Here is a 57,671-nt window from a genome sequence, read left to right as displayed (position 1 = left end):
AGATCGGGGTTCGCGACCTTAATCACATGAAAATAGCGGTTGTCGCCGTTTTCATCTTTGATAAATCCAAAGCCTTTATCTTTAAACCACGTTGTGATTGTACCGTTCATCGCTGTTACCGCCTGTCAGATCGTAATGACTAAAGTTTTGCAGCGCGCAGTGTAATGCACAATGACGGAGGAGACAAAAAAAAGCCCCTGCACGGGTGCAGGGGAAAACTCATGTCAGAGCTTTTACCCTAAATAATTCGAGTTGCATGAAGGCGGCGACGCAGCGAATCCCCAGGAGCGTACATTAGTACGTGACTGGGGTGAGCGAGGAAAGCCAACGCACAGGCAACTTGAAGTATGACGGGTATATTAGAATTTAGTTGAACACCATTCCACCATCGATTAAGAGCGACTGGCCGGTCATGTAGTCGGAATCCGGGCCTGCCAGGTATGAGACGCAGGCGGCCACATCTTCCGGCTCGGACAGACGGCCAAGCGTAATGCGTTTGGCAAAGGTTTCGGTCCCGTAGCCGAGCGGTTTACCCGCCGCCTCGGAGACCTGACGGTCGATTTCCGCCCACATCGACGTTTTGACGATGCCCGGACAGTAGGCGTTAACGGTGATCCCCAGCGGCGCGAGATCCCGTGCCGCGGTCTGGGTTAAGCCGCGCACCGCGAACTTGCTGGAGCTGTAGACCGCCAGTTCCGGGTTGCCGGTGTGGCCCGCCTGGGAGCAGGCGTTGATGATCTTGCCGCCGTGCCCCTCTTTGCGGAAGGCGTCAATCGCGGCCTGGATCCCCCAGATCACCCCTTTCACATTGATGTTGTAGACCTTGTCGACAATGTCCGGCGTGATGGATTCGATGGGGGTAGACGGCGCAATCCCGGCGTTATTCACGATAACGTTAAAGCCGCCCAGCGCGGTGCGCGCTTTCTCCACCGCCGCAAATACCTGCTCGCGGTCAGAGACGTCCACCTTCACGGCAACGGCGTTGCCGCCGTTACGGATGATTTCATCGGCGACGGCTCTTGCCGTCTCAACGTTATAGTCGGCGATGGCGACGGCAAAGCCGTCTTTCACCAGGCGAAGCGCGATCGCTTTACCAATCCCCTGGCCTGAGCCTGTTACGAGAGCAACTTTTTGCATTTCTCTGTCCTTATCGTGAGTCACAAAATCTGGCTGAGATGGAGCTGGCCCATCAGCAGCGGGTTATCGCTGTAGTCGACGGGAATGGCCACCACGGCGGGGCCATCCACATCCATCGCCGCACGCAGCGTGGGTTCCAGCGCCTCGGCGCTCTCCACGGCAAAGCCTTTCGCACCGAAGGCGTCGGCATAGGCTTTGAAATCGACCGGGCCGAACTCGACGCCGGAAAGCCGCTGGTATTTTTTCTCTTCCTGAATCGCCACCATGTTGTAGGCGTTATCCACCCAGATGATGTGCAGCACGTTGGCGTTGAGGCGCACCGCGGTTTCCAGCTCCATGCTGGATTGAAGGAAACCGCCGTCACCGGAGACCGACACCACCTTGCGGCCCGGGTTCACCAGCCACGCACCAATCGCCCACGGCAGGGCAACGCCCATGGTCTGCTGACCGTTGGAGATCATCACCTGACGCGCCCGGAAGCTGTAGAGGTAGCGGGCGATCCAGATGTGGAAGCTTCCCATATCGACGGTGAGCGTCACGTCGTTATTCACGATGTCCTGCATGGCGCGCACGATGCGCAGCGGGTGCAGGGCAAACTGGTTAAGCGAGGCGCCGCGGCGATCGAGCAGATCGCGCTGATGCTGGCGATCGACCAGAATTTCGGAGGCCCGCTGGCTCAGTTCGAGCTTATGGTCGATGCGGTTAGCGAGCAGGTTCAGCGTTTCGGCGATGTCCCCCACCAGCTCCAGATCCGGCACGTAGTTACGCTCCTCATAGGCTGGCAGCACGTCAATGTGCACCAGCGTCGCGTCGCCGCTGTTCCACATGGACGGCTCGTACTCCACCGGGCTGTAGCCGATGCAGACGATCAGATCCGCCAGATGCAGCAGCCGGTCACCTGCCTGGTTATTGAACAGGCCGACGCGTCCGGCGAAGCGGGTGAAGTGCTCCTGATTCACCGCCCCGGCGGCCTGATAGGTGCTGGTTACCGGAATACGGCTTTTCTCCAGCAGCTTGCGCAGCGCGGCGCTGTTCGCGGGCTGGCTGGCCATCAGGCCGAGCAAGATGACCGGGTTTTTGGCGTTTTCGATAAGCTTCGCCACGTCGTTAATTGCCGACTCCGGTGCCGGGCCCATCAGCGCCGGGCCGCTGGCGGGTAAAATCGCGCCCGTCGCGGGCTGGTCGACAATATCCTGCGGCAGGCTGACGAATGCGCCCCCCGGCCTGCCGTGCTCGGCGGCGCGAAACGCGTTCGATACCACCTCGGCAATCGCGTCCGGTGAACTCACCTCCACGGCGTATTTGGTGACCGGGCTGAACATGGCAACGGTGTCCATGCTCTGGTGCACCAGCTTGGCTTTATCCGCGCGCTTCACCGCCCCGCCCAGCGCCACGACCGGGTCGCCTTCGCTGTTGGCGGTGGCAATGCCGGTGATCAGGTTAGAGCAGCCCGGCCCGGAGGTGACCAGCGCCACCCCGGCCTTGCCGGTCAGCCGCCCTACCGCCGCCGCCATAAACGCCGCGTTGGCCTCGTGGCGTACCGGGATAATCTCGATGGAGGAGTCCAGCAGGGAGTCAAAGACCTTGTCGATTTTCGCACCCGGGATCCCGAACACCTGCTTCACGCCCTGCGCTTCCAGCTGGCCGACAACCATATCGGCGCCGTGCGCCCACTGACGTGACTGTTTCTCACTGTTCACGGTAGTTCTCCTGTTAGTTTTCGACGGAACGGATCGCTGCATCAAGATTGCTGGGGTGAAGGTTGGCCTGTAAAAACGCGCTGTCGGCGGGCAGGTCAATCATCAGCTTGTGAATTTCACCGAAGGTGAGCACGCCGCTCTCCAGCTGATAGTCGAGCAGATGGCCCCCGCCCTGGCGGTCGTCGGTGATGAAATGCTCGTGATAGCCCGCCACGTTGATGCCCTGCATGTGCTGCGGCGTGCGGAACCCGACCAGCACCCCTTCGCGCTGGTTAAAGCGGAACACCGGCTGGTCGTCCAGCACGTCGGTCATCGCGCGGTACGGCGGCTTCTGACGCGGTACGGTGCGGGTGTGGGCGTGGCGGAAGTTGCCGTCAATGCGCAGCGCGCAGAACAGGTTGTCTGAGGGGATCTGCTGGTCGATTGCGTCGTGGATCTGCTGGCGGCTGACCGGCGCATCGAAGGTGATACGGTACTGCGGCTGGAACCAGGTCATCACCGCGAACGGCGTTTTCTGCTCTGGCTTCGCGGCCCTGGCGCTGCCGTCGGCGCGCAGCTGGTACACCTGACTGCTGAAGGCAATCATTTCACCGTCCAGCTCGTTGAAGGTCCCCAAACCAAAATCACCGTGTGCCAGCAGATCGGCGATGGTGGTCTCTCCTTCGTACACGCCGCTTAACAGGGCGCTCATTAGCGATGTCTGATAGATCACGCTGTCAGGATGCTGGGCGGAGAACCCGCGCAGGGTCTCGCACAGGCTGGCCTCACAGTCGCAGGCAGATGAATGCATCATCGTGCTCGTCCTCTTCAACTTTATTTAGAAAGGTTAAATAAATGTTGACCCGATTCAGCAGAGAGTTCCAATATAGAAACTATGCTGGTTTGAGACGTTTTAGATATGGAACTTCGTTATCTGCGGTATTTTGTCGCGGTTGCACGCGAGCGACACTTCACCAGGGCGGCCGAAGCGCTGGGTATTTCACAGCCACCTCTGAGTCAGCAGATCAAACGGCTCGAAGAGGAAGTGGGCACGCCGCTGTTCAGACGCCTGACGCGGGGCGTGGAGCTGACCGAGGCGGGAGAAGCCTTCTATGAGGACGCCTGCAAGATCCTGGCGCTGAGCGATGCCGCGCTGGAAAAGGCCCGCGGTATCGCACGCGGGCTGAACGGCAATCTGTCGATTGGGATCACCAGTTCAGATGCCTTTCACCCTAAAATTTTCGCGCTGATTCGCCAGTTTCAGGTGCAGAACATGGCGGTGCAGGTTCACCAGGTGGAAGCCAATATGTCGTCGCTGACGACGATGCTGGCGGAGGGGGAACTGGATATTGCCTTCGTGCGCCTGCCGTGCGAGAGCAGCAAGGCGTTCGAGTTAAAAATCCTCGACCGGGAGCCGATGGTGGTGGCGCTGCATCGCGACCATCCGCTGGCGGCGTGCGATTCGCTGGCGCTAGAGCAGCTTCGGGATACGCCGGTAGTGCTGTTCCCGCAGGAGGTCGCGCCGGGGCTGTACGAACGGGTTCACGGCTGCTGCGAGCGGGCCGGAATTGACGTGCAGCACGCGCTGCAGTCGTCACAGCTTTCATCCTCCCTGAGCATGGTTTCCGCGGGCGGCGGGTTTGCCCTGGTGCCGAAATCGATGGCGGCCATTTCTCCGCCGAATGTCACCTACCACACCCTGAGCTCACCGGAGCTTTATACCGATATCGCGCTGTGCTGGCGGCGCTTTGAACGCTCGCGGACGGTGAAGCGGTTTCTGGCGATGATGAGCGAGGGGTGACGGCTGTGCGGCTGTGCCCGGCGGCGCTGCGCTTGCACGGGCCTACGGTTCGTGTCGCGGGTAGGTTGGTTGGCGGTTTTGTAGGCCGGGTAAGGCGTAGCCGCCACCCGGCAATGCCCTTCTGGAAGCCGCCTCGCAAACTTTCAAGCAACCTTATGTAATTCAGGGTTATCCCTTTCCTTCCCTTTTTCGCCGCCGTAAAGTGCCTGCGTTGCGGCACATCCGTAACCGGGCGTAGGAACCCGTTAGCATAACATGACATTTTTTTGCACAACGAGGATGCTAAATGGCTACTACACCTAACTTTTCTTATGCGCTCTCTGAAGAAAGCGCTGTTCATCACCTCATAAATACGTCAATTTCCGATTTTGCGGATCTTTTCGAGCTAGCCGACGCCTGCACCGCGTATGTCAGCGTGCTGGTGGAAACTGACGATCCCGTGACGTTTCCCATACTTTGCGAGCGCTTGCTGGAACTGCTTAAACGCCTGCGTGAACGTTGCGATACGGAACTTCCCCCGCATCTGGTTGAACGGCTCATCGCGGGGGAGAAGATCGTTTCCTGCGTGCCGGACTGCTGGCAGGAAACGGCGTTGCAGGTGGATTATGCTGTGGCGTTAACGCTGGCAGTGATGGGCGGGACACTGCCTTCGAGCGTGGCGAAAGAACTCACTGGGCTACTGCATGATATGGTCTGGCTGCTGGCTGAGTTTGTGAAGGAGCCGTATATTCCGGCGCATTGAGGTGGGTGATGGGAGGCCGGGATTCTGCTGGGTAAGAAGCGGGATTTCGGCCTGATTGAAAATCCTATGCTGAGTTTTAAATTTCCTTCAATAGCAAACAGTGAAGTTTTTAATTCAACAACCGGACTATTTAGACGAACAATTAATCCGGTTGACATAATTTGTATTTATAGATAATTATATTAACCACATCATAAATAATTGGATATAAAACCAACTATATCTTTCGCTTCCAATGCTTTTGTTTCAAGCTGATAAATATGCATTACACCAATGTGATGTATTTCTGTGACTAACTCATCGTTATCAAAAGCAAATGGCTCAGTTCTGTCATCGCTATTCCTAGAAAAACCCGAATGTGTGTTTTTAAGCAAATACCAATCTCCATATTCATCTGATTCTGAATGCACCAAAACAATATTAACCCCAGTTTTATCTGAACATTCCACCCCCCCCCAAGCCAAAACAGATTTACCCATCATTGTGGGCTTAGTGATATGAAGTCGATTGTGCCCCCATATATCGTTTGCATATCGTTTAAGAACATCTGACTCGGTTAGAGGATGAAACCAAATGTCAACAAATTTTGTTTCAAAAAATATTTTGTAAGCTACATCAGTCCCTCTTGTTACTTCAGAAATTTTCATTTCTGCATTTGAACCAGAAACATTGTTAAAATCATTTATAAAGTCTGTTATTGGGGAAATTATTTCATTATTAAATTGAAATCGCAGAATTTTATTTTTCCTTTGCTGCTCTTGAGACTGAATCTGTTGCTTTGATAGTTCCTTGTCTCTTTCCTGGTCTCTTGATATTTTATTTTTTAGCACGTTATTTATTGCAGCTTTATGATTACCAGTATTTTTGGCAGAATCAGTTAAATCCTTCCTCACGCAATCCCAGCTTGTATAACGAGCTGAAGGTTTCTTTGACATTAATTTATTAATAACAAATGCAACTTTTGGTGAAATAGTTTTATTTATTTCATTCAACAATGGTGGTACAAATGTTAGATGAGCATATTCCCAGTTATTTTGTTCTCCAAATGCATGTTTTAATGCTGCAATTTGATAGAAAACATGTCCAATTGAATACATATCCATCTGAATTGTATTAGTTTCCGCCCGGTAGGCCTCAGGTGCAATATATGGTTCAGTACCCCATCCTTTGAAGGTTTTGGACCGGGTTTTTTCTTCAGCTATTTTCGCCAAACCGAAATCCGCTATTTTAAATACCCCGTCATCTATAAATATATTGTCTGGCTTTATATCTCTGTGGATGAGGACCTCATTGACAGCCTCCATCCCATCAATAATTTGGTGAAATATATTTAAACAAGTATCTTCATCTAAGAAAGAAGTTTGACTCTTCAGAAAATTCTCTAGCGACCCGCTATTAGCATATTCCATTAAAAGATATGGCGTATTGGGCTCGGATAATCCATCATGAAATCCATAATAATGAATAGTATTTTTATGAGATATTCTCCGAGCCTTTTCCCATTCATTTATCAGCGATCGATGATTATTATCGTCAGGGATATAATACTGGAGAGTTTTTAGCGCAAATCTTGAACCATTTTCCTTGTCTTCTATTAAGAAAACATTTCCCATTCCACCTTGCCCTAAAAATTTTGAGACAACATATTCCTTACCATCAATACTCACATAATCATTGACTCGAAACATTTCGTACCTACCCCATAAAAAAACATCATGAAAATATATTAAAATTCAATAAAACACTCTCTCGCATTTATTATAACACTTTTGACTTATCCCCTCAGTGATCAGTGTGTTAAAAATTAGAAGCATCCTTTTATGCCAAAAGCAGTTACATCGTTCATGGTGAACAGATCAAACTATCATCCATAATTATCTAATTCATTCAAAATTTCCTGAATACGCCACGTAGATCAAACAAATACTCCAAGTCGAGCTATACCTACCCCTTTAATCTCATGCCACCACCTCTTAAAGTGTGCGCACTCAATACATAAGCGCCGTTATCACTAGCATGTGAAAACTGCAGCCCATAGAAGTTTCCATATTGTCAACTCACCAGCCACCATTTATAATATTTCCAGCCTGGAAACATGGAGCAAGGATGCACGTAGTTTCAAGAGTGCCTTTCGACACAGCAGCCAGACATTTTCCCAACCAATCACTTGCCCTGGACGATCTTTACCGGGTGCTAAAAAAGGAGCACTACTCGTCACCAGACGACATGCGAAAGCGCTTTCCCAGCCTAGATCGGATGAAATACAGGGAAAAATGGTGTGTCATTGATGTAGGTGGCGGGTATTTAAGAGTGATGCTTTTTGCTGATTTTGAGCGGGGAAAGATCTTCATCAAACACATCAGCACTCACGCAGAGTATGACAAGCTCACGGACCTCTACCGGAGAACGAAAGAATGAACTATGCGGCAGCCATCAAAGCGGCAAACGATCTGACAAGCGAGCTTCCTTTCCTGGGTTCAAGACCGTCGCGTCAAGATTACGAGGATGCTCTGGGATTGGTGGAATATCTGATTGAGCATGACCCCGATAGCCCGCTGGTAGAGATGCTCACTACGAAGATCGATAAATACGAAAACGAGTCTCCGGTGTTTGCAGAATTTAACGCGCGTGTAGCCAGCATTCCGTCAGGCGTTGCGTTATTGCGAACGCTGATGGATCAGTACCAACTCACACAGAGCGATTTTGAGAATGAGATAGGCAAGAAATCTCTGGTGAGTCGAATCCTCAACGGACAGCGCACGTTAACTCTGGATCATATGCGCGCGCTGGCGAAGCGTTTTGGCGTGCCGGTAAGTGCATTTGTGGGGAATTGATGAGGATGATTTTTTATATTAAGAAAAAGTAACGCAGCCAAGCTGGCCATGTCGCGGCTTAAACTCCTATGGTAATTGTAGAGGCACGTCACTGCCTTCAAACACTTCTCTCAAACACTTTCCAAGCGATTTAGAGTCTTTTGCTGCAGGAATGACCACATGATATTCCCTGATACCAATCATTTTTACGGCATCTTCATTAAGCACGATCACAAGTTTGTCTTCAGTGAGCTGAACAGAACGAATAGAGTCTGTTAACTCATATTCCGTTGACTCACTCTGGAATCCAATACATTCATTAACGGGTAATTCATCTTCGTCGAATCGTCCGATAATGATAAAATTTTTTGGATCATGTCTGTCATCCCCTATTCCGATGGTGAATACATCATTTTCTTCATAGCAGTTAATACACGCTGCAATAAGATTTTTAACATTACTCATCAGTTCTCCTTATCTTGAACCGTTTTGATCCTGACAGATTTTATCGGAAGTCTGGCGTTCATTAAGATGGCTAATATTCTAAGAGTAACCTAAGATAGTACCCGTACCAATCTTTTATAGATTGCTATTTTTAAAAGGCAAAATATATATTCCCACCATAGCGAAACGGCTGTTGCTGCATTGATATTTGCTGCATCAGTTACGCCCACCTTTCAGCAATTGATGGACTTCGCAAAGTTCACCGCAAGTACCCTTTTATTAAAAATCAAGATCGACTTTAATTACACCTGATGCATTTATTTTATCATCCTGAACAGTAAGCATATCAACAAACTCATCGAAGGAGTTTGCTATTTTCGTCAGCCCGGAGATCACTGCTGAATCATTGAATATTGGATCAGACTCGTGCTCCCAAAACCAAATTTCTCCCGACACACCTCCCTTGAGGCAAAGACAGATTTGATTATCACCAGACGAGGCTCCTATCGGTAACCATTGTTCGCGAAAATCATTCCGGTATGTATCAGCCATTTCAAACACAGTATATTCTTTACCCGATTCTGCAAGGCCGTACAAAGACTCAAGCGTATCGTTTCCTTGCTCATCAGACCACGGAGATGGTTGTAACGCTTTGAAAACAACATTTACATCAAAAAGAACAGAAACACCAAAATGAAGTAAATAGACACGATAATTTTCAGAAATTGGCCCTGTTGATGCTTCTAATGTATTTAAAATCTTTTTCAGTTCATCTAATGGTAATAATGTAGATTTCACTCCAAAGCGCTCTAATTTTTTCAACAATGTTCTTTCCTCCATATATCTGATTCGTAGCCAATATGGGGCACATTGACATGAAGCTCTCTCGGCAGAAGAATTATGGTATTCGCAATCAGATAATGTGGAGTGTGCATTTTTTCCCTTAACAAATTTTGAGCCGTTTTCTGTGTAATGCCTTTTTTCTATGCAATGACATTATTACCAATGGTAAAATACAAGCATATCTGACATTCTTTTTATTACTGTTTATCTATTTACTAACATCATAATGCAAAAAAAATAAGCCATGATCATATTCTGATTATGGCTTTATTTTGAAATATCACAAATCAACAGTAACATTCATTCCCGCATCAAGAGATGCCTCACAAATTTTCTTGTAAAATTCCGTAAAGCTATTAGTAATTTTATAGATATTGCCGCACTCATTTTGCTCAGCGTTCTCAAACTCTTGGATATCATCCTCAGCATGTAGATGTGTTCTGTCCCAATAATACACACCTTGGCTTTCACTGCCATTTAATATAAGGTAAAAATTACCTCCAGGATCATCACCAATAATTAACTTATCATCAATGAAATCAAGTTCACTTAAAAAATTTTCATTTTGACGAAAGATGTCGTGGTTTGGATTTTTCATATTTATTCCAAAAAGGGCATAAAAGGCGATTACCCCTTCATCGACACCTTCATACTCTAACTCACAAAAATCCGGAGATTTTACAACAAAGCCATTTTTCAACTTGAGGAAATCTTTATAATCTTCAGGAAAACTGATTTTGAATTTTGCCTCCAAAACTTTAATTTCATCTTGAGTTGTAAGTTTACCGCATGAAATAGGCATAAGCTCTCCTTGCTAAGGTCATGACTTAGTGATCTTAGATACTCCACCTCTGTTATGGAAAAATCGATGGTAGTAATTAAAGCCGGAACTTAATAGTTTCCGGCAAATTCCATTCATTTCTCTAAATAAAAAACATGTACCCTAACCATAAAAATAATCAAAGAATGCATTAAAACCTTCATTACCGATAAGAGGAACAATTCTTTTCCGCAACTCATCAATAAAGTCATTTTTCACTTCGTCATTATCATCTGCTATATCAAAGATATCGTATTGACCATATACCAAATCAATAAGCTCAGCTAATGAAAATATAAATCCAGAGAGACTGCCAGCTATTTTCAATGGTTCAATTACATCATAACTAGCATAGACAGAGGTCTTCCCTTCATCGATAACCGCAATTATAGGTTTACCTCCACCTAAATCATCACCAAAAACAAGATAATTGTTTGGTAAGTATTCATAACCACTTTGAACCTTCGAGAGCTCACTGACAGAATGAATTTTAATTGGCGTGAAGCCTGTTTCAATCTTGAACTTTTCAGGATTATAATTTTTATATAAGTAATCAACATCTGTTGAACGAGGTAAGTTGGACGGGAAGGCAATGTCCAGATCATTGACGGTACTGAAACTCCCTGGCAGCGAGTATTTATTGCAAATGATAATAAGTTGTTTTAATGCTTTTTCAATCTCACTCACAATAGTATCAGACGCATCCATAAATATAGCCCTCAGTAATAACCAATTAAATTAGAAAAAAATTTATAAAAGCAATTAAAAAAATAAGGAAGTAAATGCATTCTGAATAAAAACATCATCTGTATTATATAAGCCGAAAATAATCAATATTAATCCGGCTTTTATTAATCACTTATCTTTACGAGTACTGCCAAAAACCAGCCACGATATTCCCGCCAGATATTTTTTTATACAAATATAAAGCACCGTAACCAAAGATGTAATCACCATCAAGCAATGCATCTGGATAATAATCTTCATCTATCTGCATGAAAAATTCATAACCATCTTTTTGCAAAGCATCAAAATAATAATCTTCCGATTGTATTAACCTTGCATCTTCGGTTTTAGTGATAAAGTCAAACTCTTCACTTTCAACCTTATCATACCCAACAATAACTGCCTTATTAATGTGTTTTATCGTAAATGCATCATTATTGCTTTCATCAGAAAACGTATGCGTAAAAACTTTTACTGAACAATTGGGGTAGATATTGTTATCAATCATATCATCATATCCTTCAGGAATAAGTATCGTAATATACTCATGTCCATCATCAGGATTCTGAACTGTCAAATAAAACTTATGCCCCTGAATATCATCTAGTTTATCTAAAAAGAATTCAGGGATATTTCCACCAATCCGCCCAATGACATTACCATCAGGCAGGGTACTTATTTTAGCGATAAGATTAGATTTTAACATTTTGTCAACCCATTTTTTCTGGCAAACCCAATAGACTCTTCTCTAAGTTTCATTGCCGTTTCAGTGGCAAATTTCTTAGCGTTTTGACGTTCCCAACCTCTGTTATTCACCAAGTCTTCGTAAATACCTCTTCGAGTAATTGCAGTATTCCTGTTGATATTCTGCAATGCGGACTGGTTTTTTAGTACATTAGGATTATGCAATCCATATTTGGCCTGTAATTTGGATATGGTTTTATGCATAGCGTTTTCTTGCAAAGCTATCGCTGGGTTGGTAGTTGCAATACCAGACATTCTACCTTTTATTATGCCATTATTTCTTAGCCAAGCATTTTGTAATAATTCATGTGCAGTTAAACCGTCTTTTGCATGGACGGGGCTTCCATAGCCTGCGATTCCAAATTCGTTTATTAAACCCAGCGGATCAATCCACCCCAACGGGTTCGGCGCATACTGATAAAGATTCCACCCACCATTCAACCCAATCGGATCCTGCACAATAAACCGCCCGACCTGCGGGTCGTAGTAGCGGAACAGGTTATAGTGCAGCCCCGTTTCACCGTCAGCGTACTGCCCGGCATAGCGAAGAGGCTGGTGCGCCATCGCCGTGCGATGCACAACCCGTGAGAATCCTTCGCTTTGATGGCGCACTTCGCCAAAGCTGCCGTACTGGCCGCTCCAGCGCACCGCGCCGCGCTCGTCGGTCACTTCCAGCGGGGCGCCGTTCAGATCGGAATTGAACCAGTAAATCTCACCGCTGCTCTGGTCACGAAGGTGATCCACCCGCGCCAGCGGGCTCCAGGCTTCATTCGGGTCGTATACATAGGTGCTGCACAGCCCGCTCTCCTGCTGCTCCTGCAGCAGGCGGTAGCCCTGCCACAGGAAGCGGGTGTCGGTGGTGCGGTGCGTCGTGGTGACGATTTTGCGCGTGCGGCGGCCCAGCGCGTCGTAGTGATAGCGCGCCTCAAACCGCCCTTCCGGTCCGGTTCCCCGGGCGGACACCAGACGGTTCTCGGCGTCATACGCATAATGCTGTTCATACAGCCCGTTGCGGCGGCTGATCAGGTTGCCCCAGTGGTCGTATTTCATAAACAGCGCCTGCCAGTGCTGCAGGCGGTTATCCGTAACCGGTACCGGATCGTCATTGGCGGCGAGGTTATCCGCGGCATCGTAGCTGAACTGCGCGCGGCTGTGCCCCTGTCGGGCCTCGTAGTGCTTCAGCAGACGTCCTTCTGCGTCGTAGCCGTAATCCACCTCACCGCGCAGGGTGTCGCTGACGCCGGAAAGCTCGCCGCGCGCGGTGTAGCGATACAGGCGTTCCAGTATCGCCTGCTCCGGCAGGGTCACGTCCGTGCTCAATTCGCTGCGCTGCAGGGTGCGTCTGCCGAGGCTGTCATACTGGCGGAGCTGATCGCGCGCGCCCTGGGTGCGGCGCACCTCGCGGTGCAGGCGGTCGCGGGTGAACTCGGTCACCAGCTGCTGCCCGAAGCGGATGGCGCTGACGTGGCCGGAGCCGTAGTGCAACCAGGCCAGCTTTTGATCGCCGGGCAGCGTCAGGCCGGTCAGGTTGCTCAGGGCATCCCATTCGTAGCTCACCGCGCCGTTAATGCCGGACTCGCTCAGCACGCGCCCGGCGGCGTCGTGGCGGTATGCGATCTCATCGCTTTCGATACCCAGGGCAACGCCTTCCGCCGTCGGCGTGCGGCGGATGCGGGCGATCTGGCCGCTCAGGTCGCGGAAGTAGCGGTATTCCGCGTGGCGCTGAGTGCGCCCGATCAGCAGCCCGCTGTCGTCATAGCTGAACTGCTGGACGCGGCGGGCGATACCGCCGTCGGCAGCAGGTCGTCCGTTTTCTTCGAGCGCGCAGAGGAACCCTCGCGCGTCCCATTCCATATGGCGCACGGTCTCGTCCGGGCGCGTTTCGCTGAGTGGGCGGCCCACGGCGTCGTAGGTGAAGCGGTATTCCGCCCCGTTGCCGTTATCGAGTCGCAGCAAGTTACCGCGCGGGTCGTATCGCCACTGGCGCACGCGGCCAATACGGTCGGTAAGGCTGACCGGGAGGCCGAGCGCGTTATAGGCCCAGCTCACCTCGCTTTCCAGCGGGTCGCGCCAGCCCGTGAGCTGGCCGCGTTCGTTCCACACCAGCGACTCGCGGCTGCCGTCCGGATGGATCACGGCGCTCAGCAGCCCGGCACGGCTCCACTCCCGGCGCGTGATATTCCCTTCCGCATCCTCGCTGGCAATCAGCTGCCCGAAGCGGTCGTAGGTGAAGCGGGTGACGCTGCCGGAGCAGTCGGTGCGCTGCGTCAGCAGCCCCTGGTGGTTCCAGACCAGGCGCACCACGCCGCCGATGGCGTCGGTGATGCTCTCCGGCAGGATTTCTTCATCATCGGGATAGCGATACGCGGTGGTGCTACCGGCCGGATCCGTTTCCGACAGCAGGCGACCGCGAAGGTCATACCTGGCCTGCGATGAGGTGCCGTCCGGGTACACCGTGCGGGTGATGCGGTCGGTCAGGCGATGCCAGTGATATTCCGTGCGGCGGCCCGCCGGGTCCGTCTCGCTGGTCATGCGGCCGTATTTGTCCCACGTGCTGCGGCGCATTGCGCCGCCGGGCAGAATAACGTCGCAGAGCTCGCCGTCGCGGTAGACAAACGTCGTCTGACGCCCGTCGTAATCCGTGAAGCGCGCGACGTTGTCGTCGTCATCCACCAGCCAGTGCGCCTGCGCGCCGTCTTCGCGGGTCGCGCGGCGGGTGCCGTTATCAAAATCGTATTCGAACGTCAGCTGTTCGCCGCCGCTGTGGCGGAAGCCAACCACGCGTGGCAGGCCGTCAATCTCCCGCCAGCGGTATTCGCTCAGCAGGCCGTTGGCGTCCTCGTGGGCGCTCATCAGCCCGTCCTGCCAGCTGAAGCGTCGGCGCACGCTACCGCCCCGGCCGGTCACGGAGACCAGCTGGCGCTGTTCATCATAAGCGTAACTGACCAGGCAGATCTCGTCATCCAGCCAGACGCCGACGAGCCTGTCACGGTCGTAGCGGCAGACCACGCGCTGGCCCGCGCCGTCGGTCAGGGCATGCAGGGTATTGTCCGCATTCCACTCGAAGAGGATATCGTTGCCGCAGGGTTCAGAGATGCGCTGGAGCAGCGACGGGGCATCATCCCGCAGCGGCGCATAGTGCCAGCGCTCGCCGCTGACGTCATACACCGACCAGCTGTCGTCCTGATGATGTTCAAGCCAGTTTTTTTCGCTTTCGCAGTAAGTGCGCATCCCTTTCGGGATCTTCGGGAAGGCGACGTAATCGCCGGACGGTGCGCGCCACACCAGGCCGTCCTGATACGGCTCCAGGCGGCTTTCCCAGAACAGGCTCCAGCCGCGGCCCAGCACGCTGTCGCCGGGGTTGCCGCTGCGCCAGTAGCGCTGCCAGCGCACCGGCAGACGGGAAGGCAGGACGAAATCCAGCTCATCATCCCCGCTGAGAAACTTCTGTCCGCTGACGATATCCACCGGGCGGGCGATGATCCCCGCGGCCGCCACGCCGGTCATCAGCGTACCGGCGCGGCAGGCGATACGGGCCAGCTTATTAATGCCAGGGATTTTCCCCAGCAGCTTAGAGAGCGCCCCGACTTTGCCAGCGGCACCGCCCCACCCGCCGAGCAGGCCGGCGAACAGCAGGGTAAGATCGGAGACTTTATACAGCCACTCGGGGACTTCAGACTGAATGGGCAGGGTTTGCTGCGGGTCGCCACCGATAATGACGTTGTCCGAACCGGTCATTACCTTCGCGTCGCAGGTGGTGCGATCCGCGATGCGGGACGCAGGCTGGCTATTAATGGAGACTCGCTTAGAGCCTTCAGCCATCTGCTGCGAGCCGTCGTCAGAACAGTCGACGGTGCTATCGGTGGCAAGCGCGGCGGGTTTACCGTTGATAAACACGTTGGGCGAGCCGGAGGTGATGACGCCTTTCTTCGTCATGCTGGATGCCCCGGCGTCCGCGATGCTGTCCCGGGCGGCGGTCGCCAGCTCCCCGGTGTAATACCCGACGGCCAGGCTGGCGCCGACGAGCAGGACGCCCACGCCAAGGCAGGATGCGCCGAGGCCGGCAATAAACATGGCCCCCGCCAGAATGCCCCCGGCGGCGGCAATCAGGCCACCGACAATCGTTCCGGCAATCATCCCGGCCAGCGCACCGGAGTGGCCGATATCATCACCAACGCGTGCTGCTTCAAACATAACAACGGTCCCTGAAGTTAATGGTGGAAGCGGAAGCTCCTGAGAAGATCGCCAAACAGCGCGCCGTCGGCATCGCCCAGCGCACGGGTACAGGTCATGGTGAACACCAGGATTTTATCGTCGTCGACGTTAAACACGGCCTGCTGCTGCCAGATGCGTTTCCCGTCGCGCAGGTAGCTGGCATGGACGGTTTCACCCTGTAAAAGGCCGTCGCCCAGCGTAGCGGCGCTGCGCTCACCCTGCTTCCAGCCCTTGATGTGTTTTTCCATCAGGGCGAGCTGGCGATCGATATACGCGGCAAGCGCTTCGCCGGCGTTGAGGCCATCGCGGGAGATGTTGAACGCCGGCGCATCCGCAGCGGGCGGCGCGAATACGTTGACGGTACGATCCTGATAACCCTCAGGAAAGTTAATCAGTCCTTCACTGAACAGGCACTGCGAATGTTGTTCTGACATTGAGCGGGTCCCACCACATATTTTCAGAAGCGGTAAGTTTCGCATATGTGTTTAAGGCTGACTATCCCCAGATTATTCCCCCACCGCCACGCTCGCCGACAGCCCCGCCACCAGCTCAACCCCCAGCGGTAACCTGTCGATATGAATGCGCACCGGCACGCGCTGCGCCAGCCGCACCCAACTAAAGGTGGGTTCGACGTCGGGCAGGCCCAGCCCGCCCGTCTCATCGTTGCTGTCCCCGATCCCATGCCCGATGCTCTCCACGTGACCCGTGATGACCGGCTCGTACCCCATCAGAACAACCTGCGCGGTATCCCCGACGCGAATATGGCGCAGCTTGGTCTCCTCAAAGTACCCCACCACCCAGAAGCTGTGCGCATCGACGATGGCGACCTTTGTCTCCCCCGCCGTCGCGTAGTCTCCGGGGCGAAGCCGCAGATGCGTGACGTACCCCGAGACCGGCGCGCGGACGGTGGCGTGCGCCAGATTAAGCTCTGCCAGATCCAGCGCGGCCAGCGCGCCGTGATAGTTGGCCGCCGCGACGTTCGCCGCGCTGCCGGTTTGCTGCAAATCCTCGCTGGAGATGGCGTTTTTAATCAGCGTGCGGCGATGGGCCGCGTCCTGGCGCATCAGCATTTCATGGCGTTTCGATTCCACATCAGCCTGCGCGCTGGTCACCGCTAGCTTAAGCCAGCGCGGATCGATGACGTAAAGCACATCGCCCCGGTTCACCCACTGGTTGTCCCGCACGGCCACGCTGATGACCGGCCCGGAGACGTCCGGCGCAATCTGCACCACGTCCGCACGCACGCGGCCATCGCGGGTCCACGGCGTTTGTGCGTAGTGTTTCCACATCATAAACGCCAGAAGCGAGGCCGCCGCGACGACGCTCAACGTCAGCGCATAGCGAGCCAGTAAAGAGAGCAGTGATTTCATGACAATAACCCCAACGCGGTCAGGCCCTGCATCAGCAGGAAAAAGGTGACAATCCAGGTTGAAACATCCATCAGCGGGCGAAACGGCAAGCGCCGGTAAACCCTGCTGAGAGAGAAAAGCGCGACGAGGCCCAGCGTGCAGACCAGCGCCGCGAGGGCGACCATCAGCAGCCCCGGAATAAAAACCCCGCCGATATTGAGATCGTTAACCATGGTCTGGCTCCCGTAATGCACAGTGCAGATCCACCAGCCTGAAGACAAACTGGCGCGTATGTTCATCTGCCGCAGGCAGATGGCGCGCGATAAGGGTAGCGATGCGTTCGCGTAATGCGTGGCGGTCAGCGGCGTTTATCTGCTGAAAAAGCGCGTCAACCTCCCTGCCGGGCAGTGTGTCACCGCGGCGTAAATGCATGACCGAAAGCCCCAGACGCAGCGCGTGTAACAGCCGATCGAGCGCCTGCTCTGGCGCACGCTCGCTGCGCTGCAGGCGCGGCAGCACCAGGGCGGTTCGGTCCATCATCAGGTTGATCCAGTGCGTTTCATCAACCCGCAGCGTGCCCTTCACGCTGCGGCGAATGTCGCGCTGGCACAGGTTCAGAAGACGCGTGATGGCGCCATCCGCCTGCACGGTTTGCAGCAGGCTCATGCTGACGACGGCATAGCCGGTGGCGGCAAAGAGCGCGATGGCGGTGTTGGCCGCAACGGCGAAATCTCCGCTGTAGTGCGCCCCCAGCTCGCAAAGAATGGGCAGCGTCAGGGTAATACCCATCGCCATAAACGTGGTGGGCGGACGCGCCTGAAGCGACCCGGCCAGCAGATACGCCGGGGCAAGCACCGCCACCAGCACCGGAAAATCGCTCACCAGCGGCAGCAGCGCAAAGCTGTAGAACAGGCTAATGACCACGCCCCAGAATGAGCCAATGATGTATTTCACGATGTGCGGTGCCGGGGTGTCGAAGCTACCAAACAGCGTGCAGCAGACCCCCAGGATAGACACCGCCGTACCGCCATCCGGCCACGCTGAGAAGATCCAGACCAGGCAGCCGCTCAGGATGATGGCGAAAGCCCCCAGCGCCGTGCGGGCGGCGGTAAGAGGATCGCGGTGGAAAACGTAGCCTTTCGCCGCGCGAGTTTGCATCTCCCCAAAGACGGGTTTGGCGTGAAGGATAGCCCCGGAAAGACGTTCGCACTGCTGCAGAAGCTCGATAGCCTCCGAGAGGTAGCGAATAAAACTGACCAGCAGCGCGTCGTCAAACGTCTGCGCCTGCGCGGCATACCGATCGATGAGAAACGCGCAGCGGAGCCTCAGCGCTTCTACCGTGGTGCTGGCGCCCGCGCCTTCAGCGGCAAGCCAGGCCTGAACGTCCTCCAGCAATGTCTGCACGTCGGCGGGCAGGGTTCCGATCGCTGGCAGGCGATCGTGTAGCTCACAGTTGACGATAACCAGCCGCGCCAACCGATCGTGAATCGCTTTTCTGGCCTGCAGCACCGGGGCTGAGAGGGCAAAATCGTACGGAATATGGTGGCTGATGCCCTGCAGGAACTGCAGCGCCAGGGCCAGATGCAGCGGGCCGGAAGCCGCGTCGGGTTTGCCGGCTAAGGTATCCGCCACCCGCCCGCGCGCGGCCTGTAGCGTCTGGGATAATTTAGCGTTGAACTGGCCTGAAACGCGCGCGGGCAGCACGTAGCGGTGAATCAGCGCCGCGCAGAAAATCCCAATCGCGATCTCCTGCACGCGGACGATGGCGACGTTAAATATGCCGCCGGGATCGGACACCGCCGGAAAACCAATCAGGCTCGCAGTGTAGCCCGCCAGCACAAAGGCGTAGGCCCGGGGCGTGCGCTCCAGCAGGGAGAGCCACAGGCAGAACGTAATCCAGCCCGTCAGCACCGCGCTGCACAGGACTGGCGTATTCGCGAAGGTGGGCACAATAAGAACGGTCGCGCTGGCACCTACCACGGTACCGGCCAGCCGGTAGAGGCTTCTGCTCAGCGATGCCCCGACCGACGTCTGCGACACGATGTACACCGTAATAATGGCCCACGAGGGACGCTCAAGCCCTATCGACAGCGCGAGGTAATACGCCAGCATCGCCGCGGCAAAACTCTTCGCGGCGTAGATCAGCGCCCCCGCGTCGTTTTGCAGCGCGACGGGCAGGCGCACGGGATGAGAGAAGATGTTTTTCATGCCGGAATTATTACCGGCTTGCAGACCCGCTTAAATACTCTATTCTGTCAAAAAATACCTAAATGTTGCCAGAATCGTGAAGCCTCAACTCGCCAATACGCTGTATGACCCTGACTCTACCGCCAGCCCGGCGGTGGCGCGTCATCTGGACTTCGTGGATTACGCCGCAGAAGTGCCGGTACATACCCACCGCAAGGGACAGCTGATTATTGCCCGATACGGTGCGGTGAGCTGTTACGCGGAGAATGACATCTGGATTGTGCCGCCGGACTGCGCCGTCTGGATCCCCGGCGGGATCCCGCACAGCGCCAAAGCGACCTGGAACGCGCATCTCAACTATTTGTTTATTGAGCCCGGCGCGGCGGCGCTGCCGGAGAGTTGCTGCACCCTGGCGATCTCGCCATTGATTAAGGAACTGGTCGACCGTCTGACGCGCGAGGGCGTGGATTATCCCGCCGACGGCCACGTCGCGAGGCTGATCCGGGTCACGCTGGACGAGCTCGCCAGCATGCCGCAGCAGAAGCTGAGCCTGCCGGTCTCGACCGATCCGAAAATTCGCGCCATGGCCGACGCGCTGGTTACCCACCCTGCGGACAGAAGCACCCTTAAGGACTGGGCGAAACGGCTCGCCCTCAGCGAGCGCTCGTTTGCCCGCCTGATGCAGCGCGAAACCGGGCTGAGCTTCGGGCGATGGCGCCAGCAACTGCATTTGATTATTGCCCTGCGGGAGCTGGCAAGCGGCGTACCCGTCCAGAACGTGGCGACAACGCTCGGGTACGAATCCGTGAATGCATTTATCACCATGTTCCGTAAAGCGATGGGAAGCACGCCCGCCCACTACTTTGCCGAACGGAAAAATAGCGGCCGTTAGGGCGGGGTACGATCTGAGCCAGGATCCCTCCGCGCTTATTGCGGCCATTTAAACACCAGGAAAACATTTTCTGCTTTACCGTTTGAACCGTTTCCAGGCCTGTCGCTACGGGCTGGGGGGATTCTGACGAGCTAACAGGAGCTATTAATCACCTCATAAATCGTCAAATTGATGTAACCCTAATAACAGGCCAACTATTTATTAAATTTGCAATCATTATTCACTTAATAAAGTTTTAAGTTAAACCACGACATTAATCATTAATACTTTATCCAGTTCCAAACCGTAAGATCCCATTATTTCTTAATTTTCATCAACGAAAACGAAGATCGTTTCATACCCATACTATATAAAAATTGACGGACCATTTTGTAAGCACTAGCGTTACCCTGGTTACGTAACCCATTAAACCAAAAGATTTTTTCAGGATTTCCTTAAATGGAGTTTTAAACAAATGGCTATTCCCGCTTACTTATGGCTTAAAGATGATGGCGGTGCCGACATCAAAGGCTCTGTCGATATACATGGTCGTGATGGAAGTATCGAGATTATCGCACTGAACCATGGCATAATGCAGCCCACGGACAAACATAACGGCAAGGCGACAAGTCTTCGCGTCCATTCCCCCTATTCTTTCGATAAAGAGATCGACGCCTCCAGCCCCTATTTGTACAAGGCTGTCAGCACAGGTCAGAAGCTAAAATCCGCAGAGATAAAGTTTTACCGTATCAACGATGCCGGTCAGGAAGTGGAGTATTTTTCCACCCTTATGGAAGGAGTGACGATCGTCAGCGTCTGTCCAATGATGCTTGACGTCAAAGATCCTGATTACGAGAAGCATAACCATCTTGAGCTGGTAGAACTGCTGTATGAAAAAATTACCTGGCGCTATGTCGACGGTAACATCATACATTCGGATAGCTGGAACGACCGCAAGACGGCATAAGGAGAACGTTATGGGATGGAAGTATGAGCAGTCGACCGGCAAGATGTATAAAGACGGTAAATTAATTGAGACCGGGTATTCCGGTGCTCTTACGAATAAAAACAACCCGGACCGTCAGCATGTGAAAGGACTGGGGCCACTGCCTCGCGGGACGTATAAAATCGCGGGTCATTCGAATTCTAAAGGACCGATAACCATCATTCTTGAGCAAACCTCGGGAGAAAGTTTTGGTCGCTCAGAATTTCGCATTCATGGTGACCACAAGTATGGTCCCGCCGGTTTTGCATCTGAGGGATGCATCATTCTCTCACCGTCAACGAGGCGTATGATCCTCCGCGACGGCGGCGTGCTTGAGGTAGTGCGATGAAATACCCGATCGTATTGCTGCTATCTGCTCTTACAGCCCCGGCAATAGCTGATGTTACTGACTGGTCTTCAGCAGTAAAGGGAATTGCCTCAGGTGATGCACACTGGATTGAGCAAGCCCCAAAGCTTGCTGCCGGTGCTGACGAGAACCAGGCAAAGCAGTTAGAAGATGCCTTAGCCGCAGCCCTCACCACAAACACCAACGCCACCCTGAAAGCGCTCCGCTCCATTGACGCCGGAAAATGGCCGCACATGGTAGGCAGCGATATTGTCTGTACTCCGCCTTTAGAGAAATCACCCGCCGAAATCGACGCGTTTTATCAGCGTACCCGCCGGGCACTGCTGGAAACCGTAGACGGTGCTCAATGCCTCTGGATTCTGGAGGCAACCATGGAAGAGCTAAACGCAGAGAAAACCCGTCAGGCTAAGTAGGAGTCACCCGGCGCACAATGGCCGGGTCTTTACCGTATCTCACCCCGGCCCCTCGCTCCCCGCCGCCAGCAGCGGCACCACCACGTCGCTGATGGGCACCGCAATCCCGTGCTTGCGGCCGTAGCGCTGGATCACGCCGTTGCGGATATCCCACTCCATCGGGCGGTCCGCCTGACGGTCGGCCAGGATCGACGTGCCCAGGTCCTCAGGCGCACGCTGGAAGTTCGCCAGGATCTCCTGCGCCACGTCATCATCCAGCTTCGCCCCTTCGGCGCGGGCGACGGTAAGCCCCTCGCGCAGGTAGGCCAGCGAAAGCTCGCTGATATCCTCACGCCTGAACATTCCGGCGCGGCGGTTAGAAAGCACCATCAGCCCGGCGACCGCGTTTTGCAGCAGCTTGCGCCAGGCGACGGTGGCGAAATCTGCCGAGAGTTCAACTTGACAGCCCGTACCGCGAAGCGCCTCCACCACCCGCTGCGCCTGCGGCACGTCCGGCAGCGTCAGGCGCGGCTTCGCCCGCAGCCAGACGGACGCATCGGGCTCGCGCTGGGCCGGGAACCAGACTACCGACGGCAGTACCGTCGCGCCGTTAACCCACGGTTCAAGCTGGGCTTTTTGCTCCACGCCGTTTTGCAGCGCGCAGACCACGGTGTTTTCATCGCACAGGGCCCGCAGCCATCCGGCGCTGTCGGCATTTTGCGTCGTTTTTACCGCCACGAAAACGAGATCGACGGGGCGCGTGATGACGGCCGGATCGGTTAATACCGGACCGGGCACCACAGTTTCACCCTCGTCGTGGCGCAGGCGTAATTCCGGGTGCGCGGTGCGTCCGCACAGCAGCGGCGTGCGGCCCGCGTCATGCAGCACGGCGCCGATGGTGGTACCAATTGCGCCAGGCCCAATCAGCGCAATCACTGGATTGTCAGACATGGTTAACTCCCCTTTTCGCTAAGCCTGCTAACAGTTATACCACCCTGAAAAGTGAGCGCCACGTCGTTGTCTATACTCAACACACAACAGACAACGGAGTGCGCCATGCCTTTACCTGATTTTAAATCCTCTGAACCTTTCACCCTCGGCATCGAACTCGAACTGCAGGTGGTTAACCCGCCGGGCTACGATCTGAGCCAGGACTCCTCCGCGCTCATCGCCGCCGTCAAAGACGACATCAAAGGCGGAGAGGTCAAACACGACATTACCGAAAGCATGCTCGAAATCGCCACCGGCGTATGCCAGAACATCGACCAGGCGGCGGCGCAGTTCTCGGTGATGCAGCAGAGCATCCTGCGCGCGGCGGCGGAGCAGCATATCCAGATCTGCGGCGGCGGGACGCACCCGTTCCAGAAGTGGCAGCGTCAGGAAGTGTGCGACGATGAGCGCTATAACGTCACGCTGGAGCGCTTTGGCTATCTGATTTTGCAGGCAACGGTGTTCGGTCAGCACGTGCATGTGGGGTGTCGAACCGGGGACGACGCGATTTACCTGCTGCACGGCCTGTCGCGCTTCGTGCCGCACTTTATCGCCCTCGCGGCAGCCTCGCCGTACATGCAGGGCACGGACACGAAGTTCTCCTCGTCGCGACTCAACATTTTTTCGGGGTTCCCGGATAACGGCCAGATGCCGTGGGTCAATAGCTGGCAGGAGTTCGAGGGGCTGTTCCGCCGCCTGAGTTCCACCAGCATGATCGACAGCATTAAGGATCTGCACTGGGACATCCGCCCCAGCCCGCACTTTGGCACCGTGGAGGTGCGGGTGATGGATACGCCGCTGACGCTCGGCCACGCGATTAACATCGCCGGGCTTATTCAGGCGACGTCGCACTGGCTGCTGAGCGCGCGGCCTTATAAGCATCAGGAAAAAGATTTTCTGCTGTACCGCTTTAACCGTTTTCAGGCCTGTCGCTACGGGCTGGAGGGAATATTAACGGACGTGCACACCGGCGAGCATAAAACCGTGGCGGACGATATCGCCTGGCTGCTTGAGCAGGTTGCGCCGTCGGCCGAGAAGCTCGGCGCGACGAGCGCAATCAATGAAATCGCCCTGCTGTTAAAGCAGGGCAAGAGCGAGGCGCAGCGCATGCGGGACTTTATCGCCGACGGCGGCTCGCTGATTTCTCTGGTGCAGAAGCACTGCGAGCTGTGGGCGACGAGTCCGTAAGGCCGTGGCCCCACTCGCGCAGGCGCTGGAACAGCACGAACAGCGCCGGGATAAACAGGATCCCCACCACGGTCGCCACCAGCATGCCGCTGAACACCGTGGTGCCGATGATGCGGCGGCTCTGGGCACCCGCCCCGGTCGCCAGCATCATGGGCAGGACGCCGATAATGAACGACACGGCGGTCATCATCACCGCGCGGAAGCGGCGCGAGGCCCCTTCCCGCGCGGCATCGACAATCGCCATCCCGTCCATGCGCCGCGCGCGGGCGAACTCCACGATAAGAATGGCGTTTTTAGCCGCTAGCGCGATCAGCAGCACCAGACCTATCTGCACGTACACGTCGTTGGCGTAGCCCGCCAACCACAGCCAGACCAGCGCCCCGCCGATGGCGAACAGCACCGAGAGCATCACGCTCGCCGGGAGCGTCCAGCTCTCGTACTGGGCGACGAGGAACAGCCACGCCATCACCACCGCCGCCAGCACGATCCATATCGCCTGATTGCCGGTCTGCTGCTCCTGATACGACATGCCGCTCCAGGCGTAGTCGTACCCCGCTGGCAAATTCTCCGCCAGAAGCTCGCCCATCGCCGCCATCGCGGTGCTGCTGCTCACCCCAGCCGCCGCCGAGCCGCTTACCGACACGGACGGGAACTGGTTGTACTGCTGCAGGAACGGCGCGCCGACGCTCGGCGTGATGGTGACGAGGTTGCTCAGGCGCACCCGCTCGCCGCTGTTGCTGCGCACGAACAGCTCGCTGATTTGCCCGGCGCGCTCGCGCCACTGCATCTCGTTTTGCATCACCACGTGGTAGACGCGGTTGTTGACGCTGAAATCCCCGGCGCGCGTGCCGCCAAAGGCGGTTTGCAGGCTGCTGAAGATGCGCGACACCGGCACGTCGAGGCGCGCGGCGCGCTCGCGGTCAACGGTCAGCGTCAGCTGCGGCACGTTGCTGCTCCAGGTGGTGAACACGCGGCTCAGCTGCGGATGCTGGTTAGCTTTCGCCAGCACCTCACGCGTCACGCGCTCCAGCTCCGCCGGGCTCTGCCCCGCCTGCGCCTGGATGCGCAGGTCGAAGCCGGAGGCGTTGCCCAGCCCCGGTAGCGTCGGCGGCGCGAAGGTCATAATGGTCGCTTCCGGCAGGGCCAGCAACTGGCGCTGCAGGCTCCCCATCACCTCGTCCAGCGGCGGGCGCTCGCTCCAGTCTTTGAGCATGATGGAGATAAACCCGCCGTTGGAGGCGCTGGTGCCGTTGAGGATGTTAAACCCGGACACCTGAATCACGTCCTCCACCGCCGGGTTTTTGGCGATGAGTTCGCGCGCCGTGTTCATCACCGCTTCGGTACGCTCCAGCGAGGCCGCTTCCGGCAGCTGGACGCTGGCGAAGAAGTAGCCCTGATCCTCCTGCGGCAGGAAGCCTTTTGGCATCGACATAAAGCTGAACACCACTACCGCCGCCGCGCCTGCGGTGGCCAGCAGCGCCAGCCACGGGCGCAGGTTTAAGACGTGCACGATGCGGGTGTAGAAACCGCGCGTGGCGTCCAGCCCACGGTTAAAGGCGCGATAGACTGCCGCAGGTTTATCCGGGCGCGGTCGCAGCAGCAGCGCGCAGAGAGCGGGCGTCAGGGTCAGCGCCACCAGGCTTGAGAGCGTGACGGCGGTGGAGAGTGTCACCGCGAACTGGCGGTACAGCTCGCCGACAATCCCCGGCAGGAGCGCCACCGGCACAAACACCGCCAGCAGCACCAGCGTCGTCGCGATGACCGGCCCGGCAATCTGGCGCAGCGCCAGCGCGGTCGCCGCCGTGCGGCTCTGCCCTTCCGCCATCAGCGTTTCGACGCTCTCCACCACCACGATGGCGTCATCCACCACCATGGTCAGCGCCAGAATAATGGCGAACAGGCTGAGGGTGTTTGCGGAGTAGCCGAGCGTGTAGAGCACAGCAAATGTGCCCACCAGCGACACCGGAATGGCGAGCGCGACAATCAGCGTCGCGCGCCAACTTTGCAGGAACAGGGAAACGACCACCACAACCGCCAGCATGGTGAGCGCCAGCGAGACGCCGATCTCCTTAATGGTGGCGGCAACAAAGGTAGTGGTATCAAATTTCACCTCGTAGACCAGGTCGTCCGGGAAGCGCGTCGAGAGGCGCTCCAGCTCCGCGCGCACCGCGTCGGCCACGCGCAGGGCGTTGGCGGACGGCGTCGGGTAGATGCCGAGGTAGGCGGAGTCGTGCCCGTTCAGCTGCGCGCCGGAGCTGTAGCTGCGCGAGCCGAGCTCGATGGTGGCGACGTCCTTCAGGCGCACCAGCTGGCCCATCTCGCCCGCGCGGATAATGATGTCGGCAAAGTCGTCGGCCTGGCTTAAGCGTCCCAGCCCGTTGATGGTCAGGGTCTGATGCTGGCCGTTAAACACCGGCGGCGTGCCGACCTGGCCTGCCGCCCCCTGCACGTTCTGCTCGCGCAGCGCCTGCGCCACGTCGTCGGTGGTGACGTTCAGGGCGTTCATGCGGTCCGGACGCAGCCAGATGCGCATGCTGTAGTCGCGCGCGCCAAACATCTGCACCTGCCCAACGCCCGGCAGGCGAGACAGCGCCTCGCGCACCTGGGTGCTGGCGTAGTTGCTGACGAACAGCGGCGTGTGGGTGTTATTCGGTGAGTAAAGGCTTACCCCCATCATCAGGTTGGTGGCGCGCTTGCGCACCTGCACGCCGTTTTGCTGCGCCTCGGTCGGGAGCTGCGCCACGGCCTGCGCCACGCGGTTCTGCACGTCGATGGCGGCGAGGTCTGGATCGGTGCCCGCCGCAAAGGTGATGTTCAGGCTATAGGTACCTTCGTCCGAGCTGGTGGACTCCATATAGAGCATGTGATCCACGCCGTTCAACTGGGTCTCCAGCGGCGTGGCGATGGCCTCCGCCACGTCAGACGAGCTGGCGCCCGGCCAGCTGGCCGACACATTCACCACCGGTGGCGTGATCTGCGGGTACTGCTCTACGGGAATAATCCTCAGCGCGATGGCCCCCAGCAGGGTAATGACCAGCGCAATCACCATCGCGAAGCGCGGGCGTTTGATGAAAAACGTCAGCATGATGGCTCCTTAGTTTAGTATCTGGACGGCTGCGCCGGGCTGCACGCGCTGCGCGCCGTCAGTAATCGCTCGCTCACCGGGCTTCACGCCGGAGGTAATCTGGAACTGCTGGCCGATCTGTCCGGCAATTTTCAGCGGACGCATTTCGGCCTTGCCGTCGGCGTTAACCACCCAGGCAAAGAATCCGTCGCCGTTCTGCTGGACCGCGGCGGCGGGCAGGGTCAGCACCGGCTGCTCGCTGGCCGGGCGCAAATACAGGTTCACGTTGCCGCCGGGCAGGAGCTGATGGCGCGGGTTGGCAAACTCGGCGCGCAGCATCACGCTGGCGGTGCGCGGGTCGATGCGGTTGTCCACGGAGGTCAACTCACCGCTGACGCGCTGGCCGTTGCTGTCAATTAACGCCTGCCACGCCTGCTTCATGGCGCTGATATCCGCATGCTGTCCGGCTTTGGTTGCAAACGCCCCCTCTTCCAGCGCAAAGGCGATGCGGATGGGATCGAGCTGCACGACCTCCACCAGCATGCCGCTGGCAGGGTTGACCAGGCTGCCGACGTGGAACTGGCTGTGCCCCACACGGCCGTCAATCGGCGAGGCGATGCGGGTGTAGTTCAGGGTGACGCTGCGGGTGTCGAGCCGGGCTTTGGCCTGCTCCAGCGCGGCGCTGGCGACGTCCCGCTGCATGCGGGCGTTGTCCACGTCGTGACGGCTGATGGCGTTGCTGCTGCCCAGGCTTTCAAAGCGGGAAAGCTGCTGCTGCGCCTGACGCAGCGTGGCTTCGGCGCTTCTCACCTCGGCCTGCGCCAGGCGCAGGGCGGCGCGCGGTTCGGCGTCGTCCAGCTCGAACAGCACGTCGCCTTTTTTCACGTACTGCCCGTCGCTGAAGTGAATTTTGGTGATCACGCCTTCCGTGCGGGCGCGCAGCTCAACGGTGTGGATGGCTTCGATGCGGCCCGGGATCTGACGTTCGGCGGCGTGGGCGGTCTGCTCCACGGTGGCGACGCGAACGGGAATGGCGTCGGCGAATACGGGTTGCAGGGTACTGACAAGAAGTGCTAACAGGACCGGGAATTTCATGGGAGTACCTCAGCGTTGTCTCCCCTCACCCCGGCCCTCTCCCCAAGGGGGCGAGGGAGAAAACCGTGCCCAAGGGAGAGTACCTGACTGTCCCCTCTCCCCTTTGGGGAGAGGGCAGGGTGAGGGGTAAGGTTTTCGTTATGCAGCCTTACGGAACCTGCGGGTCAGTCGCTTCTCGATTTCGACGACGAAGAACATCACGCCCGCCACCGCCAGGGTCACAAACCAGTAGCGCAGCGGCAGCGCTTCGGTGCCGAACAGCATCTGCATAAACGGCAGGTAGATAATCGCCGCCTGGAGCAGGAACAGCACGCCCGTCACCAGCCAGATCCCTTTGTTCGCCAGCAGGCCGCGGTTCAGGGAGAACCCTTCGGTGTTGCGGCAGTTAATCATGTACACCCACTGGGCGCAGACCAGCATCTGCAGCAGCACGGTGCGGATGAACTCCGCGCTGTGGCCGCGCGGGGCCAGCCAGGCTTCCAGCGCAAAGGCGGCGATGGCAATCATGGTGCCGACGAAGGCCACGCGCCACACGGCGTAGGCGTCCATGACGTGCTGCCCGGTCTGACGCGGCGGACGGCGCATGATGTTGCGCTCGGCGGCCTCAAAGGCCAGGCCGAAGGAGAGCGTGGCGGAGGTGGCCATGTTCATCCACAGAATCAGCACCGGCGTCAGCGGAATGATGTTCCCCGCCAGTAGCGCAATCACAATCAGCAGACCCTGCGCGAGGTTGGTCGGCATGATGAACAGAATCGTCTTCTTCAGGTTGTCGTAAACGCGACGCCCCTCTTTCACCGCGCTGGCGATGGTGGCGAAGTTATCGTCCGTCAGGACCATGTCCGCCGCCTCTTTGGTCACTTCCGTGCCCTTGATGCCCATCGCGATGCCCACGTCAGCCTGACGCAGCGCCGGGGCATCGTTCACGCCGTCACCGGTCATGCCGACGATTTCGCCTTTGTCCTGCAGCGCTTTCACCAGGCGCAGCTTATGCTCCGGGCTGGTACGGGCGAAGATGTCATACTTCACCGCGGCTTCCGCCAGCGCGGCGTCGTCCATCTTCTCCAGCTCGTAGCCAGTGACCGCCTGCTCACTGTTGGTGATCCCCAGCATCTGGCCGATGCTCATCGCCGTCTGCGGGTGATCCCCGGTGATCATCTTCACGCGGATCCCCGCCTGCTGGCAGGCGTTAATCGCATCAATGGCTTCCGGACGCGGCGGATCCATCATCCCGGCGATGCCGAGGAAGATCAGGCCGTGGCTCAGGTCGTCGTGGGTCAGTTCCTGCTCGCCGTTCGCCGGCTTAAACGCCGCGGCGACCATGCGCAGCCCCTGACGCGCATAGCGCTCCATCTCGGTTTCCCAGTACGCGCGGTTGAAGGCTTCTGCACCGTTGCGGGTCTGCTGCTCGGCGCACAGGGCGAAAATCACGTCCGGCGCGCCGGTGATCAGGATCTGCTCCTCACCGCCAATCTGGTAGTGGGTGCTCATGTACTTGTACTGCGAGTCGAACGGGATCTTGTTAACCAGCGTGGTCATGACCGGCTCAAGGCTGGCCTTCGCCGCCAGCACCTTCAGCGCCCCCTCGGTCGGCCCACCGGTGATGCCCCACAGGCCGCGCTCGTCCTGAATCAACTGGCTGTCGTTGCACAGGTCGATGGTGCGCAGGTACTGCTCCAGCACGGTGCCAGGCTGGATCTGCACTGGCTCGTCGCTGCCTTCCAGGAAGATGTTGCCCACCGGCTCGTAGCTGTTGCCGTCCACGCGGTAGCAGGCGTCGGCGGTGATGATGGCTTTGACCGTCATCTCGTTCATGGTCAGGGTGCCGGTTTTATCCGAGCAGACCACGGTCATCGCGCCCAGGGTTTCAACCGTTGGCAGCTTGCGGATAATTGCCCGCTTGCGCGCCATCGCCTGCACGCCCAGCGAGAGGATGATGGAGATAATCGCCGGCAGACCTTCCGGCACGGACGCTACCGCCAGGCTAATCAGGGAGAGCAGCAGCTCGCCCATCGGGATCTCGCGAAACACCAGGCTGAAGACAAACAGCGCGGCCATCATCGCCAGAATAATGGCGAAGATCGCTTTACCCAGCTTGTCCATCTGCACCAGCAGCGGCGTGCGGTGCTTTTCGATGCCCGCCATCATCTGGTTGATGTGGCCAAGCTCCGTCTCCTTACCGGTCGCGGTGACCACGCCGACGCCACCGCCCGCGCTGACGGTCGTCCCGGAGAAGACCATATTGGTGCGGTCGCCCAGCGGCAGTTCGCCGCTCAGCGGATTAATATGTTTATCCACCACGGTAGATTCACCGGTCAGAATCGCCTCTTCCACGCGTAAATTATGCGCTTCGATTAAACGCATATCCGCCGGAATACGATCCCCCGCGCGTAATACAATAATATCGCCCGGGACTATTTCAATTGTGGGTATCGTTTCGTGGTTGCCGTTACGAATAACGCGCGCCTCGCTGGAGAGCATATTGCGAATACTCTTCAGGGATTTTTCCGCGTTGCTTTCCTGAATATGGCCAATTAATGCGTTGATTACCGCGACGCCCAGAATAACCAGCGTATCAACCCAGTGGCCCATTACTGCCGTTAATACGGCGGCGGCCAGCAGGACATAAATCAGCACATCATTAAAATGGGCCAAAAAACGCAACCAAGCGGGTTTACCTTTTTTCTCCGGCAGCGCGTTCGGACCTGATTTTTGCAGACGCGCCTGCGCCTCTGCACGATCCAGACCGCTGGCCTGGCTTTGCGTCTGCGCAAGCACCTGCTCGACGGTCTGCTGGTATGCCAGCCCGCCGGAAGGCGGCACGTTTGGGGACAATTTTTTTTCAGTCATCGTATTTTTCCTTCAATATCCGGTGAACAGAAGCCTGAATTCCTTTCTGGCTAAATAAATTCATTATTAAGTCTTGCGGGTAAAATTGATCTACCGCAATATATTTACTACTGGGTTATTCAAAATTGATTAAAATTATTTCGACACGCTGATTTTTACAAAATATTTCTAAACCAACATTAAACGAGGGGGAACCATGTTTGGTATTTATCGCGGACGACGCCTGGCGTTATACATTGTCGCAGCCATTGTTATTGCCACGTTAATTGGATACAGCACTTATATGTTTGTAAAATTATTTTCCTGATACAGACATTTATTTACATAACGCGATATTAATATAAACGCCGGGTCGTATGTTGTTATTTATTCGCAGTAATAATGTCGTTATTTTATTCAAAAAGGCCCACGGGGCTGATATTGCTTTACGATACAGAATGCCGGACAATGACATTTTTAACTGACGATTAACATTACGATGAAACACCCGTTAGAATCGCTGCTTACGGCGGGGGGCATTTTATTGCTGGCCCTGATCTCCTGCCTGCTGTTACCCGCGCCGTCGCTGGGTCTGGTGCTGGCGCAGAAACTGATGACGACCTTCCATATGGTCGATCTGAACCAGCTCTACACCATTTTGTTCTGCCTGTGGTTTTTAGCGCTCGGCGCCATCGAATTCTTCATCCTGCGTTTCGTCTGGCGCCGCTGGTTTTCACTGGCGTCGTAGGCCGGTGAAATCGCGCATGCCGTGGATCAGCGCTTCACACCAGGCCGCGTAGTCGTGACCGCTGGATGAGGAATGGAAGCTGACGCGATACCCTTTCTCCCTCAACGCCCGTTCGAAATCCTGCGTGGTGCGATAAATGCCCCCGCCCGGCCCCGTGGTTTCAAACTTTCCGGCCTGTAGCCAGAAGCGCACCGGATACGGCGGCGACTGCTGATACTGCCGCGTCAGCCAGCCGGGCGCTTCCCCTTTCGGCGCCCACCAGTACGAGCCTGAAAGACTCAGCACGTTACCAAACAGGCGCGGATAGCGCAGCGCCACCCACGACGAGGCAATTCCGCCGTAGCTCGACCCCGCCAGCACCGTTTTCTGCCGCTGCGTCGCGATGTCCTGCCCGCGCAGCCAGGGCAGCAGCTCGTGCGCCATAAAGTCGGCGAAGTCCGGGTTCGGCGGCAGCTCGTTGCCGCGTCGGGGGTGATCGAGGCTGTCGATAAATACCACGTTAATCGGCGGAAGATGGTGGCGGGCAATAAGACCGTCCAGCACGTTAGCGAAATGGTATTCATCCTGATAAATCTGCCCGTCGAAGAGGATGAGCGTCCAGCGCGCGGGCTGCGCGCCGCGCGGTTTATAGATCATCACCTCGCGGGAATTACCGAGGATTTTGCTGGTGATGCTCTGGCGGCTTAATGACCCGTGGACCAGCGGCTGGGCCGTGGCCTGCGCGGAGCAATAGCGCGCCGGGCTGAGATCCAGCAGCGAATAGCGGTTCCAGCGATCCGCCTTCTGTTCACCAAAGGTATGCGGGTTGAGCGGATCGGCCTGGGCGCTCACCAGGATCGCGCGGCGCTGGTCGCGTGAGGAACCCTCGACGATCGGCACATCGGGCGCGAGCTTGTACTGCATCACCGTGTCGGCGGGCACCACATAGCTGCGAAACCAGACGTCGCTGTTGCCCAGACGAAACAGCGGGTCGTGATCCCCCGCCGGTGAGCCGAGAATAAAGACGTTATCCCGCGCGCCCCGCCACAGGAAGGTGACGCGCTTATGTTCTGCGTCTACCGGCTCCACCATCGGCGTTCCCTGCCGAATCTGCGTCTGCCAGAACGCGTCGGTACGCCCTCCGGCAGCAATCTCTTTTGCCAGCGCCTGAAGCGTCGGGCTTTCAGGCGCCAGCATCTGTACACGCGGTAGCGCAGATGTCTCTTTCATCCGCCACTGAAAACGCCAGGGTTTACCCGCTTCGCCGTGCAGGACCAGCGAGGTGCTCTGCTTTACCGGCAGGGCAAACAGCAGCGCGTGTTCGCCATCGGCGGGCCCATTTTCAACCAACGTACGAATGCGGCGGTTTTGCCCGTCCAGCAGGCGGGCATCCGTTACGCCATTCAGCGTGGCGGAAACATAATTTTCAGCAAGCTCTGGCAGCATAAAACAGACTTCACCGCTGGCATCAAACTTCCCCTGGACGTCTCCCTGCCGGGAAGAGTATTCGCAGGTTGCCGCCACCGCAGGCAGCACACCTATCCCGAGTAATAATCCGCTCCATACCCTCTTCATTACCGCTTGTTCCCTGACGAAATTTGTTATCAACGCTAATGCAAATGGTAATTATTTGCAATATCATCTAACACGTTTTAACGGTGTTTTTATGGCGATAGCAACCAAGGACGAGTCGAAAAAATGTTTAAGAATAATAAGATAATGCAGCTGTGGCTGATGAGCCTGGCGACGACCAGCGTGGCGGCTCAGGCTGAAAATAGAGAAGAAACCATAACGGTGACACAGGGCGTGAGTGCAGACCCCACCGCCCCGGTAAAAGGGATTGTGGCAACCCAGACGCTCTCCGCAACCAAGACCCGCGCGGAGATCGTGAAAACGCCGCAGTCGGTATCGGTGATCACCCGCGATCAAATGCAGATGCAGGACGTGACGTCCGTATCGCAGGCGCTGCGTTATTCGGCGGGCGTGTTTACCGAGTACCGCGGCTCGTCGAACCGTAACGACGAGGTGTTCGTGCGCGGTTTTAGCTATGTGCCGAAGTTTCTCGACGGCCTGAGCTTCGGCGCAACCGCCTCATCCCAGACGGGTACGATTGACCCGTGGTTACTGGAGCGCGTGGAGCTGGTGCGTGGCCCGGCGTCGGTCCTGTTTGGTCAGGTCAATCCGGGCGGGTTAATCAGCATGACCAGCAAACGGCCGACCGCAGAACCCATCCATAACGTGCAGTTCCGCACCGGCAATAACGATCTGGCCGAAGGCGCGTTTGATTTCGGCGGCAGGCTGAGCGACGACGGCCGCGTGCTGTATCGCGTCAACGGTATCGCCCGTACCCAGCACAATCAGGTGGATGATTATAAAGAGACGCGGATGGCGATTGCGCCGGCCATCACCTGGTACCCGAACGACCAGACCCGCTTTACGCTGCTGACCAGCTACCAGAAGGATCCGGATGCGGGCTACCGCAACTTCCTTCCCGCCTACGGCACCGTCAAAAGCGTCGACGGGAAATATATCCCGCGCGACTTTAACGTCAGCGATCCGAATTACAATCAGTCCTGGCGCGAGCAGACGACGATCGGCTACGAGCTGGAACATCAGTTCGCCGACGATCTCACCTTCCGCCAGAACGCGCGTTACGCTGCCATCAAACAAAAATACCGTTACCTCGTCTACGCCAGCAGCGCGGCCAACAGCACGGTATTAACGCGACGCGCGCAGCATGAAGAGCGCACCACCAACGAATTTGGCCTGGATAATCAGCTTGAGTATCTGCTGGAGACCGGCAGCGTCAGCCACACCCTGCTCGGCGGGTTCGACTACAAGACCAGCAAAGATAAGCAGCTGCTGGCACGCGGGAGCGGTTCACAGTATGACCTCGACTGGACGAACCCGGTGTACGGCGTGAACGTGGATGAAAGCGCCTTCAAAACCGCCTCCGACGAGCAGCAAAATCTCGACCAGATGGGGTTGTATTTGCAGGATCAGATGAGCTGGAACAGCTGGGAATGGCTGGTCTCCGGGCGCTACGACTGGAGCGAAGTGCGAACCAACGACTTCACCGACGGCAGCGTTACCCAGCAGAACGACAGCAAGTTCACCTGGCGAACCGGCCTGCTGTACGCGTTCGATTCTGGCCTGTCGCCGTACGTCAGCTACAGCACCTCGTTTGAACCGAACCTGCAAACCAGCCGCGCGCCGGGCGTTGCCCCCTTCAAGCCAACCACCGGGGAGCAGACCGAGATTGGCCTGAAGTATCAGCCGGTCGACAGCACGCTAATGACCCTCGCGCTGTACGATTTAACCCAGGACAACGTGGCGACCTATAACAGCGCCGAAGGCTGGTTCGAGAACGCGGGCAAGGTGCGTTCGAAAGGCGTTGAGGCGGAAATCCACTCCACGCTGATGGACAACATCAATCTGATTGGCGCGTATACCTACACCGATGCGAAAACCAAAAGTACGACGGTGGCGGGAACAGAAGGCAAAACGCCTGCGCGCATTCCGGCGCATATGGCATCGGCGTTTGCCAGCTATACCGTTCCGGGCGGCGCGCTGAAGAGTCTGACCGCTGGCGTGGGGATGCGCTACATCGGCACCAGCTACGGCGATGCGAAGAACACCTTCAAGGTGCCGTCGGTGGATCTGTATGACGCGATGCTGAGCTACGATCTGGGCGAGATGAACCGCAGCCTGAAAGGGGCGAGCGTGCAGTTCAACGTCAATAACGTGGCGGACACGAAGTATGTGGCGTCGTGCGCAAGCGATACGGCGTGCTTCTACGGGATTGGCCGTACGGTGACGGCAACGGTGAATTACCGGTGGTAAGTTATCTGTAGGCCCGGTAAGCGCAGCGCCACCGGGCAATTAACGGGCACCGTGCCGACAAAAAAGCCGGGTGGCGGCTACGCCTTACCCGGCCTACACGCGACATGTTAATGTGTCTGGCTATGGTTCTCTTTGCGGTACGCACCCGGCGGCTGGTTGAACGTACGGGTGAAGATGCGCGTAAACGTCTGCTGCGAATCAAACCCGTAGCGCAGGCAGATATCGTACACGCGCGCGTCGGATTCACGCAGGTCACGCGCCGCCAGCAGCAGCTTGCGCTCGCGAATGTAGCGCCCGAGGCTTTCCCCTTTGTACTGCATAAACAGCCGCTGCAGATGCCACTTCGAGTAACCCGCGTGGCGGGCAATCTCTTCGATACGTAATGGCTGGTGCAGATTGTCGTCGATCCATTCGACGATAGTGTCGATGACTTGAGCGGAAATGGTCATACCGCTGTCCCCCTCTGCTTCTTGCTTAAACATTATTCCCACCACTCGCGAAATGCCTGAGTGGTATCACTCACCCGCACGGGCTCACCCAGTTCCGGCGTCAGCAGCCGATAATTTTTGTCCTTGCTGGCGCGCGCCAGCTGGATCAGCGGGTCGTTCCACGTGTGTTTCGCCAGCACGAAGCGCCCGTTGTGCCCCGGCACCACCGCTTTGGCGTTCAGATCCGCCGAGGCCTGCGCCGTTTCATCCGGCAGCATGTGGATGTACTTCCAGTCCTGGTCGTACTGGCCGTTTTCCATGATGGCTAAATCCACCTCGCCAAACTGCTCGCCGATGGCCTTAAAGTGCGGGCCGTAGCCGGAATCTCCGCTGTAGTAAACCTTCTGCTCTGGCGTGACGAACATAAAGCTGCCCCACAGGGTCTGGTCGCGCTTGATGCCGCGCCCGGAGAAGTGACGCGCCGGAAGAACATGCACCGTTAATTCATCGCTGATGCGCACCAACTGGTTCCAGTCACGCTCGTCGATGATTTCCGGGTTCATCCCCCAGTAGCGCAGGTGAGATCCCACGCCCAGCGGCGTCACCACGCGCTTCACCTTCGGCAGTAGCGACCTGATGGTGGCGTAATCCAGATGATCGTAGTGATCGTGCGAGATAATAAGCAGGTCGATCTCCGGCATGCTCTGCGCACTCCACGGATACTCCCCCGCAAACGCTTTATTGAGAAACGAGAATGGCGCGGCGTAGTTACCGAGGACCGGATCGATCAGGATGCGTTTACCCGCCAGCTGCAGGTACCACGAGGAGTGGCCGAGCCACACCAGGGTGTCCTGCTCCAGCGGCAGGCTGGCGAGATCGGTTTTCACCAGCGGCAGCGGCTGTGCCGGGCGAGCGTTTTCGGTTTTTTTGGTCAGAAAATCCCACGTCGCAACCAGCATGTTTTTGTCGCCGTTATAACCCGGCGTCGGCAGCGTATTGTGGAATTTGCCCTCGCGATACTGCGGGGAGGCTTCCACTTCGGAGAGCTGCTCACCCTGCGGTGGCTGGCCGAATCCGGCGTTCAGAACAAAAGGTAAACTCGCAGCTGAAGCAATAATCATGACAAACACCACGCAGATGAATAGCGGCTTTTTCATTTCCTGACCCGATACGCGCCCCATCCGATGGTTTACGCGGGTTAAGCTTGATTATGAGTGAGTAAGCACTCATTATTAGATACGATGAATATATCGTCAAGACGTTTTCGATCTTTGACATTCCGCGTTGCAGCGGTATGAACCGCATGCTTCAATACGTTTTTTTACATTTGACAAAGGGGAGAATTGAGTGGCACGTCCGAAGAGTGAAGATAAAAAACAGGCCTTACTGGAAGCAGCAACCGCTGCGTTTGCGCAGTCGGGTATTGCCGCCTCAACGGCGCTCATTGCCCGTAACGCGGGCGTCGCCGAAGGCACCCTGTTTCGCTACTTTGCTACCAAAGACGATCTGCTGAATGCCCTTTACCTGCACCTGAAGCAGGATCTCTGTCAGGCGATGCTGTCTAATCTGGATCGCTCCCTCACCAGCTCAAAAGAGCATACGCGTAATATCTGGAACAGCTATGTCGACTGGGGGATCAAAAACCCTCTCGCACACGCTGCCATTCGCCAGCTTGGCGTCAGCGAGAAGATCAACGCCGAGACGGAGCAGGCCGTGAAAGATATGTTCCCGGAGCTGCACGAGCTTTGCCGCCGCTCGGTGCGCCAGGTATTTATGTCCGACGAATTTAAAACCTTCGGCGATGCGATTTTCTTATCGCTGGCCGAAACGACGATGGAATTTGCCACCCGCGACCCGTCCCGCGCCGTTGATTTTAAAGCGCTGGGCTTTGAGGCCATGTGGCGCGGGCTGGCTCAGGAGGATAGCGATGGACGGTAAGTCCTTGCAGGAGCACGCGAAACGCGTGGCGCTGGAGATGCCTTTCACCGAACACTGCTGGCCGTTCGGCCCCGAGTACGACGTGTTTAAAGTGGGGGGGAAAATTTTTATGCTGATGGCGACCGTACGCGGACGCCCTCACGTCAGCCTGAAATCCGATCCGGAAAAATCGCTTTTGAATCAGCAGATTTACCGCGGCGTTGAACCGGGCTATCACCTGAATAAAAAGCACTGGATTTCACTCTACGGCACCGATGACATCACGCCAGAGGTGGTCGCTGATTTCATCAATGACTCGTGGAATCTGGTGGTCGATAAACTGCCGAAAAAAGATCAAAAGTGGATACGTCCGGCCTGATTGTTCGTCTGAGCCGAACAGTATAACCGTTCGAATCGCACTTATCTTTTGCCGCTTCGCGCGGTAATCTGCTCTCCTTTCGCGCCCGCGCATGGGCGAATTTCATCACCAGGAGTTGTTATGGATATCATTTCTGTCGCCCTGAAACGCCACTCGACTAAGGCGTTCGACGCAAGCAAAAAACTGACCGCAGAAGAAGCGGAAAAAATCAAAACCCTGCTGCAGTACAGCCCGTCCAGCACCAACTCCCAGCCGTGGCACTTTATTGTTGCCAGCACCGAGGAAGGTAAAGCGCGCGTGGCGAAATCCGCCGCGGGCACCTACGTGTTCAACGAACGCAAAATGCTGGATGCCTCTCACGTGGTGGTGTTCTGCGCGAAAACCGCGATGGACGATGCCTGGCTTGAGCGCGTTGTCGATCAGGAAGAGGCCGATGGCCGTTTCAACACGCCGGAAGCCAAGGCTGCCAACCATAAAGGCCGCACCTACTTTGCCGACATGCACCGCGTGGATCTGAAAGATGACGATCAGTGGATGGCGAAGCAGGTTTACCTGAACGTCGGTAACTTCCTGCTGGGCGTGGGCGCGTTAGGTCTGGACGCCGTGCCAATTGAAGGTTTCGACGCCGCGATTCTTGACGAAGAGTTTGGCCTGAAAGAGAAAGGCTTCACCAGCCTGGTGGTGGTACCGGTTGGGCACCACAGCGTGGAAGATTTCAACGCCACGCTGCCGAAGTCTCGCCTGCCGCTGAGCACGATTGTGACCGAGTGCTAATCCCTTCTGGCACGCTGGGTTCCGGCGTGCCTGTTTTCAATAAAGCGTAATCTGCGGGTGTTTAACCCCACACACCAGTGCATAACGCGTTAAGGTATCAAGGCTTGCCCGGGTTATATTCGCTTCCATTCTTGATACGGTAGGTGCGCTGACGCCCATTCGCTCCGCCACCTGCGCGCGCGTCAGACCAGCATGGTCGCGCCATTGCGCTAGCATCTCTCGCAGTCGCTCCTTGCGCTCTTCTGCATCAAAAGAAGCCTGTACCTCTGAATTGCTTAACAGTTCAGATCTGAGTTCATCCCAGTCAATAATCTTCTTGCTCATCCAACATCTCCTGTTGTCGTTTCAATGCCAGACGGAGTTCAGCTGCGGGCGTTTTTTGCGTCTTCTTAACAAATACGCGTAAGAGAAAAAGCGTCTTTTCCCGCTGATATACGTAGATCCCACGAGTGTGGATCAGCCCGACGGTTCTAATTTCGAACAAACCATAGGGTAAGGGTTTGCTGTTGGGTTCTCGTAGTGCTGTCGGGTTAGTACGTAATTTATCAAGCTGGCGAATCAGCTTCGCCTGGACCCCAGCAGGTAGTGAGAGAATCTCTTCCCTGACCGCCTGATGAACGATAAGTCTGAACACGTTATTTCATCCCTGATGATATTAGCATATAAGGCAATTTGCATTAAAGGCTAATTTAGTTTTTCGTGTCCTACCTTACCCGTTTTAAACTGGCAGAACCGGATCCGCTTTGATTCCCTGAAAGCGTCTCGCAAAAAACTTATTTCCCCTGCGCCGCCAGCCACTCCATCGCCCGCTCCCCCGCCTCATCCACCGGCAGATAGACCAGCAGCCGTGACCCGTTTCGCGGCGCGGAGTACCAGTACATCTGCTGCAGCGTAAAATCCCCCAGTTCGGGATGGGTAAACAGCTTGAGCTGGTTCTCCACGCCGCGCACGTCGTTGCGCTGGTGCCACAGGGTTTTGAACTCTTCGGACACCGCAAAGAAGCGCGCCAGCTTCGCTTCCCACAGCGGGTCGCCGCGGTGCTCCGCCATCGCCGCGCGGAAATAGGAGACGAATATCGGCAGCACGTCGTCGCGTCTGCCGAGCCGCGCGCGCCACGCCGGATGGGTGAGGAACAGGTAAATACAGTTGCGGTCTTCCGGCGGGATTTCATTGAAATCCACGCCCATCAGATGACCGAAGCTGTCGTTCCACGCCACGATGTCGAAGTTGGGCTTCTGGATGCTGGCCGGTTTTGGCAGCAGGGTATCGAGCAGGCGGCGCGTGCCTTCGCTGATGCCCTCACAGCAGACGGCCTGCGGGGCTTCACCCGGCGGCAACCCGGCGAGCACGAAAAGATGTCGGGCCTCGGTCGGCGTGCACTGCAAGGCTTTTGCCACGGCGGCCATCACCGCGCTCGACGGATTGACGTCCCTGCCCTGCTCCAGCCAGGTGTACCATGTCACGCCCACGTCGGCGAGCATCGCCACCTCTTCCCGGCGCAGGCCCGGCGTGCGGCGGCGACCGCTGCGCGGCAGGCCAAGACGCTGCGGATCGAGGCTTTCGCGCCGCGCGCGTAAAAATGCCCCCAGCTGTTTTCGGGTGTCATCCTGAAGAGAGGTGACGGGTTCAGACATCAAGGCCATAACTCCCCCTGCATGGTAGTGCCAGTACCAGTATAAGCAAGAACTGGTACCCGTTTATCAGATGGTTGATGCTACGACCATCTGATGAATGACGCAATGGAGATCCCATGAATACGTCAGTTGTTTCACCGGGCCGCGCTGGCCTGATATTGCTGTTGACCGGCCAGATGCTGCCGATGATTGATACCTCAATCACCAACGTGGCGCTGGACGCCATTACCCACTCGCTGCACGCCACCGCCACCGAGCTGGAGCTAATTGTCGCCCTCTACGGCGTGGCCTTCGCCGTCTGCCTGGCGCTCGGCAGCAAGCTGGGGGATAACCTTGGCCGCCGCCGTCTGTTTATGTGGGGCGTCGCGAGCTTTGGCCTGGCCTCGCTGCTTTGCGGGATGGCGGGGAACATTGAACAGCTGCTGGCCGCGCGCATCGTTCAGGGTGCGGGAGCTGCGCTGATCATGCCGCAAATACTTGCGACACTGCACGTGACGCTAAAAGGTACCGCCCACGCAAAAGCCATCAGCCTGTTCGGCGGCATCGGTGGGATTGCGTTTATCGTCGGCCAAATGGGCGGCGGCTGGCTGGTGTCGGCGGATATCGCCGGGCTGGGCTGGCGTAACGCCTTCTTTATCAACGTGCCGATCTGTCTGGTGGTGCTGGCGCTGAGCCGTCGCTACGTACCCGAAACCCGCCGCGAAACGCCGTCACGCATCGACTGGCCGGGCACCGTGCTGCTGGCCATCATCCTCTGCTGCCTGCTGTTCCCGATGGCGCTTGGCCCGCAGTGGCACTGGTCGTGGCCGCTGAAGGTTATGCTTCTCGCCATTATTCCGCTGGCCTGGCTGATGGCGCTGAATGCGCGCAAAAAGGAGCGTGAGAATGCCCACCCGCTGATCCCGCCGCGCCTGCTGCAGCTTCGCAGCGTTCGTTTTGGCGTGCTGATTGCGCTGCTGTTTTTCAGCGTCTGGTCCGGGTTTATGTTCTGTATGGCGCTGACCATGCAAACCGGTCTGGGGATGGCGCCGTGGCAGTCCGGGAACAGTTTTATCGCACTGGGCGTGACCTATTTTATCTCCGCGTGGTTCGCGCCGCGCCTGATTGCCCGCTACAGCACCAGCACCATTCTGCTGACCGGTCTGGCGATCCAGATTACCGGCCTGCTGGCGCTGATCGCCACGTTCCGCGTCTGGGGAATGGAGAATACCGCGCTGACGCTGGCACCCGCGACCGGGCTGGTCGGCTACGGGCAGGCGCTGATCGTGAACAGCTTCTACCGCATCGGGATGCGCGATATTCAGCCTGACGACGCCGGCGCCGCGAGCGCCATTCTCAGCACGCTGCAGCAGGCCGCGCTGGGGCTGGGACCCGCCATTTTCGGGGCGATTTTGCTGCACGCGCTGCAGAACCATCACGGGGATTACACCCAAGCGGTGAACGTCTTCCTGATGGTGGAAACGGCGATGATGGTGGTGCTTGCCCTGGCGACGCTGCGCATCCGCCATCGCCTGTGCCTGCCGGTGGTGAAGGTCTGTCAGGCCGCCAAATAAGCCCATGAATTTGCATAATAGATCCGCAGCCGCCATTATGGGGCTGCATCAATACAGGAGACGTTATGCAGGAATTAATTGCTCAGGTTGAAGAGTTAGGGATTGAAATTAATCACACCACCTCTTTAGTGATTATCTTTGGTATTATTTTTCTTACCGCCATCATCGTTCATTTTATTCTGCACAAAGTGGTGCTTCGCGCGTTCGAAAAACGCGCGCAGGCCAGCAGCCATTTGTGGCTGCAAATCATTACCCAGAATAAGTTATTTCACCGTCTGGCCTTTACCCTTCAGGGGATAATCGTCAACGTTCAGGCGGTTCTGTGGCTGCAAAAAGGCAGCGAAGCGGCGGAAATGCTCACCACCTGTGCGAAGCTGTGGGTGATGGTGTATGCCCTGCTCTCCTTCTTCTCGCTGCTGGACGTGATTTTTAATCTGTCGCAGAAAATGGCTACCGCGTCGCAGCTGCCGCTGAAAGGGATTTTCCAGGGCATCAAGCTGGTAAGCGCCATCCTGGTGGGGATCTTGATTATCTCCCTGCTGATCGGCCAGTCTCCGGCGATTCTGATCAGCGGTCTGGGCGCCATGGCCGCCGTACTGATGCTGGTCTTTAAAGACCCGATACTGGGACTGGTGGCGGGTATTCAGCTCTCCGCCAACGACATGCTTAAGCTCGGCGACTGGCTGGAGATGCCGAAATATGGCGCTAACGGCACGGTGACGGACATCGGTCTGACCACCGTCAAGGTGCGCAATTTTGATAACACCATCACCACCATCCCGACGTGGGCGCTGGTCTCCGACGCCTTTATCAACTGGAGCGGCATGTCGGCCTCCGGCGGGCGACGCATTAAGCGCAGCCTGAATATCGATACCACCAGCATTCATTTTCTCGACGAGCAGGAGCAGCAGAAGCTGATTCAGGCGAAGCTGCTGAAGCCTTACCTGGCCGCGCGTCATGAGGAGATTAACCTGTGGAATCAGCAGAACGGTGAAGGGGAGTCGGTATTAAACCTGCGCAAGATGACCAATATTGGCACCTTCCGCGCCTACCTGAATGAATATCTGCGCAACCATCCGCGCATTCGCAAAGATATGACGCTAATGGTGCGCCAGCTCGCGCCGGATGCTAACGGCCTGCCGATTGAAATATACGCCTTCACCAACACGGTGATCTGGGCGGAATATGAAGAGATTCAGGCCGACATCTTCGACCATATTTTTGCGGTAGTGGATGAATTTGGTCTGCGTATTCACCAGTCGCCAACCGGGAACGATATTCGCTCCCTGGCGGGCGTCATCGCGAAATAATCAGGTGCTGGCGCGGGAAATAAAGCGCCAGTCCATCATTACCCTTTCCGTGGGCGCATCCGGGTTGTCGATTTTGTTCAGTAACAGATCGACCGCCTTGCGCCCGATATCCCTGGACGGCTGTTCGATGGTGGTGAGTGAAATCATGTCCGCCAGCTCGGTGCCGTCAAACCCCACTACCGCGATATCCTCCGGCACCCGCAGCCCCGCCTGCTGAATCGCGCGCAGCGCGCCTGCGGCCAGGGTATCCGATACCGCAAACACCGCGTCCGGCGGGTTTTCCTTGAGCAGGTTTTGCATCGCGACCATCCCGGCGTGGGAGCTGAGATCGCAGGCGTATTCCACCGCCTGATACGCCAGATCCTTCAGGTGGATCACGCTTTTATAGCCGCGCTCGCGCAGGCGGGCATATTTGTAGCTGAAGTCGTGGTTGATCATCGCGATGCGCGTGCGGCCGCCCTCGGCCAGTTGGCTGACGGCGTGCTGGGACGCATCCACGTCGTTAATCCCCACGCAGGAGACCGCGCCCGCATCGGCGTATTCGGCGCACTGCACCCACGGCGCGGTGCCAATCAGCTCGGCCAGCTCCGGCAGCTTCGAGAAGGCGTCCATGGTGATAATGCCGTCGACAATTTTGCCGGAGAGCAGGCTTAAGCCCGAGCGGGAACGTTCGATATCCGAGCCGGAGTTGCACAGCAGAATGCGGTAACCGTTTTTCTCCGCCTCTTCTTCAATGCCCTTCACCACCTCGGCGCAGAACGGGTTGGCGATGTTCGACACCATCACCAGGATCATATAGCTGCGGGCGGTGCGCAGCTGGCGCGCCAGCAGGTTCGGCTGGTAGTTGCTCTCCCGGATCGCCTGCAGGACGCGCTCGCGGTTTTTCGCCTTCACCGTGTCGCTGTTGTTGAGCACGCGGGAGACCGTCGCCACGGAGACCCCGGCCAGCTGAGCGATTTTCTGAATTGACATAGCGACGACACATCCTGCGGTTAGCGTTTTGTGCAGGCTACCATAAAACGGCTGCCCGGCGAACCGGGCAGCGCGTCATTGCGCCACGCGAACCCAGCGCTGCTGCTGATGGCTTTTCACTATCGCATCAATGATATACATCACGTTCGCGCCGTCGTGGAAGGTTGCAAACTGCGGCGCTTCCGGCATCGCCCCCGCCAGCACGGCGCGGTAGAACTGCGCCATCATATTTTTGAAAGCGTCGGGCCAGCCTTCGATATGCCCGCCGGGGAAGTGGGCGCTGTCGGCCACGTCTGGGTTCATCAGGCCCGGATCGTCGGTGAGCGTCTGGTTAGCCCGCGCGCGATGGCCGACCCACAGCTGCTGCGGGATCTCCTGATCCCACGCCACTGACCGCTCGCTGCCGTTGATTTCAAACGTCAGGCGGTTTTTGCGCCCGGCGCTCACCTGCGAGACGCTAAAGCTGCCTTTGCTGCCGTCGTCAAAGCGGAAGAGCACCGAGCCGAAGTCTTCGGTAGTGACCGGCCTGTCTTCATACTCCGCGTGCTCGTCGTGCGTGAAGGTCTGACCGCCCGCCACGTTCGCCCTGCGCGTCGGCCAGACGATGGCGAGATCGGCCATCACCTCGGTAATGCGTCGCCCGGTGACGAACTGCACCGTGTCGCACCAGTGGGAGCCGATGTCCGCCACCGCGCGCGATGCGCCGCCGAGGGCGGCATCCACCCGCCAGTTGTAGTCCGTTTCCAGCAGCATCCAGTCCTGCAGGTAGCTGCCGTGCGAGGCGAACAGCCGTCCGATATCGCCCGCGCGCATCATGCTCGCCGCCTGGCGCACCATCGCAAACTGGCGATAGACAAAGCTAACGCCGTGCACCACGCCCGCCTGCTCCGCCAGCGCCACCAGCCCGCGCGCCTCGTCCGGGGTCATGCACAGCGGTTTTTCGGAAAACACATGCTTGCCCGCGCGCAGGATCTTGCGGTTAATCTCCGCATGCAGGTGGTTCGGCGTGCAGTTGTGCACCGCGTGCAGATCAGGGTGGGCAAGCAGTTCCTCCACGCTGCCGTAGGCATGCGGCACATTCAGGGCACGCGCCTTTTCCTGCGCCTGAGCAAGGGTTCCGTCGCACAGGGCAACCACCTGCACAAAACCGAGGCGGCGCAGCGCCTCGATATGCGCCGGGCCGATAAACCCGCTGCCGATAATCCCGACGTTAATCATGCTTGCCTCCTGCCGCGAAGTCGTCAAACGCACGCCCGGAGACCGGGATGATATGGCGGCGGATAAACTCGCAGCCCTCACTCGCGCCGGCCTCGCCGTCCTTCAGGCAGCACTCCCACTCCAGCACCGCCCAGCCGTCATAGTCGTACTGGGTCAGCTTGCTGAAAATACCCTTAAAGTCGATCTGCCCGTCGCCGGGCGAGCGGAAGCGTCCGGCGCGGTTGATCCACGGCTGGTAGCCGCCGTAGACGCCGCTGCGCCCGCTGGGGCGGAACTCGGCATCCTTCACGTGGAACGCCTTGATGCGCGCGTGGTAGATGTCGATAAAGGTTAGGTAGTCCATCTGCTGCAGCAGCATATGGCTTGGGTCGAAAAGAATATTGCAGCGCGGATGATTATCCACCAGCGCCAGGAAACGCTCGAAGGTCACGCCGTCGTGCAGATCTTCCCCGGGATGCAGCTCAAAACAGACGTCCACACCCTGCTCGTCGAACGCATCCAGAATCGGCCGCCAGCGGTTTGCCAGCGCCTGGAACGCTTCCTGAAAACGCTGCTCGTTATGCGGCGGCCACGGGTAGAAAAACGGCCACGCCAGCGAGCCGGAGAATGTCGCGTGCGCTTTCAGGCCCAATCTGGCCGAGGCAACCGCCGCCTGCTTCAGCTTCTCCGTCGCCCACGCCCGGCGCGCCGCATCGTCACCGCGCACGGCGGCGGGCGCAAAGTGGTCAAACGCGTCGCTGTAGACCGGGTTTACCGCCACAAGCTGCCCTTCCAGATGGGTCGACAGCTCGCTGATGACCAGCCCGTGCGCGGCCAGCCTGCCGGTGATTTCATCACAGTAGGCCTGGCTCTCTGCCGCCTTTTCGACATCAAAAATGTGCGGATGATTGCAGGGGATCTGCACCGCTTTATAGCCCTTCCCGGCTGCCCACCCGGCCAGCCCGTCGAGCGAGTTAAACGGCGCTTCCCCGCCAATAAACTGCGACAGAAAAATGCCGGGTCCTTTCATCGTCCTCATACCACCTCCTGAACATTACGCCTTTTCATCGTCATACTTAAACGTGAGAAGGAAAATCAGCGCGATCGCCGCGGCAGCCACCGCCGGGATCCACCAGAATGTTACCCACGCCTGCGGCACGGTTTGCCCCGCAACCAGACGGTTATAGAGCGCGCCGGAAATCTGCGAGCCGAGCAGCATGCCGATGCCGTAGGTGAACATCACGATCATGCTCTGCGCCTGGCCTTTCACCTTCTCGCCCGCCACGCGGTCGGTATAGATAAAGCCCACCACAAAGAAGAAGTCATAGCACACGCCGTGCAGAAGGATGCCGATATAGAGCAGGAAGCGCCCCTCCTCGCTCACGCCCAGCGCGAACATAGCGTAACGGACGAACCACGCCAGCATGCCGATCAGCAGCATGACTTTCACGCCGAGGCGGCGGAAGAGCAGCGGGATCACCAGCATGAAGAAGATTTCCGACATCTGCCCGAACGACATGGCGGTGCTGACGTCGGCAATCCCGGCATCCGCCAGGTATGAGGCGGTGTAAGCGTAATAGGTGCCGAGCGGAACGGAGATCAGCATCGCGCAGACGGAGAAGACGAAGAAGTGGCGGGTTTTGAGCAGCGCAAAGGCATCCGCGCAGAAGAGATCGCGCACCTTAACCGGCAGGCCTTTCGCCGGGGCTGGCGTGTGCGGCAGCGTCAGGCTGTAAAGCGCCAGCAGTACGGAGCTGGCCGCCGCCACCTGGAAGATGGTGACGCTGGACGCCACGCCGGTGACGCCGATGAAAATCCCCGCCACGATCCAGCCGATGGTGCCAAACACGCGCACCACCGGAAAGGTTTTATCCACGTTCGCCAGGCTGTGAAACGCGATGTTGTTGGTCAGCGCCAGCGTTGGCATGTAGCAGAGCGTATAGCCAAACAGCAGGCCGATCAGCAGCGCGCCGTTCTCGGCAATCAGCGCGCCCGGCACGAACCAGAGGATCGCCGCGCCCACCAGGTGCATCACCGCCATCACCTTCTGCGAGGCGAAAAAGCGGTCCACCAGCATCCCCAGCACGAACGGTGAGAGAATAGACGCGATAGGCCCGGCGGAGAACGCATCGCCAATTAGCAGCGACATGTTGTGCTGGGTCATCACCAGGCCGAGCGTGACCGACCAGCTACCCCAGATAAAAAACTGCAGAAACATCATCAGCGACAGCCGCGGTACCAGCAGTCGGTGCTGCACTATCGCCTTTTCACTACTTTCAGTTGACACCATGATAAGCCTCACCCAGAAAAAAGTAATCGATTACAAAATGGTTCAAATAAAAAGTAATCGATTACAAAATAAAGATCCTGCGGATCGAAACAGATTTGGGAGAGGGGTCACGATAAAAGTGGAGTGGTGCTTTGTAGGCCCGGTAAGCATAGCGCTACCGGGGGTGAAGGCAGGCAGTTTGGTGCGGTCTGGTGCCCTCACCCCGGCCCTCTCCCATAGGGAGAGGGAGAAAAGCAGATCACTTTTTTCGGGATAATTTAAACGCAATAAACAGGAACACCACCCACACTGGCAGCAGCATCGCGGACAGGCGCATCTCATCCATGGTACACATCAGCACCAGAATCAGCCCCAGGAACGCGATGCAGATATAGTTCCCCGCCGGGTAGAGCAGCGCTTTAAACTGCGTCTCGCGTCCCTTGCGGCGCATCGCCGCGCGGAAGCGCAGGTGCGCCAGACAGATCATGATCCAGTTCAGCAGCAGCGTCGCGACCACCAGCGCCATCAGCAGGCCAAAGGCCTGTTTCGGCAGCAGGTAGTTGATCAGCACTACCAGAGAGGTAATCGCGCCGGAAAGGAACAGCGAGTTGACCGGCACGCCGCGACGGCTGACGCGGGTGAGGAACTTCGGCGCGTTGCCCTGTACCGAGAGGCCAAACAGCATGCGGCTGTTGGAGTAAACCCCGCTGTTATAGACCGACAGCGACGCCACGAGGATGACGAAGTTCAGCGCCGAGGCCACCACGTTGCTGTTCAGATCGTGGAAAATCATCACGAACGGACTGCTGTCGGACTTCACTTCCACCCACGGATAGAGCGCCAGCAGTACCACCAGCGAACCGATATAGAACAGCAGGATACGGTACACCACCTGGTTAACCGCTTTCGGAATGCTTTTTTGCGGGTCGCGCGCTTCCGCAGCGGTGATGCCAATCAGCTCCAGCCCGCCAAAGGAGAACATGATCACCGCCAGCGAGAGGATCAGCCCTTTCCAGCCGGTCGCCAGGAAGCCGCCGTGCTGCCACAGGTTGTCGATAGTGGCCCGCTCGCCGCCGTGACCGGAGAACAGCAGCCACAGGCCAAAGCCGATCATGCCGATAATCGCCAGCACCTTGATCAGCGCAAACCAGAACTCGGTTTCGCCATACAGGCGCACGTTGACGAGGTTAACGGTGTTGATAATGATGAAGAAGGCCGCTGCCCAGATCCACGTCGGCACGTCCGGCAGCCAGTACTGCATGTAGATGCCCGCGGCGGTCAGCTCCGCCATCCCGACCAGTACGAACATTACCCAGTAGTTCCAGCCGGACAGGAAGCCTGCAAACGGGCCCCAGTATTTATAGGCAAAGTGTGCGAAGGAGCCTGAAACCGGCTCTTCAACGACCATCTCGCCAAGCTGGCGCATGATCAGGAAGGCAATAATCCCCGCAATAGCGTAACCCAGCAGAACCGCCGGACCGGCCATCTGAATGGCGGGGCCGATACCGAGAAACAGCCCAGTACCGATCGCGCCGCCGAGGGCAATTAACTGAATATGTCGATTTTGCAAACCACGTTGCAGCGTCGGATTCTGATCCGACGAAGCTTCAGCGCTACCATGGCCTGAAGCGGATGACGCGTCTTTCACGCCCTACCCCTGTCTCTTTTTTAGAAGGGGCACGTTTTAACACTTCATGCTGGTGGTAGCAAGCTTAACGCCGGGCCACTGCATGCGCCCGGCAGAGAAAGGTCACGACCCGATGATCCCACCGTCCGCTTTGACGATCACCACCGTTGACGATCGCGGACGCCCGTTCGGGCTGGCGTCTGGCCAGTTGGAGACGGCGCGCGGATTGGCCGGGTCGGTAATATCATCCCCGCCCTCCCCCGGATGCTGAATGTTAATGAACAGCGTCCGGTTGTCCGGCGTAAACGCAATGCCGGTGATTTCGCACCCGCGCGGTCCGGTCAGGAAACGGCGGTATTCATTGGTGCCGGGAATGGTGGCGACCATCTGGTTATTGCCCATCCCCTCGTACGCTTTCTTATTGATGGTACTGGAAGAGACGTCGGTTTGGATCCACAGGACGCCCTGATGATCGAACGACAGTCCGTCCGGGCTGCCGAATTCCGCGCCCTGCATGGAGCCTTTGGCCTTCGGATCGTCGCCGTCGGTGCGCCCGGCCATGACCAGAATATCCCATTTAAAGCGTGCGGCAGCAGGATCGGCCCCGTCTTCGTGCCAGTGCATAATATGCCCAAACACGTTGTTGGCGCGCGGGTTGGCAGCGTCGACCGGGGCCTTGCCCTCCTTGCCGCGATCGCTGTTGTTGGTGAGCGTACAGTAGACGCTGCCGCTGGCGTGCGGATCGACGGCTATCCACTCTGGGCGATCCATTTTCGTCGCCCCCACCGCGTCGGCCGCCAGGCGGGTTTTAATCAGCAGGTCGCCCTGGCTTTCAAATCCGTTACTTTTGTCCAGACCGTTTTGCCCGAAGATGAGCGGTAGCCAGTCGCCGCTCCCGTCCTCGTTAAACCTGGCGACGTACAGCGTGCCGGACGTCAACAGCTGCATATTGGCTTCACGGTTCGCAGGATCGTATTTGTTGTTCGAGACAAATTTATAGATGTACTCAAACTTCTGATCGTCACCCATATAGACCACCACGCGCTTGTCGGCGGCAATCGTGACGGCCGCCCCCTCATGCTTGAAGCGGCCCAGCGCGGTGTGCTTGCGCGGGGTGGAGGTCGGGTCGTAGGGGTCAATCTCCACGACCCAGCCGAAACGGTTGGGTTCGTTAGGGGTTTTATCGACGCTGAACCGGTCATCCACTTCGTTCCAGCGGTAGGACTCGTCGCTGTCGCTGATGCCGTAGCGTTTTTCCAGCGGGTTAAGATCGGCTTTTTTCACAAAAATATCCGACCAGTTCTCCTCGCAGGTGAGATAGGTGCCCCACGGCGTGTGGCCGTTAGCGCAGTTTTGCATGGTGCCCAGCACGCGCTCCCCCTGCGGGTCGGCGGCGGTTTTCATTAAGGGCTGATGCCGCGCCGGGCCGGTCAGCTGCATCGGCGTATTGACGGTAATACGGCGGGCGAGAGAGGACGGGCGAACCACCTGCCACTCGCTGCCCGTTTTTTTCACTTCCACCACCGACACGCCCATCGCGTTCTGCCCCTTGCGGGCTTTGTCGAGGCTCCAGTTCGCGGTGCCGTCCGTAAACAGCATTCCGTTATCAATGTATTCATGGTTCATGGCCAGCAGGCCATGCTCCGGGTTGTGCTCACCCTGTGGCAGGCTAAACCACGCCATGCCGTCGTGGTGCATGCCCGCCTGCACCGCCTGCTCGTCCGTGGTGTTGCTGGCGTCCGGCTTAAAGGCCGGCATGTTGTTTTTAATTCCCGTTGGGTCACCCCAGCGATAGAACGGGCGGGCGATATAGCCTTCCGGCACCCTGACCGTATCTTCCGTGGAGACGTCAATGCTGGTAAAGCCCAGGGAAACCGCTTTTGCCAGCGCGGAAGGCTTCGATACCGCGGCAATGGCGCTTTCGGGTTTGATCAGAAAGGGAAATGAAACGGCAGCGCCTGCAACGGCGCCCATCTGGAGAAAACGACGGCGTGAGAGAAACACTTCCGCGACCTCGGAGAAAACCGGGTTAGCGCTGCGGTTAGCGATATCGTCGCGATGTTCTTTTTTAAAAACGGATTTGAGGGGTCTGCCCATAGCGGCTTCCTGTCATTGGCCAAGAGGTAAGGATGTGGCGACCAGTGTAAGAAGCTTTTGTTACAATTTTATAACACGATGGCGAGAGGATGGGGCATCCCTGCCCCGGATAACAAGGTGGAACGCTTAGAACTCGTAGCCAACCGAGACCTTAAAGGTCCGCGGTTCGCCCTGAGTGATGTAGGTACCGGAATCGTCCACGCTGGCCCAGTAGTTTTCATTGGTCACGTTGTCGATGCCCGCGCGAACGGTCATCTGGTTTGCATTGTGGTTCACCGCGAAGCGATAGCGCATGCCCAGATCCAGCGTGGTGTAGCTGTCCAGCTTTTTGGTGTTTGCCAGGTCAGCGTACTGCGTGCCGGAGTGGTTCACGCGGGCGGTCGCCGTCAAACCGTCAACGGGCTTGATGTCGTATTCTGCGCCCAGCACGGCGTAGAAATTCGGAATACCGATCGCATCGTTGCCCTGATTCACGCCGTTTTTAGTTTTGGTCAGCTCCGCCTGCAGCCAGGTGGCACTGGCGTTCAGGCGCATCCCCAGCATCGGCTCGCCGAAGACGTTCAGCTCCACGCCACGGTTACGCTGCTCGGCGTCCAGACCGTAGTGGCCGCTGTCGTCGAGGATTGCCGACGGCATTTTGATTTCAAACAGCGCAAGCGATCCGCCCACGCGGCCGAAGTCCGCCTTCACGCCCACTTCGTTCTGCTTAGAGTGAACGATACCGGTACTCTGGCCGTAGTTGGTGGCGGTATTAGGTGCGGTTTTGCCCGGCTGCAGCGCTTCGGTGTGGTTGGCGTAGAGGGAAATTTCCTCCCACGGCTTGTAGACCACGCCGTAGGTGGGCATCCAGCGGCTGCCGTCGAAACCGTCCGCGTCGTTCTCTGCGCCGGTAATTTTGTTATACCCGCGAACGACCACTTTCTGATGGCGCGCCCCGGCGGTGAACAGCAGCTTATCGTCCAGCACGCCCAGGGTATCGCTCAGCAGCCAGCCCTGCGTACGGGTGCGCCCGCTGGTCAGCGGATCGCTGTATTTCCCGCCGGAGCCGTTGAAGTTAGTGCTGTCCGGCATATCGACGCCGGTGTTGTGATAGATGTTGGTGGTCGGGTTATCCTTCGCCGCCGACATTTTCCACGCGATTTTTTCGTTTTTAGTCATCGCGGAATACCCGACGTTGACCTTGTGCGAGACGAAGCCGGTAGTGAAGTTACCGCGAATGCCCGCCATCCCGCTGACGGAATCGCTGATGCGGTTGGTATCCAGACGGCTGACCGTCGCCTTGCCACTCTTGTCCACCAGCTTCGGCGCGCTGTAGATCCCTTCTTCATGCGCGTGCTGCGCGCCCAGGCCGGTATAGGCGGTCCAGCCGCCGGTAATGTCGTACTCGCTGCGCCACATCCCAAATTCGTTTTCGATATTGCTGTAGGCCCACTTCTGCGAGAAGTTGCGATCGTTTTTCGGCGGTTCAGGCACGAAATCCACCGCCGAGATGTTGACGCTGGTCGGGCTGCCGTGGAAGGTTTTCTTCTGATAGCCCAGGTCCAGCGAGGTGCGGAAGCGGTCGCCTTTGTAGTCCAGGCCGGTGGAGAGCAGCGTGGTGCGGCGGCGATCGTTCGGTACGCCGGTTTCCCCTTCACGATGGACGAGGTTCACGCGCGCGCCAAACTGGTCGTTATCACCAAAGCGACGGCCCGCGTCCAGCGTGGTGCCAATCTGGGAATCCGAGGTGTAGTCCACGCCCACTTTTGCCTGCGGCGTCTCGCCCGCATGTTTCGGCTCAAGGTTGATCATCCCGCCTACGCCGGAGCTTGCCGCACCGTTCATCAGCGAGTTGGCCCCTTTGAAGATTTCAATGCGGTCGACCATCTGGGCATCCACCACCTGACGCGGCAGCACGCCGGACAAGCCGCCAAAGGTCATGTCATCGCCGTCGAACTTCAGGCCACGAATACGGAACGTTTCCGCACTGTTGCCGTACCCCTGAACATACTGCACGCCCGCGTCGTTGGCGACCACGTCGGCAATGGTTTTCGCCTGCTGATCTTCCACCAGCTTCGAGGTATAGCTGATGATATTGAACGGCACGTCCATGGCGTTCTGCTGACCGAGCATCCCCATGCGTCCGCCATTTGCCACCTGCCCGTCGAGGAAGGCGGGCACCAGCTGGTCGCCGCCGGGTGTGAAATCACTCTCCGCCGCAGCCTGGACGACGAGGGTGTCCTCTTTTTTTTCATCCGCCGCCAGTGCGGAATGCGTCACTGCGCCAATGGCAAGCGCCAGCAGCGTTTTATGCATTGTGGTGTTGTTCATGATTAACTCGTTTAAATGTGCGCGCAAAAATGACCCGTGGTCGGGCCTTAGAATGGTGTTAAATGCAATGCAAATGAGAACTATACGCATTATCTATGCGTTATCAAGTGTAACCGCACATTTCTGGTTGCGAAAAGAGGTTAATCAGGACGGGGGAGCAGGACGAGAACAGCCACCCCACAGAGGGGGTGGCTGCAATAACATTATTTTTTCTTGTAGATATCGGCAGTGCCGTGAATTTTGTTGTTGGTATTACCGGAGGTCAGCACCAGCACGTCAGCGCCTTGTTTGTCTGCTTTCTCAATCAGCTCTTTCTTAGCATCATCAATCGATACTTCATTTGAAGTGTTAACAGTACCGATTTTTTCATACTGTGATTCTACTTTCTCGAATTCGTTTTTCGTCAGCAGTTCAGCAGCAAAGGCATTAGTGGTAAACAGAAACGCGGTTCCCAACAAAATAGCAGTCGTTTTTTTCATAACCTTTTTTCCTTGAGATTAATCAGCAACTACGAAAATCCTCACACACGATGATGAGGTGTATTGAGCATGGTAGAGAATCTCAGGAAATTCCACATGTTCGGGAAAATTCTTTTATAACAACCCATTGCATGAAATAACTAACGAATATTAAGAATATTCAAAAACGCGCGCGACGCCCGAGATATCAATGCGCACAGCCGCGCCGGGGTTCCACCCTGCCTGACTGACCGTTTTCAGAACAACAGGCTCCGGTTGCCCGGCTAAAGCAAGGGTGAGCGTGGACAAATGGCCCGTGAAATCCACATCAATAATCGAGACAGGGCTTTCATTCGGGGCGCATGCCGTTACGCGCAACTGTTCCGGGCGCATCATCACTCTGCCCTCTCCTGTCGCACGGGCATTGTCCGTGGGCACTTCACCCAGCGCGCACATCGCGTACCCACCGGAGAGCTGAGCGGGCAGGATCACCGCATCGCCAAGAAACAGCGCGGTCTCTTCGTCAACGGGCCGGGAGTACACGTCGTAAGGCGTACCCACCTGGCTGAAGCGTCCGGCACGCATCACGGCAACCTGGGTGGCAAAGGACAAGGCTTCGTTTTGGTCGTGCGTCACCAGAATCGAGGCCACGCCAGCCTCCGCCAGCAGGTCGGCGGTCGCTTTGCGCGTCATGGCGCGCAGCCCGGTATCCAGCGCAGAAAAGGGTTCGTCGAGCAGCATGACTGACGGACGCTGGGCCAGCGCGCGGGCCAGCGCAACGCGCTGCTGCTGCCCACCGGAAATCTCATGCGGCCAGTGCGTGGCCAACTGCCTGTCCAGAGAGACTTTCTCCATCAGCGCGTCCACCCGCTGACGTTTTTCATGCCGCGTGCCGTCCAGCCCCCAGGCGATGTTGTCAGCCACATTAAGGTGCGGGAACAGCGCTCCTTCCTGCGGGACAAAACCGATCCCACGCAGATGGGCGGGCACAAAATTGTGTTCATCGAACAGCGTGCGTCCCTGCATGACAATGCGCCCGCTGTCCGGCGTTTCGAATCCGGCAAGAATACGCAGCAGCGTGGTTTTTCCCGACCCTGACGGCCCGACAATCGCCGTCCTGTTCCCCGGTGCAACGCTCAGATTCACATTATCAAGCACCCGCGCATCGGAAAACGATTTCGAAATGGACGTTAATTCAAGCATGTCATAGCCCTGCAATTTTTTTAGACTGCATATAAAGAATGGCGGTTAGCGGCAGTGAGATAAGGATCATCAGCATGGCGTAAGGGGCCGCCGCCACATAATCAATCTCGCTGGTCAGCGCCCAGAAGCCGGTGGAGAGCGTACGCGTTCCCAATGGCGACAGCAGCAGCGTCGCGGTCAGTTCATTGCTGACGCCGAGGAAAACCAGCGCCGCGCCCGCCGCCGCGCCCGGAGCGGCCAGCCGCAGGGTGACGCGCCATAACGCTTCAGCGGGCGTGCTGCCAAGGCTGCGCGCCACGTTTTCCAGCTCAACCGGCGCCTGCGCAATGCCAGCCCGGAGGTTAATGAGCGCACGGGGCATAAACAGCAGCAGGTAGGCGAGGAACAGCGTCACTTCCGTCTGATAAATTGGACGGGCATAGTGGATCGTCACCGTGACCAACGCCAGCGCGGTCACGATACCCGGCAGCGAGCTGGTGATATAAATGCACCCTTCCAGCATCCGGAAAATACGGTGCGGATAACGGATCCCGAGCCACGCGATGGGGATCACGCACGCTGTCGTCAGCAGCGCTCCGCCCACGCCGAACATCAGCGTCTGACGCAGCGAGTGCCAGAGATCGGCGCTCATCCAGTTTTCCACGCCGCCCAGCCAGATCCAGCGACACAACACAATTAAGGGTACGCCCAGCGCCAGCAGCACCAGCGTCAGAAAAAGCAGTTGCCCCAGCCACGCCACAGCAGGCTCAAGCGGCCAGCGCTTCTGCTCGCGCGCGGCGCCTGCGCCAATCCGCGCATAGCGTGTTTTTCCGCGCGTGACGCCTTCAAGCATCAGGATAGCCAGACAGCATAAGGCCAGTACGCCCGCCAGCATGTTCGCGGCCGGGCCGCTGAACGTAGACTGGAACTGGTCATAAATGGCCGTGGTGAAGGTATCAAAGCGGATCATGACGTACAGGCCATACTCCGCCAGCAGGTGCAGCGCCACCAGCAGCGCGCCGCCGCAGATCGCCAGTTTGAGCTGAGGCAGCACCACGCGGAAAAAGACCCGCCAGGGAGGCGATCCGAGCGAAGCGGCGACATCTTCAAGGGTTGGATCGAGACGGCGCAGCACCGCCGCAACCGGCATGTAGATAAACGGATAGTAGGCCAGAACAGAGAGGAATACGCCCGCAGAAAGGCCATGCATGCCCGGTACCACGCTCACCCAGGCATAGCTTTGCACAAACGCGGGGATCGCCAGCGGGGCCACCGCCAGCGCCGACCATACGCCCCGTCCCGCCAGCATTGTGCGCTCCGTCAGCCAGGCTATTGCCACGCCCAACACAATGCACAGCGGAACCGCTAACGCCATAAGCCACAGCGTGTTGCTGAGCAGCTCAGCCACCCGCGGGCGGAACACCAGCGCCTTAATCGTTTCCCAGCCGGTCTCAATGCCGATGGCAATGATAAAGCCCAAAGGCAGAAGCGCCAGTAATGAAAACAAGACAGCTAACGCAACCATCGGCAGCGCGGGACGCCTGCGAACAGGCTTCCGCGCGCGGTGTTTACCGATGTCGAGACTCAAACCAGACATAGGACATTCACTTTACGTTCAGGATCACAGCAGGCCAGCTTGCGTCATCAGCTCGATAACTTTCTTACTGTTGAGCGTGGAGGGTTCCACTTTTGGCGCATCCAGATCCTTCAGCGGAA

General features: G+C 57.1%; 51 protein-coding genes and 1 pseudogene (1 of these 52 running past the window's edge). 17 read left to right on the top strand and 35 right to left on the bottom strand.

From position 1 onward, the window contains the following. From K5E19_RS07155 to budA, 4 genes are all read right to left on the bottom strand, one after another. Nucleotides 1-110, bottom strand: partial view of a cold-shock protein gene (locus K5E19_RS07155; RefSeq protein ID WP_023310683.1) — the 5' portion only. It extends 364 nt beyond the left edge of the window; only the first 110 of its 474 coding nucleotides appear in the window; it begins with the start codon at nt 108-110; its stop codon lies beyond the left edge, outside the window. Nucleotides 111-366: 256 nt separating this feature from the next. Continuing rightward, complete coding sequence (locus K5E19_RS07150) at nt 367-1,137, bottom strand: (S)-acetoin forming diacetyl reductase (protein WP_221550578.1); 771 nt, start codon at nt 1,135-1,137, stop codon at nt 367-369. Between the two features lie 20 nt (nt 1,138-1,157). After that, nucleotides 1,158-2,879, bottom strand: coding sequence for an acetolactate synthase AlsS (gene alsS, locus K5E19_RS07145; protein WP_260411683.1), 1,722 nt, complete (start codon nt 2,877-2,879; stop codon nt 1,158-1,160). After that, a complete protein-coding gene (gene budA / locus K5E19_RS07140; RefSeq protein ID WP_121425509.1) occupies nt 2,851-3,630 on the bottom strand; it encodes an acetolactate decarboxylase in 780 nt (259 codons plus the stop codon). Before budA ends, alsS begins: the two co-directional genes overlap by 29 nt. A gap of 105 nt (nt 3,631-3,735) precedes the next feature. On the opposite strand from budA, the gene K5E19_RS07135 reads away from it, so the two are divergent. Both K5E19_RS07135 and K5E19_RS07130 read left to right on the top strand, forming a co-directional pair. After that, nucleotides 3,736-4,617: a LysR family transcriptional regulator gene (locus K5E19_RS07135; protein ID WP_221550576.1), complete on the top strand. Its 882-nt coding sequence runs from the start codon at nt 3,736-3,738 to the stop codon at nt 4,615-4,617. Nucleotides 4,618-4,903: 286 nt separating this feature from the next. Next, nucleotides 4,904-5,359, top strand: coding sequence for a hypothetical protein (locus K5E19_RS07130; RefSeq protein WP_221550575.1), 456 nt, complete (start codon nt 4,904-4,906; stop codon nt 5,357-5,359). A 191-nt stretch (nt 5,360-5,550) separates the two neighbouring features. Here the strand turns inward: K5E19_RS07130 and K5E19_RS07125 are convergent, their stop codons facing one another. Next, nucleotides 5,551-7,047 carry a serine/threonine-protein kinase gene (locus tag K5E19_RS07125; protein ID WP_221550573.1) on the bottom strand — a complete coding sequence of 499 codons (1,497 nt, stop codon included), beginning with the start codon at nt 7,045-7,047 and terminating at the stop codon, nt 5,551-5,553. A 418-nt stretch (nt 7,048-7,465) separates the two neighbouring features. Between K5E19_RS07125 and K5E19_RS07120 the strand changes: the two genes are divergently transcribed. Both K5E19_RS07120 and K5E19_RS07115 read left to right on the top strand, forming a co-directional pair. Next, nucleotides 7,466-7,777, top strand: coding sequence for a type II toxin-antitoxin system HigB family toxin (locus K5E19_RS07120; RefSeq protein ID WP_221550572.1), 312 nt, complete (start codon nt 7,466-7,468; stop codon nt 7,775-7,777). After that, the gene (locus K5E19_RS07115) at nt 7,774-8,193 is read left to right on the top strand and encodes a type II toxin-antitoxin system HigA family antitoxin (protein ID WP_221550571.1); all 420 of its coding nucleotides are present in this window, start codon (nt 7,774-7,776) and stop codon (nt 8,191-8,193) included. The genes K5E19_RS07120 and K5E19_RS07115 overlap by 4 nt, the downstream gene beginning before the upstream one ends. Before the next feature lie 66 nt (nt 8,194-8,259). On the opposite strand, the gene K5E19_RS07110 is transcribed toward K5E19_RS07115, so the two are convergent. From K5E19_RS07110 to K5E19_RS07065, 10 genes are all read right to left on the bottom strand, one after another. Further along, nucleotides 8,260-8,637: a hypothetical protein gene (locus K5E19_RS07110; protein WP_221550570.1), complete on the bottom strand. Its 378-nt coding sequence runs from the start codon at nt 8,635-8,637 to the stop codon at nt 8,260-8,262. Nucleotides 8,638-8,895: 258 nt separating this feature from the next. Further along, nucleotides 8,896-9,441, bottom strand: a complete 546-nt coding sequence (locus K5E19_RS07105) for an SMI1/KNR4 family protein (RefSeq protein ID WP_221550568.1) — start codon at nt 9,439-9,441, stop codon at nt 8,896-8,898. A gap of 298 nt (nt 9,442-9,739) precedes the next feature. Then, the gene (locus K5E19_RS07100) at nt 9,740-10,261 is read right to left on the bottom strand and encodes an SMI1/KNR4 family protein (protein WP_221550566.1); all 522 of its coding nucleotides are present in this window, start codon (nt 10,259-10,261) and stop codon (nt 9,740-9,742) included. 141 nt (nt 10,262-10,402) lie between these two features. Further along, nucleotides 10,403-10,987 (bottom strand): hypothetical protein, encoded by a 585-nt coding sequence (locus K5E19_RS07095; protein WP_260411682.1) that lies wholly within the window; start codon nt 10,985-10,987, stop codon nt 10,403-10,405. A 157-nt stretch (nt 10,988-11,144) separates the two neighbouring features. Beyond that, nucleotides 11,145-11,711 carry a hypothetical protein gene (locus tag K5E19_RS07090; RefSeq protein ID WP_150056987.1) on the bottom strand — a complete coding sequence of 189 codons (567 nt, stop codon included), beginning with the start codon at nt 11,709-11,711 and terminating at the stop codon, nt 11,145-11,147. Next, a complete protein-coding gene (locus tag K5E19_RS07085) occupies nt 11,705-15,943 on the bottom strand; it encodes an RHS repeat-associated core domain-containing protein (protein ID WP_260411681.1) in 4,239 nt (1,412 codons plus the stop codon). The genes K5E19_RS07090 and K5E19_RS07085 overlap by 7 nt, the downstream gene beginning before the upstream one ends. A gap of 17 nt (nt 15,944-15,960) precedes the next feature. Beyond that, nucleotides 15,961-16,398, bottom strand: coding sequence for a DcrB-related protein (locus K5E19_RS07080; RefSeq protein ID WP_221550564.1), 438 nt, complete (start codon nt 16,396-16,398; stop codon nt 15,961-15,963). A 72-nt stretch (nt 16,399-16,470) separates the two neighbouring features. Then, nucleotides 16,471-17,334, bottom strand: coding sequence for an HlyD family secretion protein (locus tag K5E19_RS07075; protein ID WP_221550562.1), 864 nt, complete (start codon nt 17,332-17,334; stop codon nt 16,471-16,473). Then, nucleotides 17,331-17,546: a DUF1656 domain-containing protein gene (locus K5E19_RS07070; RefSeq protein ID WP_221550560.1), complete on the bottom strand. Its 216-nt coding sequence runs from the start codon at nt 17,544-17,546 to the stop codon at nt 17,331-17,333. Before K5E19_RS07070 ends, K5E19_RS07075 begins: the two co-directional genes overlap by 4 nt. Continuing rightward, nucleotides 17,539-19,521, bottom strand: a complete 1,983-nt coding sequence (locus tag K5E19_RS07065) for an FUSC family protein (RefSeq protein ID WP_221550557.1) — start codon at nt 19,519-19,521, stop codon at nt 17,539-17,541. Before K5E19_RS07065 ends, K5E19_RS07070 begins: the two co-directional genes overlap by 8 nt. A 76-nt stretch (nt 19,522-19,597) precedes the next feature. Between K5E19_RS07065 and K5E19_RS07060 the strand changes: the two genes are divergently transcribed. From K5E19_RS07060 to K5E19_RS07045, 5 genes and pseudogenes are all read left to right on the top strand, one after another. After that, complete coding sequence (locus K5E19_RS07060; RefSeq protein ID WP_221550555.1) at nt 19,598-20,392, top strand: helix-turn-helix domain-containing protein; 795 nt, start codon at nt 19,598-19,600, stop codon at nt 20,390-20,392. 41 nt (nt 20,393-20,433) lie between these two features. Continuing rightward, nucleotides 20,434-20,513: pseudogene (locus K5E19_RS24370) on the top strand (hypothetical protein); the annotation flags it as partial. 333 nt (nt 20,514-20,846) lie between these two features. Beyond that, nucleotides 20,847-21,338 carry an Hcp family type VI secretion system effector gene (locus K5E19_RS07055; protein WP_221550553.1) on the top strand — a complete coding sequence of 164 codons (492 nt, stop codon included), beginning with the start codon at nt 20,847-20,849 and terminating at the stop codon, nt 21,336-21,338. 10 nt (nt 21,339-21,348) lie between these two features. Further along, nucleotides 21,349-21,705, top strand: a complete 357-nt coding sequence (locus K5E19_RS07050; protein ID WP_221550552.1) for a tlde1 domain-containing protein — start codon at nt 21,349-21,351, stop codon at nt 21,703-21,705. Next, entirely contained in the window at nt 21,702-22,136 is a 435-nt protein-coding gene (locus K5E19_RS07045) for a hypothetical protein (protein ID WP_221550551.1), read from the top strand. Before K5E19_RS07050 ends, K5E19_RS07045 begins: the two co-directional genes overlap by 4 nt. 39 nt (nt 22,137-22,175) lie before the next feature. Here the strand turns inward: K5E19_RS07045 and K5E19_RS07040 are convergent, their stop codons facing one another. Continuing rightward, nucleotides 22,176-23,066 carry an oxidoreductase gene (locus tag K5E19_RS07040; RefSeq protein WP_221550550.1) on the bottom strand — a complete coding sequence of 297 codons (891 nt, stop codon included), beginning with the start codon at nt 23,064-23,066 and terminating at the stop codon, nt 22,176-22,178. Between the two features lie 105 nt (nt 23,067-23,171). Here K5E19_RS07040 and K5E19_RS07035 point away from each other — a divergent pair, with 105 nt between their 5' ends. Further along, a complete protein-coding gene (locus K5E19_RS07035; protein ID WP_221550549.1) occupies nt 23,172-24,293 on the top strand; it encodes a YbdK family carboxylate-amine ligase in 1,122 nt (373 codons plus the stop codon). Here K5E19_RS07035 and K5E19_RS07030 read toward each other — a convergent pair. The 3 genes from K5E19_RS07030 to K5E19_RS07020 form a co-directional block, all read right to left on the bottom strand. After that, nucleotides 24,223-27,378, bottom strand: coding sequence for an efflux RND transporter permease subunit (locus K5E19_RS07030; protein ID WP_221550548.1), 3,156 nt, complete (start codon nt 27,376-27,378; stop codon nt 24,223-24,225). The genes K5E19_RS07035 and K5E19_RS07030 overlap by 71 nt on opposite strands. A gap of 9 nt (nt 27,379-27,387) precedes the next feature. Further along, nucleotides 27,388-28,452, bottom strand: a complete 1,065-nt coding sequence (locus tag K5E19_RS07025; RefSeq protein WP_221550547.1) for an efflux RND transporter periplasmic adaptor subunit — start codon at nt 28,450-28,452, stop codon at nt 27,388-27,390. Between the two features lie 138 nt (nt 28,453-28,590). Next, nucleotides 28,591-31,299, bottom strand: coding sequence for a cation-transporting P-type ATPase (locus K5E19_RS07020; protein ID WP_221550546.1), 2,709 nt, complete (start codon nt 31,297-31,299; stop codon nt 28,591-28,593). Nucleotides 31,300-31,777: 478 nt separating this feature from the next. Here K5E19_RS07020 and K5E19_RS07015 point away from each other — a divergent pair, with 478 nt between their 5' ends. Continuing rightward, nucleotides 31,778-32,026, top strand: a complete 249-nt coding sequence (locus K5E19_RS07015) for a DUF1158 domain-containing protein (RefSeq protein WP_010428319.1) — start codon at nt 31,778-31,780, stop codon at nt 32,024-32,026. Here K5E19_RS07015 and K5E19_RS07010 read toward each other — a convergent pair. Further along, nucleotides 32,012-33,580, bottom strand: coding sequence for an alpha/beta hydrolase-fold protein (locus K5E19_RS07010; protein ID WP_221550544.1), 1,569 nt, complete (start codon nt 33,578-33,580; stop codon nt 32,012-32,014). The two genes, K5E19_RS07015 and K5E19_RS07010, sit on opposite strands and share 15 nt — an antisense overlap. 123 nt (nt 33,581-33,703) lie before the next feature. Between K5E19_RS07010 and K5E19_RS07005 the strand changes: the two genes are divergently transcribed. Continuing rightward, nucleotides 33,704-35,848, top strand: coding sequence for a TonB-dependent siderophore receptor (locus tag K5E19_RS07005; RefSeq protein ID WP_221550542.1), 2,145 nt, complete (start codon nt 33,704-33,706; stop codon nt 35,846-35,848). Nucleotides 35,849-35,955: 107 nt separating this feature from the next. Here K5E19_RS07005 and K5E19_RS07000 read toward each other — a convergent pair whose 3' ends face one another. Together K5E19_RS07000 and K5E19_RS06995 are read right to left on the bottom strand one after the other, a co-directional pair. Continuing rightward, complete coding sequence (locus K5E19_RS07000) at nt 35,956-36,297, bottom strand: RamA family antibiotic efflux transcriptional regulator (RefSeq protein WP_010428317.1); 342 nt, start codon at nt 36,295-36,297, stop codon at nt 35,956-35,958. Nucleotides 36,298-36,329: 32 nt separating this feature from the next. Next, nucleotides 36,330-37,433, bottom strand: coding sequence for an MBL fold metallo-hydrolase (locus K5E19_RS06995; protein ID WP_221550540.1), 1,104 nt, complete (start codon nt 37,431-37,433; stop codon nt 36,330-36,332). A gap of 190 nt (nt 37,434-37,623) precedes the next feature. Between K5E19_RS06995 and K5E19_RS06990 the strand changes: the two genes are divergently transcribed. From K5E19_RS06990 to nfsB, 3 genes are all read left to right on the top strand, one after another. Beyond that, nucleotides 37,624-38,214 (top strand): TetR/AcrR family transcriptional regulator, encoded by a 591-nt coding sequence (locus K5E19_RS06990; RefSeq protein WP_221550539.1) that lies wholly within the window; start codon nt 37,624-37,626, stop codon nt 38,212-38,214. After that, on the top strand, nt 38,204-38,572 hold the full coding sequence (locus K5E19_RS06985; RefSeq protein WP_221550538.1) for an MmcQ/YjbR family DNA-binding protein: 369 nt from the start codon (nt 38,204-38,206) through the stop codon (nt 38,570-38,572). The genes K5E19_RS06990 and K5E19_RS06985 overlap by 11 nt, the downstream gene beginning before the upstream one ends. Before the next feature lie 120 nt (nt 38,573-38,692). Continuing rightward, complete coding sequence (gene nfsB, locus K5E19_RS06980; RefSeq protein WP_219323476.1) at nt 38,693-39,346, top strand: oxygen-insensitive NAD(P)H nitroreductase; 654 nt, start codon at nt 38,693-38,695, stop codon at nt 39,344-39,346. 36 nt (nt 39,347-39,382) lie between these two features. Here the strand turns inward: nfsB and K5E19_RS06975 are convergent, their stop codons facing one another. The 3 genes from K5E19_RS06975 to K5E19_RS06965 form a co-directional block, all read right to left on the bottom strand. After that, nucleotides 39,383-39,670: a helix-turn-helix domain-containing protein gene (locus K5E19_RS06975; RefSeq protein WP_221550537.1), complete on the bottom strand. Its 288-nt coding sequence runs from the start codon at nt 39,668-39,670 to the stop codon at nt 39,383-39,385. Next, nucleotides 39,651-39,980 (bottom strand): type II toxin-antitoxin system RelE/ParE family toxin, encoded by a 330-nt coding sequence (locus K5E19_RS06970; RefSeq protein ID WP_221550536.1) that lies wholly within the window; start codon nt 39,978-39,980, stop codon nt 39,651-39,653. The genes K5E19_RS06975 and K5E19_RS06970 overlap by 20 nt, the downstream gene beginning before the upstream one ends. Nucleotides 39,981-40,119: 139 nt before the next feature. Further along, complete coding sequence (locus K5E19_RS06965; RefSeq protein WP_221550535.1) at nt 40,120-40,989, bottom strand: helix-turn-helix transcriptional regulator; 870 nt, start codon at nt 40,987-40,989, stop codon at nt 40,120-40,122. Between the two features lie 107 nt (nt 40,990-41,096). Here K5E19_RS06965 and K5E19_RS06960 point away from each other — a divergent pair, with 107 nt between their 5' ends. Both K5E19_RS06960 and K5E19_RS06955 read left to right on the top strand, forming a co-directional pair. Next, nucleotides 41,097-42,533, top strand: a complete 1,437-nt coding sequence (locus K5E19_RS06960) for an MFS transporter (RefSeq protein ID WP_221550533.1) — start codon at nt 41,097-41,099, stop codon at nt 42,531-42,533. Nucleotides 42,534-42,598: 65 nt separating this feature from the next. Continuing rightward, nucleotides 42,599-43,843 carry a mechanosensitive ion channel family protein gene (locus tag K5E19_RS06955; protein ID WP_221550531.1) on the top strand — a complete coding sequence of 415 codons (1,245 nt, stop codon included), beginning with the start codon at nt 42,599-42,601 and terminating at the stop codon, nt 43,841-43,843. Here the strand turns inward: K5E19_RS06955 and K5E19_RS06950 are convergent, their stop codons facing one another. The 10 genes from K5E19_RS06950 to K5E19_RS06905 form a co-directional block, all read right to left on the bottom strand. Beyond that, nucleotides 43,844-44,815, bottom strand: a complete 972-nt coding sequence (locus K5E19_RS06950) for a LacI family DNA-binding transcriptional regulator (RefSeq protein ID WP_221550529.1) — start codon at nt 44,813-44,815, stop codon at nt 43,844-43,846. A 75-nt stretch (nt 44,816-44,890) separates the two neighbouring features. Beyond that, a complete protein-coding gene (locus K5E19_RS06945; RefSeq protein WP_221550526.1) occupies nt 44,891-46,033 on the bottom strand; it encodes a Gfo/Idh/MocA family protein in 1,143 nt (380 codons plus the stop codon). Beyond that, nucleotides 46,026-47,051, bottom strand: a complete 1,026-nt coding sequence (locus K5E19_RS06940) for a sugar phosphate isomerase/epimerase (protein ID WP_221550524.1) — start codon at nt 47,049-47,051, stop codon at nt 46,026-46,028. Before K5E19_RS06940 ends, K5E19_RS06945 begins: the two co-directional genes overlap by 8 nt. 15 nt (nt 47,052-47,066) lie before the next feature. Then, nucleotides 47,067-48,302, bottom strand: a complete 1,236-nt coding sequence (locus K5E19_RS06935) for an MFS transporter (RefSeq protein ID WP_221550523.1) — start codon at nt 48,300-48,302, stop codon at nt 47,067-47,069. A gap of 238 nt (nt 48,303-48,540) precedes the next feature. Continuing rightward, a complete protein-coding gene (gene pheP, locus K5E19_RS06930; protein ID WP_221550522.1) occupies nt 48,541-49,929 on the bottom strand; it encodes a phenylalanine transporter in 1,389 nt (462 codons plus the stop codon). Nucleotides 49,930-50,031: 102 nt separating this feature from the next. Continuing rightward, nucleotides 50,032-52,005 (bottom strand): PhoX family phosphatase, encoded by a 1,974-nt coding sequence (locus K5E19_RS06925; RefSeq protein ID WP_221550521.1) that lies wholly within the window; start codon nt 52,003-52,005, stop codon nt 50,032-50,034. A 126-nt stretch (nt 52,006-52,131) separates the two neighbouring features. Then, on the bottom strand, nt 52,132-54,315 hold the full coding sequence (locus tag K5E19_RS06920) for a TonB-dependent siderophore receptor (protein ID WP_221550520.1): 2,184 nt from the start codon (nt 54,313-54,315) through the stop codon (nt 52,132-52,134). A 203-nt stretch (nt 54,316-54,518) separates the two neighbouring features. Then, nucleotides 54,519-54,794 (bottom strand): DUF1471 family periplasmic protein YahO, encoded by a 276-nt coding sequence (yahO, locus tag K5E19_RS06915; protein WP_010428286.1) that lies wholly within the window; start codon nt 54,792-54,794, stop codon nt 54,519-54,521. Nucleotides 54,795-54,944: 150 nt separating this feature from the next. Beyond that, complete coding sequence (locus K5E19_RS06910) at nt 54,945-55,976, bottom strand: ABC transporter ATP-binding protein (RefSeq protein WP_221550519.1); 1,032 nt, start codon at nt 55,974-55,976, stop codon at nt 54,945-54,947. 1 nt (nt 55,977) lies between these two features. Continuing rightward, nucleotides 55,978-57,552 carry an iron ABC transporter permease gene (locus K5E19_RS06905; protein WP_221550518.1) on the bottom strand — a complete coding sequence of 525 codons (1,575 nt, stop codon included), beginning with the start codon at nt 57,550-57,552 and terminating at the stop codon, nt 55,978-55,980. Between the last annotated feature and the right edge of the window lie 119 nt (nt 57,553-57,671).

Source organism: Enterobacter sp. RIT637, from assembly GCF_019718755.1.
Taxonomy (GTDB): domain Bacteria; phylum Pseudomonadota; class Gammaproteobacteria; order Enterobacterales; family Enterobacteriaceae; genus Enterobacter.
This window is presented reverse-complemented; position numbering and strand designations above follow the sequence as displayed.

What these genes read in the sequence shown, in the direction of transcription:
- K5E19_RS07100 (WP_221550566.1), bottom strand. Translation starts at nt 10,261, where the DNA reads ATGCCTATTTCATGCGGTAAACTTACAACTCAAGATGAAATTAAAGTT.
- K5E19_RS06910 (WP_221550519.1), bottom strand. Translation starts at nt 55,976, where the DNA reads ATGCTTGAATTAACGTCCATTTCGAAATCGTTTTCCGATGCGCGGGTG.
- K5E19_RS07095 (WP_260411682.1), bottom strand. Translation starts at nt 10,987, where the DNA reads ATGGATGCGTCTGATACTATTGTGAGTGAGATTGAAAAAGCATTAAAA.
- K5E19_RS07025 (WP_221550547.1), bottom strand. Translation starts at nt 28,452, where the DNA reads ATGAAATTCCCGGTCCTGTTAGCACTTCTTGTCAGTACCCTGCAACCC.
- K5E19_RS07120 (WP_221550572.1), top strand. Translation starts at nt 7,466, where the DNA reads ATGCACGTAGTTTCAAGAGTGCCTTTCGACACAGCAGCCAGACATTTT.
- K5E19_RS07150 (WP_221550578.1), bottom strand. Translation starts at nt 1,137, where the DNA reads ATGCAAAAAGTTGCTCTCGTAACAGGCTCAGGCCAGGGGATTGGTAAA.
- K5E19_RS07045 (WP_221550551.1), top strand. Translation starts at nt 21,702, where the DNA reads ATGAAATACCCGATCGTATTGCTGCTATCTGCTCTTACAGCCCCGGCA.
- K5E19_RS07130 (WP_221550575.1), top strand. Translation starts at nt 4,904, where the DNA reads ATGGCTACTACACCTAACTTTTCTTATGCGCTCTCTGAAGAAAGCGCT.
- K5E19_RS07135 (WP_221550576.1), top strand. Translation starts at nt 3,736, where the DNA reads ATGGAACTTCGTTATCTGCGGTATTTTGTCGCGGTTGCACGCGAGCGA.
- K5E19_RS07090 (WP_150056987.1), bottom strand. Translation starts at nt 11,711, where the DNA reads ATGTTAAAATCTAATCTTATCGCTAAAATAAGTACCCTGCCTGATGGT.
- K5E19_RS06920 (WP_221550520.1), bottom strand. Translation starts at nt 54,315, where the DNA reads ATGAACAACACCACAATGCATAAAACGCTGCTGGCGCTTGCCATTGGC.
- K5E19_RS07020 (WP_221550546.1), bottom strand. Translation starts at nt 31,299, where the DNA reads ATGACTGAAAAAAAATTGTCCCCAAACGTGCCGCCTTCCGGCGGGCTG.
- K5E19_RS07010 (WP_221550544.1), bottom strand. Translation starts at nt 33,580, where the DNA reads ATGAAGAGGGTATGGAGCGGATTATTACTCGGGATAGGTGTGCTGCCT.
- K5E19_RS06950 (WP_221550529.1), bottom strand. Translation starts at nt 44,815, where the DNA reads ATGTCAATTCAGAAAATCGCTCAGCTGGCCGGGGTCTCCGTGGCGACG.
- K5E19_RS07015 (WP_010428319.1), top strand. Translation starts at nt 31,778, where the DNA reads ATGAAACACCCGTTAGAATCGCTGCTTACGGCGGGGGGCATTTTATTG.
- K5E19_RS06945 (WP_221550526.1), bottom strand. Translation starts at nt 46,033, where the DNA reads ATGATTAACGTCGGGATTATCGGCAGCGGGTTTATCGGCCCGGCGCAT.
- K5E19_RS06965 (WP_221550535.1), bottom strand. Translation starts at nt 40,989, where the DNA reads ATGGCCTTGATGTCTGAACCCGTCACCTCTCTTCAGGATGACACCCGA.
- alsS (WP_260411683.1), bottom strand. Translation starts at nt 2,879, where the DNA reads ATGCAGCGATCCGTTCCGTCGAAAACTAACAGGAGAACTACCGTGAAC.
- K5E19_RS07125 (WP_221550573.1), bottom strand. Translation starts at nt 7,047, where the DNA reads ATGTTTCGAGTCAATGATTATGTGAGTATTGATGGTAAGGAATATGTT.
- K5E19_RS07085 (WP_260411681.1), bottom strand. Translation starts at nt 15,943, where the DNA reads ATGTTTGAAGCAGCACGCGTTGGTGATGATATCGGCCACTCCGGTGCG.
- K5E19_RS06960 (WP_221550533.1), top strand. Translation starts at nt 41,097, where the DNA reads ATGAATACGTCAGTTGTTTCACCGGGCCGCGCTGGCCTGATATTGCTG.
- K5E19_RS06925 (WP_221550521.1), bottom strand. Translation starts at nt 52,005, where the DNA reads ATGGGCAGACCCCTCAAATCCGTTTTTAAAAAAGAACATCGCGACGAT.
- K5E19_RS06995 (WP_221550540.1), bottom strand. Translation starts at nt 37,433, where the DNA reads ATGAAAAAGCCGCTATTCATCTGCGTGGTGTTTGTCATGATTATTGCT.
- K5E19_RS07115 (WP_221550571.1), top strand. Translation starts at nt 7,774, where the DNA reads ATGAACTATGCGGCAGCCATCAAAGCGGCAAACGATCTGACAAGCGAG.
- budA (WP_121425509.1), bottom strand. Translation starts at nt 3,630, where the DNA reads ATGATGCATTCATCTGCCTGCGACTGTGAGGCCAGCCTGTGCGAGACC.
- K5E19_RS07050 (WP_221550552.1), top strand. Translation starts at nt 21,349, where the DNA reads ATGGGATGGAAGTATGAGCAGTCGACCGGCAAGATGTATAAAGACGGT.
- K5E19_RS07035 (WP_221550549.1), top strand. Translation starts at nt 23,172, where the DNA reads ATGCCTTTACCTGATTTTAAATCCTCTGAACCTTTCACCCTCGGCATC.
- K5E19_RS06985 (WP_221550538.1), top strand. Translation starts at nt 38,204, where the DNA reads ATGGACGGTAAGTCCTTGCAGGAGCACGCGAAACGCGTGGCGCTGGAG.
- K5E19_RS06955 (WP_221550531.1), top strand. Translation starts at nt 42,599, where the DNA reads ATGCAGGAATTAATTGCTCAGGTTGAAGAGTTAGGGATTGAAATTAAT.
- yahO (WP_010428286.1), bottom strand. Translation starts at nt 54,794, where the DNA reads ATGAAAAAAACGACTGCTATTTTGTTGGGAACCGCGTTTCTGTTTACC.
- nfsB (WP_219323476.1), top strand. Translation starts at nt 38,693, where the DNA reads ATGGATATCATTTCTGTCGCCCTGAAACGCCACTCGACTAAGGCGTTC.
- K5E19_RS07030 (WP_221550548.1), bottom strand. Translation starts at nt 27,378, where the DNA reads ATGCTGACGTTTTTCATCAAACGCCCGCGCTTCGCGATGGTGATTGCG.
- K5E19_RS07065 (WP_221550557.1), bottom strand. Translation starts at nt 19,521, where the DNA reads ATGAAAAACATCTTCTCTCATCCCGTGCGCCTGCCCGTCGCGCTGCAA.
- K5E19_RS07080 (WP_221550564.1), bottom strand. Translation starts at nt 16,398, where the DNA reads ATGTCAGAACAACATTCGCAGTGCCTGTTCAGTGAAGGACTGATTAAC.
- K5E19_RS06975 (WP_221550537.1), bottom strand. Translation starts at nt 39,670, where the DNA reads ATGAGCAAGAAGATTATTGACTGGGATGAACTCAGATCTGAACTGTTA.
- K5E19_RS06905 (WP_221550518.1), bottom strand. Translation starts at nt 57,552, where the DNA reads ATGTCTGGTTTGAGTCTCGACATCGGTAAACACCGCGCGCGGAAGCCT.
- K5E19_RS06935 (WP_221550523.1), bottom strand. Translation starts at nt 48,302, where the DNA reads ATGGTGTCAACTGAAAGTAGTGAAAAGGCGATAGTGCAGCACCGACTG.
- K5E19_RS07040 (WP_221550550.1), bottom strand. Translation starts at nt 23,066, where the DNA reads ATGTCTGACAATCCAGTGATTGCGCTGATTGGGCCTGGCGCAATTGGT.
- K5E19_RS06940 (WP_221550524.1), bottom strand. Translation starts at nt 47,051, where the DNA reads ATGAGGACGATGAAAGGACCCGGCATTTTTCTGTCGCAGTTTATTGGC.
- K5E19_RS07000 (WP_010428317.1), bottom strand. Translation starts at nt 36,297, where the DNA reads ATGACCATTTCCGCTCAAGTCATCGACACTATCGTCGAATGGATCGAC.
- K5E19_RS07075 (WP_221550562.1), bottom strand. Translation starts at nt 17,334, where the DNA reads ATGAAATCACTGCTCTCTTTACTGGCTCGCTATGCGCTGACGTTGAGC.
- K5E19_RS07070 (WP_221550560.1), bottom strand. Translation starts at nt 17,546, where the DNA reads ATGGTTAACGATCTCAATATCGGCGGGGTTTTTATTCCGGGGCTGCTG.
- K5E19_RS07005 (WP_221550542.1), top strand. Translation starts at nt 33,704, where the DNA reads ATGTTTAAGAATAATAAGATAATGCAGCTGTGGCTGATGAGCCTGGCG.
- K5E19_RS07055 (WP_221550553.1), top strand. Translation starts at nt 20,847, where the DNA reads ATGGCTATTCCCGCTTACTTATGGCTTAAAGATGATGGCGGTGCCGAC.
- K5E19_RS07110 (WP_221550570.1), bottom strand. Translation starts at nt 8,637, where the DNA reads ATGAGTAATGTTAAAAATCTTATTGCAGCGTGTATTAACTGCTATGAA.